46 protein-coding genes, 1 tRNA gene and 2 pseudogenes (2 of these 49 only partly in view) are annotated in these 57,671 nt (G+C 38.8%); 15 read left to right on the top strand and 34 right to left on the bottom strand.

All coding sequences use genetic code 11. The annotated features are described in order from the left end of the window. On the bottom strand, positions 1–406 hold the beginning of the coding sequence (metE, locus tag GWI59_RS09635; RefSeq protein WP_161724551.1) for a 5-methyltetrahydropteroyltriglutamate--homocysteine S-methyltransferase. 1,868 nt of this gene lie to the left of the window's left edge; only the first 406 of its 2,274 coding nucleotides appear in the window; its start codon is at positions 404–406; its stop codon lies off the left edge, out of view. Positions 407–512: 106 nt separating this feature from the next. Between metE and metR the strand changes: the two genes are divergently transcribed. Next, the gene (gene metR, locus GWI59_RS09630; protein ID WP_109847918.1) at positions 513–1,466 is read left to right on the top strand and encodes an HTH-type transcriptional regulator MetR; all 954 of its coding nucleotides are present in this window, start codon (positions 513–515) and stop codon (positions 1,464–1,466) included. On the opposite strand, the gene GWI59_RS09625 is transcribed toward metR, so the two are convergent. The 6 genes from GWI59_RS09625 to GWI59_RS09600 form a co-directional block, all read right to left on the bottom strand. Next, positions 1,381–2,253, bottom strand: a complete 873-nt coding sequence (locus tag GWI59_RS09625; RefSeq protein ID WP_161724549.1) for a carboxylate/amino acid/amine transporter — start codon at positions 2,251–2,253, stop codon at positions 1,381–1,383. The two genes, metR and GWI59_RS09625, sit on opposite strands and share 86 nt — an antisense overlap. Positions 2,254–2,255: 2 nt before the next feature. Continuing rightward, positions 2,256–3,905, bottom strand: coding sequence for a Na+/H+ antiporter (locus tag GWI59_RS09620; RefSeq protein ID WP_072064506.1), 1,650 nt, complete (start codon positions 3,903–3,905; stop codon positions 2,256–2,258). A 398-nt stretch (positions 3,906–4,303) separates the two neighbouring features. Further along, positions 4,304–4,807, bottom strand: coding sequence for a GNAT family N-acetyltransferase (locus GWI59_RS09615; protein WP_006535569.1), 504 nt, complete (start codon positions 4,805–4,807; stop codon positions 4,304–4,306). A gap of 127 nt (positions 4,808–4,934) precedes the next feature. Continuing rightward, positions 4,935–6,281, bottom strand: coding sequence for an NCS2 family permease (locus GWI59_RS09610; protein WP_072064508.1), 1,347 nt, complete (start codon positions 6,279–6,281; stop codon positions 4,935–4,937). 743 nt (positions 6,282–7,024) lie between these two features. Further along, positions 7,025–8,212, bottom strand: coding sequence for an MFS transporter (locus GWI59_RS09605; RefSeq protein WP_109847920.1), 1,188 nt, complete (start codon positions 8,210–8,212; stop codon positions 7,025–7,027). Between the two features lie 202 nt (positions 8,213–8,414). After that, on the bottom strand, positions 8,415–9,161 hold the full coding sequence (locus GWI59_RS09600) for a sulfite exporter TauE/SafE family protein (RefSeq protein WP_109847921.1): 747 nt from the start codon (positions 9,159–9,161) through the stop codon (positions 8,415–8,417). Positions 9,162–9,345: 184 nt separating this feature from the next. Between GWI59_RS09600 and GWI59_RS09595 the strand changes: the two genes are divergently transcribed. Beyond that, positions 9,346–9,924, top strand: a complete 579-nt coding sequence (locus GWI59_RS09595) for a helix-turn-helix domain-containing protein (protein WP_072064510.1) — start codon at positions 9,346–9,348, stop codon at positions 9,922–9,924. Positions 9,925–9,975: 51 nt separating this feature from the next. Here GWI59_RS09595 and ilvN read toward each other — a convergent pair whose 3' ends face one another. Then, on the bottom strand, positions 9,976–10,260 hold the full coding sequence (gene ilvN / locus GWI59_RS09590; RefSeq protein ID WP_006535577.1) for an acetolactate synthase small subunit: 285 nt from the start codon (positions 10,258–10,260) through the stop codon (positions 9,976–9,978). Positions 10,261–10,263: 3 nt separating this feature from the next. After that, positions 10,264–11,961 (bottom strand): acetolactate synthase large subunit, encoded by a 1,698-nt coding sequence (ilvB, locus tag GWI59_RS09585; protein ID WP_072064511.1) that lies wholly within the window; start codon positions 11,959–11,961, stop codon positions 10,264–10,266. Between the two features lie 91 nt (positions 11,962–12,052). Here ilvB and GWI59_RS17700 point away from each other — a divergent pair, with 91 nt between their 5' ends. After that, positions 12,053–12,220 carry a hypothetical protein gene (locus GWI59_RS17700; RefSeq protein WP_420902346.1) on the top strand — a complete coding sequence of 56 codons (168 nt, stop codon included), beginning with the start codon at positions 12,053–12,055 and terminating at the stop codon, positions 12,218–12,220. A 191-nt stretch (positions 12,221–12,411) separates the two neighbouring features. Here GWI59_RS17700 and GWI59_RS09575 read toward each other — a convergent pair whose 3' ends face one another. From GWI59_RS09575 to rbsK, 9 genes are all read right to left on the bottom strand, one after another. Then, positions 12,412–13,923: a YfcC family protein gene (locus tag GWI59_RS09575; protein WP_006535581.1), complete on the bottom strand. Its 1,512-nt coding sequence runs from the start codon at positions 13,921–13,923 to the stop codon at positions 12,412–12,414. A gap of 104 nt (positions 13,924–14,027) precedes the next feature. Next, positions 14,028–14,975: a carbamate kinase gene (gene arcC / locus GWI59_RS09570; RefSeq protein ID WP_006535582.1), complete on the bottom strand. Its 948-nt coding sequence runs from the start codon at positions 14,973–14,975 to the stop codon at positions 14,028–14,030. A gap of 15 nt (positions 14,976–14,990) precedes the next feature. Continuing rightward, on the bottom strand, positions 14,991–15,983 hold the full coding sequence (gene argF, locus GWI59_RS09565; protein ID WP_072064513.1) for an ornithine carbamoyltransferase: 993 nt from the start codon (positions 15,981–15,983) through the stop codon (positions 14,991–14,993). Between the two features lie 135 nt (positions 15,984–16,118). Continuing rightward, positions 16,119–16,220, bottom strand: a complete 102-nt coding sequence (speFL, locus tag GWI59_RS17595; RefSeq protein WP_109372621.1) for a leader peptide SpeFL — start codon at positions 16,218–16,220, stop codon at positions 16,119–16,121. Between the two features lie 306 nt (positions 16,221–16,526). Then, on the bottom strand, positions 16,527–17,315 hold the full coding sequence (locus GWI59_RS09555; RefSeq protein ID WP_072064514.1) for a sulfite exporter TauE/SafE family protein: 789 nt from the start codon (positions 17,313–17,315) through the stop codon (positions 16,527–16,529). Continuing rightward, complete coding sequence (locus tag GWI59_RS09550) at positions 17,315–18,166, bottom strand: MurR/RpiR family transcriptional regulator (protein WP_109399598.1); 852 nt, start codon at positions 18,164–18,166, stop codon at positions 17,315–17,317. The genes GWI59_RS09555 and GWI59_RS09550 overlap by 1 nt, the downstream gene beginning before the upstream one ends. A gap of 24 nt (positions 18,167–18,190) precedes the next feature. Continuing rightward, positions 18,191–19,555 carry a PTS transporter subunit EIIC gene (locus GWI59_RS09545; protein WP_109399599.1) on the bottom strand — a complete coding sequence of 455 codons (1,365 nt, stop codon included), beginning with the start codon at positions 19,553–19,555 and terminating at the stop codon, positions 18,191–18,193. Between the two features lie 42 nt (positions 19,556–19,597). After that, the gene (murQ, locus tag GWI59_RS09540) at positions 19,598–20,509 is read right to left on the bottom strand and encodes an N-acetylmuramic acid 6-phosphate etherase (protein ID WP_072064517.1); all 912 of its coding nucleotides are present in this window, start codon (positions 20,507–20,509) and stop codon (positions 19,598–19,600) included. 234 nt (positions 20,510–20,743) lie between these two features. Beyond that, positions 20,744–21,664, bottom strand: coding sequence for a ribokinase (rbsK, locus tag GWI59_RS09535; RefSeq protein WP_109847927.1), 921 nt, complete (start codon positions 21,662–21,664; stop codon positions 20,744–20,746). Positions 21,665–21,843: 179 nt separating this feature from the next. Between rbsK and deoC the strand changes: the two genes are divergently transcribed. From deoC to GWI59_RS09520, 3 genes and pseudogenes are all read left to right on the top strand, one after another. After that, positions 21,844–22,512: a deoxyribose-phosphate aldolase gene (gene deoC / locus GWI59_RS09530; protein WP_161724546.1), complete on the top strand. Its 669-nt coding sequence runs from the start codon at positions 21,844–21,846 to the stop codon at positions 22,510–22,512. A gap of 55 nt (positions 22,513–22,567) precedes the next feature. Next, complete coding sequence (gene deoR, locus GWI59_RS09525) at positions 22,568–23,344, top strand: DNA-binding transcriptional repressor DeoR (protein ID WP_109399601.1); 777 nt, start codon at positions 22,568–22,570, stop codon at positions 23,342–23,344. Between the two features lie 356 nt (positions 23,345–23,700). Then, positions 23,701–23,880, top strand: a pseudogene (locus tag GWI59_RS09520) (RtcB family protein); the annotation flags it as partial. Positions 23,881–24,101: 221 nt separating this feature from the next. Here the strand turns inward: GWI59_RS09520 and GWI59_RS09515 are convergent. The 4 genes from GWI59_RS09515 to dpaL all read right to left on the bottom strand — a co-directional run bounded on the left by GWI59_RS09515 (position 24,102) and on the right by dpaL (position 29,565). Beyond that, positions 24,102–25,376: an MFS transporter gene (locus GWI59_RS09515; RefSeq protein WP_072064521.1), complete on the bottom strand. Its 1,275-nt coding sequence runs from the start codon at positions 25,374–25,376 to the stop codon at positions 24,102–24,104. A 95-nt stretch (positions 25,377–25,471) separates the two neighbouring features. Further along, positions 25,472–27,058 (bottom strand): N-acyl-D-amino-acid deacylase family protein, encoded by a 1,587-nt coding sequence (locus GWI59_RS09510; RefSeq protein WP_072064522.1) that lies wholly within the window; start codon positions 27,056–27,058, stop codon positions 25,472–25,474. A 73-nt stretch (positions 27,059–27,131) separates the two neighbouring features. Beyond that, positions 27,132–28,316, bottom strand: coding sequence for a YgeY family selenium metabolism-linked hydrolase (locus tag GWI59_RS09505; protein WP_072064523.1), 1,185 nt, complete (start codon positions 28,314–28,316; stop codon positions 27,132–27,134). 31 nt (positions 28,317–28,347) lie between these two features. After that, entirely contained in the window at positions 28,348–29,565 is a 1,218-nt protein-coding gene (dpaL, locus tag GWI59_RS09500; RefSeq protein ID WP_109847930.1) for a diaminopropionate ammonia-lyase, read from the bottom strand. Positions 29,566–29,929: 364 nt separating this feature from the next. Here dpaL and GWI59_RS09495 point away from each other — a divergent pair, with 364 nt between their 5' ends. The 7 genes from GWI59_RS09495 to GWI59_RS09465 all read left to right on the top strand — a co-directional run bounded on the left by GWI59_RS09495 (position 29,930) and on the right by GWI59_RS09465 (position 41,335). Continuing rightward, positions 29,930–31,726 (top strand): sigma-54 interaction domain-containing protein, encoded by a 1,797-nt coding sequence (locus GWI59_RS09495; RefSeq protein WP_115065050.1) that lies wholly within the window; start codon positions 29,930–29,932, stop codon positions 31,724–31,726. A 181-nt stretch (positions 31,727–31,907) separates the two neighbouring features. Then, the gene (locus tag GWI59_RS09490; protein WP_115065049.1) at positions 31,908–32,822 is read left to right on the top strand and encodes a restriction endonuclease; all 915 of its coding nucleotides are present in this window, start codon (positions 31,908–31,910) and stop codon (positions 32,820–32,822) included. A gap of 125 nt (positions 32,823–32,947) precedes the next feature. Beyond that, complete coding sequence (locus GWI59_RS09485; RefSeq protein ID WP_161724544.1) at positions 32,948–35,539, top strand: type I restriction-modification system subunit M; 2,592 nt, start codon at positions 32,948–32,950, stop codon at positions 35,537–35,539. 1 nt (position 35,540) lies between these two features. After that, positions 35,541–36,722 (top strand): restriction endonuclease subunit S, encoded by a 1,182-nt coding sequence (locus GWI59_RS09480; protein WP_161724541.1) that lies wholly within the window; start codon positions 35,541–35,543, stop codon positions 36,720–36,722. Positions 36,723–36,736: 14 nt separating this feature from the next. Further along, a complete protein-coding gene (locus GWI59_RS09475) occupies positions 36,737–39,961 on the top strand; it encodes a type I restriction endonuclease subunit R (RefSeq protein WP_161724537.1) in 3,225 nt (1,074 codons plus the stop codon). Between the two features lie 359 nt (positions 39,962–40,320). Further along, a complete protein-coding gene (locus GWI59_RS09470) occupies positions 40,321–40,578 on the top strand; it encodes a YjhX family toxin (protein ID WP_072064529.1) in 258 nt (85 codons plus the stop codon). Between the two features lie 10 nt (positions 40,579–40,588). Further along, positions 40,589–41,335: an SAM-dependent methyltransferase gene (locus GWI59_RS09465; RefSeq protein WP_006535613.1), complete on the top strand. Its 747-nt coding sequence runs from the start codon at positions 40,589–40,591 to the stop codon at positions 41,333–41,335. A gap of 434 nt (positions 41,336–41,769) precedes the next feature. Here GWI59_RS09465 and GWI59_RS17425 read toward each other — a convergent pair whose 3' ends face one another. From GWI59_RS17425 to GWI59_RS09435, 6 genes and pseudogenes are all read right to left on the bottom strand, one after another. Then, positions 41,770–42,201, bottom strand: coding sequence for a hypothetical protein (locus tag GWI59_RS17425; RefSeq protein ID WP_202608836.1), 432 nt, complete (start codon positions 42,199–42,201; stop codon positions 41,770–41,772). A 49-nt stretch (positions 42,202–42,250) separates the two neighbouring features. Next, positions 42,251–42,634, bottom strand: coding sequence for a hypothetical protein (locus tag GWI59_RS17420; protein WP_202608835.1), 384 nt, complete (start codon positions 42,632–42,634; stop codon positions 42,251–42,253). A 1-nt stretch (position 42,635) separates the two neighbouring features. Continuing rightward, positions 42,636–43,850, bottom strand: coding sequence for a hypothetical protein (locus tag GWI59_RS09450; protein WP_237612104.1), 1,215 nt, complete (start codon positions 43,848–43,850; stop codon positions 42,636–42,638). A 3-nt stretch (positions 43,851–43,853) separates the two neighbouring features. Beyond that, positions 43,854–44,372, bottom strand: coding sequence for a PAAR domain-containing protein (locus GWI59_RS17545; RefSeq protein WP_006535618.1), 519 nt, complete (start codon positions 44,370–44,372; stop codon positions 43,854–43,856). 90 nt (positions 44,373–44,462) lie between these two features. After that, positions 44,463–45,075 (bottom strand): annotated as a pseudogene (locus GWI59_RS09440) (DUF932 domain-containing protein). Between the two features lie 177 nt (positions 45,076–45,252). Further along, on the bottom strand, positions 45,253–46,860 hold the full coding sequence (locus GWI59_RS09435; RefSeq protein WP_161724535.1) for a DNA cytosine methyltransferase: 1,608 nt from the start codon (positions 46,858–46,860) through the stop codon (positions 45,253–45,255). Between the two features lie 275 nt (positions 46,861–47,135). On the opposite strand from GWI59_RS09435, the gene GWI59_RS09430 reads away from it, so the two are divergent. After that, complete coding sequence (locus tag GWI59_RS09430; RefSeq protein ID WP_161724532.1) at positions 47,136–48,608, top strand: MvaI/BcnI family restriction endonuclease; 1,473 nt, start codon at positions 47,136–47,138, stop codon at positions 48,606–48,608. 312 nt (positions 48,609–48,920) lie between these two features. On the opposite strand, the gene GWI59_RS09425 is transcribed toward GWI59_RS09430, so the two are convergent. From GWI59_RS09425 to GWI59_RS09410, 4 genes are all read right to left on the bottom strand, one after another. Further along, positions 48,921–49,667, bottom strand: a complete 747-nt coding sequence (locus tag GWI59_RS09425) for a hypothetical protein (protein WP_161724529.1) — start codon at positions 49,665–49,667, stop codon at positions 48,921–48,923. Positions 49,668–50,006: 339 nt separating this feature from the next. Beyond that, positions 50,007–51,140 carry a hypothetical protein gene (locus GWI59_RS09420; RefSeq protein ID WP_237612103.1) on the bottom strand — a complete coding sequence of 378 codons (1,134 nt, stop codon included), beginning with the start codon at positions 51,138–51,140 and terminating at the stop codon, positions 50,007–50,009. A gap of 564 nt (positions 51,141–51,704) precedes the next feature. Next, positions 51,705–52,952 (bottom strand): tyrosine-type recombinase/integrase, encoded by a 1,248-nt coding sequence (locus GWI59_RS09415; protein WP_161724527.1) that lies wholly within the window; start codon positions 52,950–52,952, stop codon positions 51,705–51,707. A 188-nt stretch (positions 52,953–53,140) separates the two neighbouring features. Next, positions 53,141–53,225, bottom strand: a tRNA-Leu gene (locus GWI59_RS09410). 1,328 nt (positions 53,226–54,553) lie between these two features. On the opposite strand from GWI59_RS09410, the gene ampH reads away from it, so the two are divergent. Then, positions 54,554–55,783 carry a D-alanyl-D-alanine-carboxypeptidase/endopeptidase AmpH gene (gene ampH, locus GWI59_RS09405; RefSeq protein ID WP_161724524.1) on the top strand — a complete coding sequence of 410 codons (1,230 nt, stop codon included), beginning with the start codon at positions 54,554–54,556 and terminating at the stop codon, positions 55,781–55,783. Between the two features lie 75 nt (positions 55,784–55,858). Here the strand turns inward: ampH and lptG are convergent, their stop codons facing one another. Then, positions 55,859–56,938, bottom strand: coding sequence for an LPS export ABC transporter permease LptG (lptG, locus tag GWI59_RS09400; protein WP_072064532.1), 1,080 nt, complete (start codon positions 56,936–56,938; stop codon positions 55,859–55,861). Further along, a protein-coding gene (gene lptF / locus GWI59_RS09395; RefSeq protein ID WP_072064533.1) for an LPS export ABC transporter permease LptF crosses the window boundary here: on the bottom strand, positions 56,938–57,671 show its 3' portion. 364 nt of this gene lie beyond the right edge of the window; 734 of the gene's 1,098 nt are visible here — the last part of the coding sequence; its start codon lies off the right edge, out of view; the stop codon is at positions 56,938–56,940. The genes lptG and lptF overlap by 1 nt, the downstream gene beginning before the upstream one ends.

The following is a 57,671-nucleotide window of genomic DNA, read 5'->3' as shown; positions in this document are numbered from 1 at the left end:
ATGACTGGCCTTGCTGAAATTCAGGCACGATATAGTGATAGTTAGTATTAAACCATTTCGTCATTTCAGATGCCGCAACAGGTTTACCTGTTGGCGCTCTACCACGAGCGACTCTAAATAGGGTATCAAGATCAAGTGAGCCATCTTCATTACGATGACGAGGTGGCACGTTGCCTAACAATAGACTTGTTCCTAATACTTGGTCATACCAAGCAAAATCACCAACAGGTAATAATTCAACACCCGCATCTGCTTGTTGTTGCCAGTGACGAGCACGAAGTTCTTTACCAACAGCGATAAGTTCTTCTTGTGAAATCTTGCCTGCCCAATAATTTTCTTGTGCTTTTTTTAGCTCTCTATCTAAGCCAATACGAGGGAAACCCAGTGTGTGATTGCGAATTGTCATAATTAAAATCCTGTTTTTAGCCGTCTAGATGTTTACACATCCATAATCTACAGGTAGTGTATAAATCACAAGCGCAAATTTTTCATCAACAACTTGAAGGTTTCTCATGATAGAAATAAAACACTTAAAAACGATATTGGCACTAAAGCACACAGGCTCTCTTGCCAATGCAGCAAATCAATTGCATCAAACACAATCTGCCCTTTCGCATCAATTCAGTGAATTAGAGCATCGTCTTGGTTATCGAATTTTTGTGCGTAAAAGCCAACCACTGCGTTTCACACCACAAGGAGATGTGTTGGTTAAATTAGCCGAAGAAGTATTGCCTATCGTTCGTAGAGCACTCGATACATGTAATGAACCTGGGAGTGTGAGTTTGAATATTGCGATTGAATGCCACAGTTGTATTCAATGGTTAACACCCGCATTACAGCAATATCGCCAGACATGGCCTGAAGTCAATGTCGATTTCCATTCGGGGGTTACGTTTGATCCACAACCTGCATTACTACAACGTGAATTAGATGTCGTGCTAACTTCTGATATTTTAGATGATGCACGTTTACACTACACGCCGCTATTTGACTATGAAGTGAAATTAGTTTTATCGCCCGATCACCCTCTTGCTAACCGCTTACATATTCAACCACAAGATTTAATTGCAGAAACCTTATTTATTTATCCTGTGCAAAGAGAACGTTTTGATGTATGGCGCCATTTTTTACAACCTGCGGGGATCACACCACATTTTAAACATGTCGATAATACGCTGTTGTTAATTCAAATGGTTGCAGCCGGTATGGGAATTGCTGCATTACCTCATTGGGCTGTTGAGAATTTTGAAAAACAAGGATTAGTAGTGACAAAAACATTAGGCGAGGGATTATGGAGCCGATTATATGCTGCTAACCGTCTTGGAGAGCAACATCAACCGGCAATTAGAGAGTTTATTCGCTTATCAGGCCAGCATGCCGTTAATAATCTTCCTTTTGTAAAACAGGTCGGCGTATCCAGCGTCGATGGATCCAAAGTGATGCAACAATCAGGCTCGCGCCTATGATGAAACTTGGCCAATTTGGATGTTGCTGCCAAATAGAAAAACTCACTAATAATCCTGCTGGAACCATCATGTTATTCATAATAGCTAAGGTTCCAGCATCAACTTGTGTGGCACCATAGTTCCACATGAAATACCCTATTCCAGAAGCGCCAATTCCTAACCAGAGTAAAACACCCCATTGTAGTGATGTTGTTGGCATTTTCTGCCAATCGGCAAAACACAATGCACCAACCAATGAAACAACAACAGCACCAAGATAAAACCAAGAAAACGCATGATGTTGTGGAATTGGATGTACTTCCATTAATCGTTTATAACCCACTTGACCAATAGCAAAGAAAATATTAGCAAGTTGCACTAATAACAATCCATACCAAAAATCATCACTTAAATGATCATAGCGAATTATTGCCGCACCTAATACTGCTAATAATGAGCTAAATGCATAACCCCAACGTAATTTCTGACGCTCTAATAAATCATAAATTAACGTAACATAAAGCGGTGTTAATACAGTAAACAGTAAAAATTCTGCGACGGTCAAATAGTTATAAGCATGGAAGACAAACAGATACATAATGCCGAGTTGGCAGGCTCCCACACTCATATAAAGCAAAATCACCTTAAAACGAATTCCCTTCCAACGTAAGAAAGGCAAGAAGACCAAAGCAGCCAAAGAAACGCGGATAAGAACAGAGAGCCAACTATCAACCTGACCCGCGAGATACTCGCCGATCAGGCTAAAAGAGGCTGCCCATAACAGTGTTGTAATAATGAGCAACCACATAATTAACTATCTTTCTCTACTAACAACGCTTCCATTAAATCCAACTCATGTAGCAATAATTGGAGTGTTTCATTACTAATTTTTCGCGTTGCTCTTAAATGGTAAAGTTCACCACGCTCCGCACGTAATGCCGTTAAACGAAAACGTCTTTCGAGATCTTCCTCTAACGCGTTATGGAGCATCTCATCTTGATCCGCAGTACGACGTCGTAAATATCCTGTAACACGAGAAGCAACTTCATTGATTTCTTCCGCATCCAACTGCTCTTCAGTACTTGCAGCTAAGCGCTCTTCCATTTTATTCAGACTGACAATTGCCACTTCTGCCATCACTTTCCGTGCATAGCGAACTTCATTTTTATCTGCTTCTTTATCAGTTGTCTTCACGCCTTTTAATAAGAAAGGAAGTGAAATGATACCCACTAAAATCGACAGTAAAATAACACCAGCAGCAATAAAGATAATTTGATAACGTCCCGGGAAAGTGCTGCCATCAGTTAAAAAGAGTGGAATAGAAAGCGCACCTGCAAGCGTAATGGCACCACGAACACCCGCAAATGACGATAACCACAACTCACGCGTTGTATAATTAGCGAAATCAAGCGGATGCTTTTTCATAAAGATCCGGCTAGTTTTCTTCATTAACCATAACCACGTAAATCGCAGGAGCAGCAGTGCAAAGTAGATAACGAAAACTGCCGCAAACAGCATCCAGACTTCAACTTCTGGGTCAAGATCTGCTTGAATAACAGAGCTAGTCCAAATAATAGGAAGCTGTAAGCCCAGCATGATAAAGACAAGGCCGTTAAAGACAAATTCAAGCATTGACCATACGCTATCAGCACGTAAGCGCATCGCAAGAGGCGCATTCCTGATAACGCCAGATTTACTGATAGTCATACCGGCGGCAACAGCCGCTAAAATACCAGAAAAACCAATATGTTCTGCAATAAGGTAAGAGGCAAAAGGTAGCAACAACATAAAAACGATTTGTGTAGCGGGGTCGTCTCCGCTCCAACGGCTCATCAATCGTAAAGATTTACTGTAAATTAAGGTGACACCAATACCTGCTAATAATCCGCCTATGGCGACTTTGAAAAATTCAAGGGTTGCACCACCCACAGTAAATACCATCGTGCCCATTGCCACAGCAACCGCAAATTTCAAGGCGACCAGACCCGAAGCATCATTCATTAGTGCTTCGCCTTCTAATATGCCCATTATTCGCTTAGGTATTCGCCCTTTACCAACGATGGAAGAGAGTGCGACCGCATCCGTTGGCGAAAGTACTGCCGCCAACGCAAATGCCGAAATAAGAGGGATACTTGGCATCATCCAATAAATCAGATAACCGATACCCACAACGGTCACCATAACTAAAACAAGCACTAGAATAAAAATCTCACGCCCATTTTGAATAAACTCTCGTGTCGGTGTTTTCCAACCATCAACAAAAAGTAAAGGTGGGATCAATAGAACGAGGAATAATTCAGGATCAAAAGTGACATGTAAACCAAACTGAGGCCATGCCAATAAAGCCCCTATCACAATCTGTATTAATGGTAACGGAACACGAAAGGGAATTAATTTTGTGATAACTCCCGAAACTGAAACCACCAGTATTAAAATCAAAATAGTAAAGAAAATTTCCATGTTACCCTTACATGCCTATTTTTATCCTGAAACCAGCCATTTCCCCTTATAAAAGGGAAACCTACCGAACGATAAAGAAACATATTATGTAAAATTCGCGCATCGTACTTTTCTTTATCAATGTATCTATGCTTATTTTAAACAGATCCCACATAGACTCTGTGAGAATATTTAAAAATTAAGATTAATCGTAGCTAACACCGCACATTGTACACAATTTATTGTTCTCTATTTATTAACGGCATTAATTCTAGAAAGCATACGTTTTTATTTCTCTTTTTCAGTCTAAGCAATGTAATAGACCGTATAAAAACGTAAAACGTTAAGTTATTAAATAAAAAATCATAGATAAATAACAATTACGATTAAATTTGAGAGCTAACGCGTAATGCTAATGATTATTCAATTGTTCTTAACATCGACATCATGACAACATCACAATATTTACCTTCTTTAAAAGCAGCTTTACGGCGTACACCTTCAACTTCAAAACCTAGTTTCTTATACAGATGCAAACCTCTTTCGTTGTCTGAATACACTTCTAATTCTAATCGTGTGGCTGCTAACCAGTTGAAAGCATAATCAATTGCTGTCTTAATAAGTAATTTACCAACACCTTTTCCTGAGTATTCAGCGCCAACACCGATACCAAAACTGACAATGTGGCGACGACGAGGATGATTATCGATTATCAGTGCTAAATGCCCCGCGACTTGATCATCAATAGTTGCAACAAAATGAGGAATATTTTGTTCTGAAAATTCAAGTAATCTTTTTTTCCACATCGTGACCGAAGGGTAAGGAAATTGGCAAGTACAAATATATAAATCAGGATGAGTATATAACTGTTGAATTGCGGCTGCGTCGTCTGGCTCACCATGGCGTATTTTTATTTCTTGCATATATTCTACCAAAAATTTAACAACTAGACTTTATTTCGACAATAGCGAATAAAAGTAGATAAATAAATAGCAAAAAGGCGGAATAAAAATATATTCCGCCTTTTGTCTTTAAAACCGATTATTTAAATTAAATTGCCCACTCACCCGCATAAAATGCCACTAAAGCAATAGTAATTAATACAGTACCAATATTGAGTTTACGCCATTCACCTGCAAAGACACGACCAATAACCAAACAGCCGAAACCTAACATAATACCGGTGACAATATTACACGTTAAAACAATAAATACAGCGCACACCATGCCTGACATTGCATCAACAAAATCACTAAAATCTAACTTAGTGACGTTACCTAGCATCAATAAACCCACATACATTAATGCTGGTGCCGTTGCATAAGCGGGAACTAAATAAGAGAGAGGCGATAAGAAAAGGATCAATAAAAATAAAATGCCCACCACTGTTGCGGTTAATCCAGTTTTACCACCAGCGGCTGTTCCTGCAGCAGATTCAACATAAACCGCAGCTGGTGCGGCGCCAATAACGCCCGCAAAAATGCTACTAACAGAGTCAGAAGTCAGCGCTTTTCCGCCATTAATAATTTGCCCGCGTTTATCTAATAAGTTTGCTTGACCTGCAACAGCACGAATAGTCCCGGTTGCATCAAAAATAGCGGTCATTACTAATGCTAATACGCTAGGTAAAACTAAAGGTTGTAATGCTCCTTTAATATCCATTGCGAATAATAAAGAAAGCCCATCTTCACCCAATTGAGGCATTTTAAAAACACCTTGGTATTTCACATTAGGATCGAAAATCAGCCCAATAATCGAAATGGCAACAATCACTAATAATACGCCACCTGGAACTTTGCGTTTTTCTAATCCGAAAATAGCGGCTAATCCTGCAAGTGACATCAGAACAGAAAATGAAGTGAATTTACCCATTGCCACAGGCAAACCATCAAAGGGGTTTTTAACGACAAGCCCAACACTATTGGCGGCAATTAAAAGTAAAAATAAACCTATCCCTATTCCTGCGCCATGAGCAATACCTGTCGGAATATTTTTTAAGATCCAAGTACGAATGCCAGTTAATGAGAATACAGTGAATAAACACCCCATTAAGAATACGGCGCCTAATGCAACAGGCACAGAGATGTTTTGTCCCAAAACCAAGCTAAAAGCGGTAAATGCTGTTAATGAAATAGCACAACCAATCGCCATAGGAAGATTTGCCCACAATCCCATGAGAAGAGAGCCCAATCCCGCGACTAAACAGGTTGCAATAAAAACCGCTGTATGTGGAAAACCGGCTTGCCCTAACATACTAGGAACAACAATCACGGAATACACCATAGCCAGAAATGTCGTCAAACCGGCGATCATTTCTTTGCGAACAGTAGTACCACGAGCTGTAAGTTTAAAATAGCTATCCAGTTTACCTGTGCTTGCTGATTGATTAGCAGACATTACATTCCTCTGACATAAAAACGGTTCACTCTCCAAAAAAACGGAAACGATTACGTATCAATTAAAATAACCTCTTACCGATAAAAATCTTAAGAGGGAGTCAAAAAGCAAACGTTTGGTTTTTTGTGTGGACTGAGTGAGAGAATTTGACGCAAACGATTATCTGGTGATATTAGGGTAAGAATCAAGTGAAAAAATACATTTTTAATAAAAATGTCATAAAAAGATAGTTTAAAGTTAGAAAAACAGAAAAAGAGGAAAGCAGCTGCCTACTTTCCTCATTATTCTACTTTTGTACAATTATCCAATGTCATACTTATCTCACAGTGGAAAACATCTTAGTTAATTGTTTTTATTTAATTTATATTATCTATCACAATAATTAGGTATATCTATCTATTATTAGTAACTTTAATAAGTCACTTAGATAAATAATACCTTCCGTTCCCAATGTGTGGCAATTAATGATATGCAGTATTCATTATTTTTATCTGAAGATAAGTTTATCTTCTACTTCTAACGTTAGATGAATAGATGCCGTTTTAGCAAACAGTTTTCTGTTTTGTATAAGCATTTCTAGATTATTCTTAATAAATTTTAAAATAAGTTCAATTACGAAAGATAATTATAACCATTTATAGAAAACAAGAAGATAAGATCTTAATATTTAGAAATCGAGAAAAGAAAGGCTTCCTCTATCGTCATTCTATCGCTAAATAGAATACGATAGAGAAAAAATCATATTAAGATGGGCTATTATTGAGTGTTTTAACACCGAGATTCCAACGTTCCATCGTTGATACTAAGAATAAACCTGTCATAGCAACCAATAAGAATGGTAGTGAAGATGAAGAAATTTCTGACATCGCGCCAGCCAGCAAAGGCCCTGATAAATTACCAATCCCCCATAACATCGCAGCGGATGCATTTGCGACCATCAGATCATTGCCTGAGAAATATTGTCCAATTTGTACCAACGCAATGGTGTATATCGCACCCGCTGTTGCACCCAATACCAGTAATAAAGGCCAAATCAAAAATGTATGAGACATCGTGATAGGTAATAATAAGCTTGCAAGTAAAGTCACGACACCACAAACTCGATATAACCGCGTTCTATTCATATGATCGGCAAGCCAGCCAAATGGCATTTGCATAATTGCATCACCCGCTAAAATCGCGCTTATCATCATTGCCGCAATAGCTTCAGTATGCCCTACACTTAAGCCATAAATAGGAAACATAGAAAGCACTGTGCCATCAAAAAAAGCAAAGAAAACAATGCCACCACAGATTGCTGGTGCAACTTTAACAAAGCGGATAATAGAAAAATTAGGCTCTTGTGTATCTTTTGGTAATTTATCACCTGTTTTTTGATCCATCATTAAAAACAGGACAATAGAGATAATATGAATAAAGACACTAATTAAAATCGGTGTCTTATCTGCAACGCCATAAAGCGCAATAATTGAAGGCCCTAATAACTGGCTAATCGTAAATACCGTGGTATATACCGCTAAAATCCGCCCACGTTTATTATCTGGTGAAAGCTCATTAATCCACGTTTCTCCTAAACAAATCATCACACCACTGGCAATACCCGTGATTAATCGTAAAGGAAATAGCAACTCTAAAGGCAAACTTCCCATTAAGGGTAATAAACTTATTGCAGAAATAATGGTCGCTAATAGCATAGCAAAGCGTTTACCGATCCATTGCACAATACGCCGAGCAAAGGGGGAAATAATTAACATTCCAATAGCGGGTGCTGCGGAAATAAGTCCAATAATAGATTCATTAATACCCACTAAATTAAGGCGCAGTGCCACCATAGGAATAGTTAATCCGATAACTATCCCGATAACGCCAATACTTACCGTGATAGTGGTTATCGCAAAAACTTCAGATTGGCGATAATTTTGATGTGACATGTTATTTTGTTTCTGCGAATAACAGAAACCTCTGTAATAAAAGGAAGGTGATTAAATAAAATATTGTCGTATATTATAGGGGATAAGAAATAGATAAACATGCTTAAAAAGCAACATTAATTAGAGAAAGATCTCTATTTGACTCTCGATGATCTTTACCTTTCACAATATTCTCACTTCATCGTTATTTATCCTACAACGCTTAAAAAAAATAACGATAGATAAGCACAGTACCTGATGCCAATACAATAGTATAAATCACACTCATAAATCGTGCTTTCGACATACGTAATGTTAAATTTCGCCCTAACCAAACACCTGCAAACATGGCTGGTAAGAAAATAACGGCTAATTTAAGAATATCTAATTGCCAATAAATGCCTGCACATAAGAAAATCACCACTCGCGTTAGTGTGCTAAAGCCAATCAATGTGGTTTGTGTAATGCGAAACTTATTTTTGTCTGTAATTCTGCCTGACAAGTAAATCGCATATAAAAATCCCCCACTACCAAACAACGCGCTAAATACACCGCCGATTAATCCAAAAGGATAAACTAAGCGTTGAGAAAATTGGCTTTCTTGTTTTTTCCAAAACAGTGCATAAATTGCATAACAAGTGGCAAAGATACCTAAAAGAAGAGAAAGTAAATCAGGTCGTGTGGTTAATAAAATTGTTGCACCGACAAGGCTACCAATAATAATAAGCGGAATAAGATAGCGTATCTCTTTAAAATCAGCCTGTTTGCCATCTCTGAAAATATTCACTATGGCAGCACTTAAATCGATTAATGCCAATAAAGGCACTATCATTGAAAGAGGCAAATAAAGTGCCAATACAGGGCCCGCAATTAACGCAGAACCAAACCCAGCCATACCAAAAATAACATAAGCAAAAAATAAGGTAAGTAAGCAAATAAAAAGATCAGACCAACTAAGCAAGTCCATCATAATAAACCTTGAATAATTATCATTTACTGAAGGATATTAGCGTAATTATTAAAACTAGAACAGTGATCGTAAGACTATTCACAAAATACAGCAGAAACAGGATCTCATTTTTCCGAATACGGTTAATTAGTGTTATTATCTAATTAGAATAACACTTTTAAACTAACGATATTTTGAATTGGCAATGAACTCACAACCTCCTAAAAAAACGAATGAATACCTTGGTAATAAAGTCAAACAATTAAGACAATCTCGAAATTTATCACTTAATGAGTTATCAAGAAAATCGGGAATATCCAAGGCTGCATTGTCAAAATTAGAATCGGGTGATTCTAATCCTAGAATCGATACCTTAGAGGCTATCGCAATAGCCCTTGGCTTTCCTTTGGGAGATTTATTTAGTTTTACACGTGAAGAATACCCTCGCTTAGAGCGACATAAGCCTATCGTGGGTGATTATGCCCAAGAGTTTAAATTTCGTATTGGCATCGGCAATATTACTGAAATTTGGCATATCGAAATGAAGCATGGCGCGATCATCAATAGCCCTGCTCACGCTGACGGCACCCAAGAGCACATCATGGTCTATTCTGGTAAATTAATGATGCGTTTTGATAACGACGAAACCGTCTTACTAGAAACTGGCGATTTTTATGCTTTCCACGGTAATGTCCCTCACTCGTATATCTGTGTTGAAGGACATTTGCGTGCCTCTGTGATTATGTCTAGCCCAAATCAGCAGCATTATCATCACCGCCCTTAAGCGATATTATTGGCTCTTTCAATTAGTGAGTGAGCCAATAATATAAGGCGATTAATTTAAATAACTTTCCATTTGCTCAAAAACACGTAGATCATCGCTGAATCTCACTTCTTTTACGTCTTCAAGCTTTTCCACCTGACTGACCATTTGCATAAGACGATCATCTTTTTGCACTAATAGCCAGATACGGCTTTTATCGCTGTTTTTCATCGGTAAACACAAAATGCCATCAACGTTAAATGCACGGCGAGCAAATAGCCCACAAATATGGGTCATAACACCGGGATGGTTGCGAACAATCAATTCCAGCGCGATAGGTTGTGATTGGTTTGACATAAATTAAGCTCCTATCATCTCAATATTTGCAGCCCCAGGTGGAACCATTGGAAATACTTTTTCATGGATATCAATCATAACGTGAATTAAACACGGACCGGGTTTTTCAATTGCTGCTTTTAATGCACTCGCAGGATCCGCTTCCTGATTTAAGTCACAGGTATCTAAACCGAAACCTTGTGCAATACGAATAAAATCTGTTTGATAAGGGTAAGCCGCAGCATAAATACGTTCTTCAAAAAACAGCGTTTGTTGTTGGTGAACTAACCCCAATGCCTGATTATTTATCAAAATAATTTTGATATCTAATTGGTGCTCAGCCGCCGTAGCAAATTCTTGAATATTCATCATAATGCTACCATCCCCCGAGAAGCAGAGGATTTTCTTATCTGGTTCGGCTAACGCGGCACCAATCGCAGCCGGTAAACCAAATCCCATCGTACCTAAGCCACCCGATGTTAACCATTGTCGAGGTCGATTTAGCGGATACGCCTGTGCTACCCACATCTGATGTTGTCCAACGTCTGTTGTAATAATGGCATCATCATCAACACAGTTTGCAGCCGCTAAGACAATGCCATAACCACTTAGAATATTCTCAGAGTTTTTCATTTCCAATGGATATTCTTGTTTCAGTGTCGTAACACGCTCGATCCATTCATTACGCTTGTTTGTATTAATCAATGGTAATAACAGTGATAACACTGATTTCGCATCAGCGTGGATCGCAATATCTGGGCGTTTGATTTTGCTAATTTCAGCGCGATCGATATCAACATGAATAATTTTGGCGTTAGGGCAAAACTTCTCTGCTTTACCAATAGCACGATCGTCAAATCGCGCCCCTAATACAATTAGCAGATCCGCTTCTTCTAAAATAAAATTGGTGCTACGCGTCGCATGCATACCTAACATCCCCAAATACAGTGGATGAGAAGGTGGCATTAATCCTAAACCCATTAAGGTCATGGTTGTCGGCAGGTTATTTTTCTCTGCTAATTCAATCGCTTCTTTACATGCTTCAGCGCTAATGATCCCCCCACCTAAATATAAAACAGGATTTTTAGCTTGATTAATCATTTGCGCCGCTTGTATTACTAAATCAGTATTAAATGCGGGAACAGGATCTTTTTGTGGAATAGGTGGTAACGCTTCTAATGTAATTGTGGCTTGCTGAATATCTTTTGGCACGTCAACCCAAACAGGCCCCGGTCTTCCTGACATCGCTAAACGAAACGCATCACAAATAATGTCAGGTAAGTCCGCAATATCGCGTACTAAATAGTTATGTTTCGTGATTGGAATAGACATGCCATAGGTATCAACTTCTTGGAAAGCATCGGTTCCAATCATCGCTGAAGACACCTGACCGGTAATACAAACTAAAGGAATAGAATCCAGTTTAGCATCGGCAATTGCTGTCACTAAATTTGTTGCACCCGGCCCGCTTGATGCAATACAAACAGCAGGTTTACCATTTGCTCGGGCAATACCTTGTGCAATAAAACCAGCACCTTGTTCATGACGAGTTAAGATATGCCGAATAGATTTACTTTGGCTTAAAGCATCATATAACGGAAGTGCTGCACCACCAGGGATCCCTGCAACTGTCGTAATACCTTGCCGTTCCAGTAAATAAACGATTAATTGCGCCCCCGTAAACGTTCTACTTGTTGTGGCGTTTTCTTGTTGATCACCCATTTTTATCTGTCCTTTGTTCTAAGCCGGACTTAATGGGCAGGTAGAAAAGAAAAACCCCGCCCGGTTAGTTCGCCGGCGGGGTTTCGAAACTGTGTTGATTCGGACCCGTTACGGCGCTTTGCCGACGACCACCACCACACGCACGACAACCACAGCCGCGATGTGCGCTGTTAGTCGTAGGCTTTGTAGTAGAGTAGTGATGATCATGGGTTACCTATCAATTAATTTAATGATGTGTTTACGTGTTATCTGTATTTAAAAAAACATAACTTCTACAAATTAACAACCTTTTTTTTCGGTTTATTTTTTATCACCGCTAAAAACGAGAGCTAGATCACTTCTAGTGAAAATCAAAAAATAATCTTGATTGCAGCACAAAAAACCAGATTAATTTCATATTACAGAATAACCAAAAAATTCCTTTCTCAACGTAAACACACCAACTCAATTTTATAAAAACGCAACTTGAACCAAGAGTAATGTTGCCGAAAGGACAAACATAAATATCACCATCGGCATAATAAATTTAAGCCATTTGTTATAGGAGATATCTAACATTTGCAAAGTCGCTAACACCAATCCAGTAGGCGCTAAGAACAACATAATATATTGTCCCCAGTTATATGCTGATACCACCATATAACGAGGAACACCGACTGCATCGGCTAATGGTGCCATAATTGGCATCGCCAAAACCGCAAGGCCTGAAGAGGAAGGAACAATAAAACCTAAACAAATAAAGACAACGAGTTGTGCTAATAAGAATAGGCTCGGTGGCATTCCTGCAACCATATGAGACATAAATTCAAGAATAGTATCAGCAATCTTACCTTGTTCCATCACAAGGTTAACGCCGCGCGCTAAACCAATAATTAATGAAACACCAACTAATTCAGATGCCCCGTGAATAAATCCATCAATGGCTGTTTTTTCTTTTAATCCCGATAGGAAAATTATGATGATTGCGATAGCAAGGAAAAGAGCCGCCATTTGTGGAAACCACCAGCCCATGTCCATAACACCCCAAACCATAATAGGAAAAGCAGCAACAAATAAACAGAGGATCACTTTACGACGCCACGAAAATTCTAATATCTCATTAGGATCGTAATTACTCAAAAAGCGCTGTTTAAAACTTTCGGCATTTTCATAGTTGTAAGAGAAAGTTGGATCTTTTTTGATCTTCTTGCAATACCAATATAAATAAACCAAAACCCCCAACGTACCAATCACCAACCCAATAGTACGAAATCCGATCCCTTCAATAAAACTGATCCCCGAAGCATTTGATGCAATAACAACTGAGAAAGGATTTACCGTCGAGAACCCTGCCCCCATTGAAGAAGCAAGGAAAATAGCCCCAACACACACAATAGCGTCATAACCCAAGATTAAGAATATCGGTACTAATATGGGATAGAAAGCAACCGCTTCTTCTTCAATCCCACAACTTGTCCCGCCTATGGATAATATAATCGTGACCCCAAACACGACTAAAAACTCTTTACCTTTGGTTCGATTCGCGAGTGCTGTTAAGCCCGCATTGAATGCACCGGTTTGATTAACAACCCCGATCAGTCCCCCCAAGACAAGAATGAAAACAATAACATCTGCCCCCTCTATCGTCCCTTTCACCATACTTTCGGTAATATCCATTATTCCTTTAGGTTGCTGTGCTACACGTTCATAGGTTCCAGGTATTGCTATCGGTTTTTTAATTGTCCCATCGGTAAATTTATTAATCTCAATAGAGACATTTAAATCATTCAATGTCGCCTGAGTTGCTGGTAACACTTCATGAGAACCATCTATTTTTGCAACCACTAATGATGGCTCTGCTGAGTTATAACTTAATCGTTGATATTCGCCAGCTGGAATTATCCACGTTAAGCCAACCACAATTACTGTAATGGCAAATAAAATAGTAAATGCGGTCGGAAACGCAAACTTTTTAAGTTTCATAAGCGTCCTCGACTTAAATGAGAGGCTACTCTGCCAATAGAAATAATATCTATTTGGCAGAGTCTATTATTAGAATTAAATTTAAAATAATAATAAGTATGATATTAATCAGAAATAATTGTTGTGCCTGTTTTTCCTTCTAAAGCAGATAATGCATTCTCTAAAGAAGTAATAATCGCTTGTACACCTTTTTCACTTTCTTTTAAAAAATTAAGGCAGGCCTCCACTTTAGGTAACATACTTCCTTTAGCAAATTGTCCTTGAGAAATATATTCCTGAGCTTTAGAAAGTGTTAATTTATCTAAATTTATTTGTTCTGGTTTATTAAAATTAATAGCAACTTTATCAACAGCCGTTAATATTAATAAAATATCCGCTTTTAATTCTACAGCTAATTTTGAGCTAGAGTTATCTTTATCAATAACAGCATCAATACCTTCTAATAAATCCCCTTTTCGAATAACAGGAATACCACCGCCACCAACAGTAATCACGACGATATTATGTTCAACTAACTGTTTAATAATTGGTGATTCTACAATTTCTAACGGCTTGGGTGATGGAATAACACGACGATATCCACGCCCCGCATCTTCCATAAAGTGAAAACCATGTTCTTTTTGAATCGCCTCAGCTTGTTGTTGAGTATAAAACGCCCCTATAGGTTTTGTTGGCGATAAAAAAGCGGGATCGTTTTTATCAACAACCACTTGAGTCACAATAGTGGCACAACCATGATTTTTATTGAGATTTCTCGTACATAATTCGTCATTAATAGCCTGTTGTAGATGATAGCCAATATAGCCTTGACTCATAGCACCACATTCAGCAAATGGCATATACGGTGTGCCAATGTTCTGTTGTGATGCATAATCCATAGCTAAATTGATCATCCCAACTTGTGGGCCATTTCCATGACCAATAATGACTTGATAGCCTTTCTCAACCAAATCCACAATGGGCTTTGCGGTTTTTCGTACTATCTGCTTTTGCTCTAGTGGCGTATTTCCTAATGCATTTCCCCCTAAAGCAATAAATACCTTTTTAGGCATTGTTAACTCCTTGCTTTAGCTCAAAGTAGCGAACATAACGGCTTTAATGGTATGCATACGGTTTTCAGCTTGATCGAAAACTTTTGATTGGCGAGACTCAAAAACATCATCAGCCACTTCCATTTCACTCAAGCCAAATTTTTGATAAATATCTTCGCCAATAATGGTTAAACGATCGTGGAATGAAGGTAAACAGTGTAAGAAAATCGCATGAGGATTAGCCATTTTCATCATAGAGCTATTTACTTGATAAGCTTTCAGTAAGCGAATGCGTTCATCCCAAACACTATCTGGCTCACCCATTGAAACCCAAATATCGGTATAGAGAACATCAGCGTCTTTTGCCCCTTTTTCAATATCTTCGGTTAACGTGATAGAACCTTCATTTTCTGCCGCGATTGCACGACACTCTTTCACAAGTTGCTCTTCTGGCATTAAAGATGCTGGGCCACACGCTGTAAAATGTAAGCCTAATTTCGCACAAACTACCATTAAAGAGTTAGCAACGTTATTGCGAGCATCACCAAAGAAAGTCAACTTAAGCCCTTTTAAATGACCAAAGTTTTCTTCAACGGTCAGCATGTCTGCTAACATCTGAGTTGGATGGAATTTATCGGTAAGACCATTCCATACTGGTACTCCTGATTTCGCCGCCAGCTCTTCAACTAATGACTGATCAAAACCACGATATTCAATACCATCATAGAAACGCCCTAACACACGCGCTGTATCTTCAATAGACTCTTTTTTCCCCATTTGTGATGAGCCAGGATCAAGGTAAGTCACCCCCATTCCTAAATCATAACCCGCTACTTCAAAAGCGCAGCGTGTCCGTGTTGAGGTTTTTTCAAATAATAAAACGATATTTTTACCTTCCAAAGAACGGTGAGGAATACCAGCCATTTTTAATGATTTAAAATGTTTAGAAAGCTTTAATAAATATTGAATTTCAGCAGATGAAAAATCGAGTAATTTTAAAAAACTTCTACCTTTAATATTAATAGACATAATAATCTTATCTCCTAATTATTTTGATAATAATAGAGTTAAAAAATAGTTTGTTATTTAAAAAAATAGAAAACCTATCTCAATAACCTAGGTTATTAAGAAGTATGCTTTATATTTCTAGAAAATAGAGAGGGTTTATCCGTTAAAAACGGAGAAATGGAAGCATTGACGTTGTTTATACATCATAATGTGGGCAATACGTCTAATATGAGGTGTTTTCCTATTATTATTTTCCATAATACTAGTACCTTCACTTATAGGTATTAAATGAGGATTACAGTGAAACATATAGGAATTAACATTAATGTGATTATCATCTCAATTATCTATTTATGACTAAAATCATATCTCATTAAAAATAAATAATAAATCAAACATTCCGTTAACACACATATTTTACAAAGAGAATTAAATTTATATAAGGAGACTATCTCAATTAAATTAGTAAGATAATATAAAATAAACCAAGAAAAACAATTAGACTTTATTTGGTTATTATTTATTATATTTTCTAAATGTTAATATTATTGATTTATTTTAACATTAAAATAATTTAGCCAGCATCATCACAGCACTACAAATAATTAAAATTAAAGTCGCATACTGAAATATCCTGTCAGGCATTCTGATCAACAGCCACTTAGACAGTGGAATAGAGATTAGCGAACCTAAGAATAACAAAAGTGCCAAATGAATATCCGTATGCCCATCTTGCATGTAAGCTAGTGCTGAAGATCCTGATAACAATGTTGTCGTAAAGATAGAAGTACCGATAGCTTGTTTAATAGAAAGGTTCGCATAACGTAGCAATAACGGTAACACAACGACACCACCACCTACCCCCGTTGCCCCTAAAACAACACCTGCGGCAATCGCTGGAAGTAATAGTGCTTTAATATTTAAAGGCGCTAGTTTTGTATTTTCAACCACAACGGGAGGTAATGAGAAAAACATTCTCTGTACAAAAAGAAATAAAGAAAAAATAATCGCAGCCACCACAAGCGCATTAATTCCCCACTCGACTTGTTGCTGATACTGCTCTAATGAACCTAAATAATTAACCAAAACACTAGCCAAAAAAGTACTTGGTAGCATTATTCCTAATACAATCATTGCTCTTTTAAAAGGAATATTGCCAAGGCGAAAATGCATATAAGACGAAGTGACTTTCATCAACATAGACAATAAATTGGCTGTTGCAACTGCCATTAATGCATTCATACCAAAAAAATAGGTCAATACAGGTAAAACAATAACACCGCCACCCACGCCCGTTGTGCTAATAATTAAACCAATAGCTGCACCTACAGCTAATGTGGTGATAAGTAACATTATTGATTTCCTTGTATAACAGCTTCTCGCCCTTTTAATAAGGCTTTTTCTGCCGACTCATTCGCTAATGTCATATATTTAAAAAACAGCACATCAAAAGCCACCATTTGTAAAACTTGTGGTGTGATCACTCCTAATTGAGAGTGTTGTTCGTCATAAAAATAAGGCAATGTATAATCTGATAATCGAGTTGCTTCATCTTGTCCAAAACGCGTTAATGCTACTGTTAAACAACCTTCATTTTTTGCCGATTTCAGCATTCGATTAATATCGGCCGTATTGCCTCGTGCAGTCACAGCAATAGCCAAATCATCAACTGATAAATTGGCGGAATAAGCCAATTGAGCATGAAGATCTGGACTAAATAAGGCGTTTTTATTCACGCGAATAAGCTTATGAAAAATATCACTCGCCACAACGGCAGAGGCGCCAATCCCAAACAGGACAATACGTTTAGCTGAGACCATTTTTTCAGCCAGCAGATCAATACAATTGGGATCTAACAAAGCTAATGAGTCCTGAATAGCGCTAGTAAACAGATGCCCTGTTTTGGAAATAATTAATTCTGTCGAGTCTGTTTTCGCAAGATTGCCATAAAGAATATCGCCACTGCTTTTTTGTTGCTTTTCTTCTGAAAGGTAATCAATTTTAAATTCAGGATAACCACGATATCCCATTTGACGAGAGAAACGGATAACAGAAGCACTACTTACACCGGCTTTAAGTGCCAGTTCAGCTGCATTCATACTGGCAATATTCTCACTATTCTCTAATAGATAATGAGCGATACGCTGTTCTGTGCCTTTGCCCTGAATGAGCAAACTCTCAAGCTTTTTGGTCAGTGTCGACATTCTGTTATCCTTTTTATTTCTGACTTATTTCTCTGGATCTGTAAATCCCATTAGCATACTGGCAATAAAACCGACAATCCATGCGCCTAATACCGCGATCAGGAACTTAATAATTTGCCCATCACCGACTAACGGAATTAATGATAACCCAGCAGTACCAAATGGAATAATGATCCCAACTTGGAAATATGCCATTAATGCACCACCAGCCGCACCACCAATACATCCAGCAATAAATGGTTTTCCAAGTGGAAGCGAAACACCAAACAATAAAGGCTCACCGACACCGAAAATACCCACAGGTAATGCGCCCATTAATGTTTTCTTTAAACGTTGATTTTTAGTGCGTAGATAAACCCAAAAACAAGAGCCTACTTGCCCCATTCCGCCCATAGCCAAAATTGGAAATAGATAATTTAAACCAAAGGTATTTAAGATTTCGGTATGAATAGGAATTAACCCTTGATGTAATCCCGTTAAGAGTAAAAATAAGAAACTTCCTCCTAACGCCGCACCAGTTACCACCGCACCACCACCTTGATTCAATAGTGATAATGATACGCCTTGTGCTAATAACTGATTAAGATAATGGCCGATAGGTTGGAATATCATAATCGCCACAAGAGAAGAGACTAAAATCGTCACAAACGGCGTTAAGATAAGATCAAGACTCTCTTTAACGATGCTACGAAACCATAATTCTAATTTTGAAGAGAATACAACCACCATTAATACCGCAAAGATCCCGCCACTGTTTGGCTGTAATTTCTCACCAAATAAAGTGATATCGGCAAGCCCTGGCATCGCTAATAATCCCGCCATGACCGCACCAATCGATGTTGATGCGCCCAATTCTTTAGCGGTATTTATCCCAATCATGATAGAGAGATACGCAAATACCGTACTACCAATTAATTTGAATAATTTAAATAGTTCAGGGAACTGCTCAACTAAGCCCGGTGCGACTAAACGGATAATATTAATTAACCCCATAATCAAGCCGCAGCCAATTAAAGCAGGAATGGTAGGAACAAAAATAGCCGCTAATGTATTTAGCATACGGCGGATTGAGAAGCCTTTTTTCACTGAGTTTGACGCTGGCTTATCTTCACTACTTGCTGAACTTTTTTGCATACGTTTATTCATGATGGAATAAACCTTTGCCGCAGTCCCCATTCCGACAATCACTTGATGCTGTTCGCCATTAAATACAACGCCTTTAACGCCTTCGACTTGTTTTAAAGCGTCTGCATCAAAAAGTGAACTGTCCTTTAAAATCAGTCGAATGCGAGTCATACAATGTGTTAGGGTTGCCACATTTTGAAACCCACCAGCGTGTTTTTCTATTTCTATTGCTAACGTGTCGAGATGTTCTATTTTATTAGCCATATGCGTGCCTGCTAAAGTTTAGAGTGTTTACTCATATTGTTATTAGTTAAATAGGGCAAGTTGCTGTTGCAGCGAACGATAAGGATATTGCTGTGTGATTTGCTCAACTTTCTCCACACTCAGGTGAAGTTCATACATCAAAATGGCTTTTCTAGGATGATAATTAACCATTTGTAACAAGGCTCTGGCTCTTTCATGTGAAATTCCACACACTTCGCTGACAATACCTTCAGCACGACGTTGCAATTTCTCATTACTCGCAATCACATCCACCATCAGGTTTTTATGCACTTTCCCGAGCTTAGTCATTACACTGGTGCTTAACATCCCTAGGATCATTTTTTGAGCTGTACCACTTTTCATTCTTGTGGAGCCTGTTAACACCTCTGCGCCTACGTCTGGTGCAATAGATAGATCAGCAATCTCACTCATCTTACTTTTGCCACGCGTGGTAATAGATATTGTTAACGCTTTTAGTTTCTTACCATATTGCAAAGCCGCGACAGTGAAGGGAGTGCGGCCACTTGCGGCAATACCAATAACAACATCTTTATCACTAACATGACGACGTTGAAGCTCTTCAATTGCCGCCTCTCGGCTATCTTCAATATTTTCAACCGCTTTTAGCATTGCATCATGACCACCTGCAATAATTGCCTGTACTAATGTAGAAGGTACACCAAAAGTTGGTGGACATTCAGCACTATCTAGTACAGCTAATCGGCCACTGGTTCCCGCGCCAACATAAAAAATACGCCCACCTTTTTGCAAACGTTCAGTTATTTTTTCTACTGCTTTAGCAATAGCAGGTAATTCTTTTTTAACTGCATTTGCAACCGTCATATCTGCACTATTGATAAGCGTAACCAACTCTAAAGCACTTAATTCAGAAAACTGTGTTGTTTCTTGATTGCTTTCGTTTTTAAGACATTCGCTTAATGCATCTTCTTTCATCACCACAACCTTATGAAATCATATTTCAATTAAAATTACATCCAATGAAATTACATTTCAAGTCTATTTGTCATGATGGTGTGAAATGAATCACATTAAGCCCTGTTTTTTGCTTTGTAAGAAATTCAACAGTGGCTATAAAAATAAAGTAATCAATTGATTTTAAATCAATTCCACTTACCATCTAAATAAGATAACAAGTGGAATATAAAGATATGATAGTGCGGAGGTGTACTACTTCGCTTGCGCTAAAAACTGCCCAAACTCTTCAATGCTTGGATAAGAAGATTGTGTGCCTTTTCCGGCAACACTTAAGCCTGAAAACATCACCGCTTTATTTAATGCTTCTTCAATATTATTAGTGTGAACATAATAATGGGAAAAACAACCAATAAAGGCATCGCCGGCTCCACTGGTATCTATTGCATCAACTTTAATAGCAGGAATGTACTTTTCAATTTCGCCATTCATCCATAATGCCCCTTTTTCCCCTAACGTAACGATGACATTCTTAAAGCCTTTTTGTAGTAAAGAACAAGCGGCTTCGCGAATTTCATCCATTGTAGTGATTGGCATACCGGTCAATATTTCAAGTTCAGTTTCATTTGGAACAAAAAAATCACAACGAGCAGCAATATCAAGATCTAATGCTTTTGAAGCGGGAGCTGGGTTAAATAACACTGGAATATGGTGTTTATTGCCGAACTCAATAGCGTGGTAGACCGTTTCAAGCGGGATTTCTAATTGCAGTACAATTATTTTGCATTTTTTCAGGCTATCTGTCGCTCTATCAATATCTTCTGGCGACAAATGTTGATTAGCCCCTTTAACAATTAAAATGCTATTTGATGATTGGGAAGTCACAAAAATAGGTGCAACACCACTTGTTGTACCAGGCACTTTTTCAACATAGCGTGTATTAATGCCATAAGACTCTAAATTCATGATGGTGTTATCCGCGAAAATATCATCGCCGACTTTTGTCAACATCATCACTTTTGAATTTAATTTAGCAGCAGCAACTGCTTGATTAGCGCCTTTACCACCACAACCCATTTTAAATGCCGGCGCCTCAAGGGTTTCACCCTCTTTTGGCATCCTATCTATATAGGTGATCAAATCCACCATATTTGAACCAATCACTGCAATATCCATAGCGCCTCTTACTCTTATGTGAAATTTCTAAATGTGAAAATAGTGACATTTTGATAGATATATAACAGTATAATGTTATTTTTGTATCATCTGTGATTGTTATCTCATTAAAACGGCTCTAATATGTTGCCAAACTAACATGAGTGAAGAATAACAATCTTTTTACTAAGGAATAGACTATGCGTCCATTAGCTAATTATATCGATCATACCCTTCTTGCTGCAGATACAACTGAATCACAAATCAAGAAATTGTGTGCTGAAGCAATTGAACACGGTTTCTTCTCTGTGTGTATTAACACTTCTTACATCCCTTTAGCAAGAACTTGCCTTGAAGGCAGTGATGTAAAAGTATGTTGTGTTATCGACTTCCCATTTGGTGCTGGTTTAACAGCAACAAAAGCATTTGAAGCGGCTGAAGCTATTCGTCAAGGCGCGCAAGAAGTCGATATGGTTATCAATATCGGTATGTTAAAAAGCGGTCGTTTAGACTTCGTAAAACAAGATATTGAAGCAGTAAAAGCAGCTTGTGGTAATACAACTCTGAAAGTGATTTTAGAAACTTGCTTATTAACTGACGACGAAGTACGTTTAGTGTGTGAAATGTGCCGTGAGATCCGTGTTGATTTTGTGAAAACATCGACAGGATACAGTACAATGGGCGCAACAGAACATCATGTTGCTTTGATGCGTAAAACCGTTGGTGATGAAGTTGGCGTGAAAGCATCTGGTGGTGTTCGCGATCGCCAAACAGCATTAAACATGATCAAAGCAGGAGCAACACGTATCGGCGCTAGCGCAAGTGTCGCTATCGCAACAGATTTAGATGCACCTGAATCAAATTACTAATTATTTAGCGTATCTTTTTTTGGAGTACGCTATTCGATAATACAAGGATCCTTCGGTGATAGAGACCAAACAGCACGAACGTTTGCGCCGCCTCAGTGAATGTATAAAACGCTCAGGTCGCATACATCTTAAAGACGCCGCAAGGATCCTTGAAGTTTCTGAAATGACGATTAGACGCGATCTCAGCTCTGATGCTGAAAACCCGTTCCCAATGTCATTATTAGGTGGCTATATTGTTGCATTAGCCCAACCTCATGCAGGCTCACTATCAACATCATCCGATATTATTACGCCAGATCAAACTGAAGAACTTCATATTCCTAATCTTGCCGCCGGTATGGTCTCTGAAGGCGATGTTCTTTTTTTCGATAACGGACAATTTATTCCCACACTGATTGAGCTTATTCCCGATAACCTGCATTTCACTGGGATCTGTTATTCTCATCGAGTCTTTTTGGCCTTAAGCCAGAAAAAAAATGCCACGGTATTACTCTGTGGAGGTGAATACCGCCCTAAAAGTGATTCATTCTTCAATCCAACCCAACCTTCTTATCTTGATAGCATTAATCCTAAAAAAGCCTTTATTTCAGCTGAAGGTGTCCATCTTGATTTTGGCGTTACTTGTTATAACATCGACGATCTTTATATGAAGAAAAAAGCGATGGATAAATCTATTCGTAAGATCTTACTCACCAAATATCACTATTTTGATGAAACAGCGACAGCCAATATGGGTGATTTAGCGCAATTTGATGTTGTTATTACTGATAGAAAATTAACGGATGATTACGAAGATTATTGCCGAAAAAGCTCAGTAAAAGTGATTTATTAATTAAAAGTAGATAACTAACTAAAATAGATAATAAAGAAAAATTAACCTTAAATTAAATAAATTATATTTATTCTCTTTGATAAAAATAAAGAAAAACAACACCAACTTTTAATTGCTAAAGCAAAAAAAAGTGGTTACTATGCCTGCGATTTATTATTTTATCCATTTCACTTAACTGCAAGGAGGTATCCCATGACAACAACAAATATGAATACTCTTTGCGGACAATCTCAGAAGTAATCCTTTTTTCTTTCTTTTTGCTGTCCGCCAACCAATTTATTTTTTAATCCTTTACATTATATGGATTGGTATATGGACAACTGTGTTCATTATTTATCTGATCGCGTTTGCTATAACGAACGGCATTAGGTAGCCGTATTATTTGTGCCAATAAACAACTGATTTATGAAGAAGCACCACAATCTTATAAATCGATTGAGACTGTGATTGAAAGTATGGTGAGCATTGGATTAATTGAGGTTATTGCTCGTTTAAAACCCGTGATCACCTACAAAACAAGTGGGAAGATGGCGTAATGTTATTAATCTAACAAAAACAAAGCCACGATTTTTAATCGTGGCTTTTTTAAGACAACAATACCCTGCAATAAGATTTTTTAAATTAAAAAATCAATAAAGCGTATAGAGCGTTTTAATAAATAAATCTTACTGTTAATACATTTATTTTATTTAATTAATCTTATTTATTTTAATAACATCACATTTATTTAAATATAAACGTTATTGATACTGATTAATTAAACGGGTGCTGGTGTATTGCGCATTTTAACAGTGAACGTCACAACAGCAGAAGCGACTAATGCAATTATCATAAACATAAATGCACTGTCATAACTGCCGCCACTCGCTTTAATTAAGAAGCCCATAACCGGTGCGGAAACAACCCCCGCCATTTGGCCACCGAAGTTAACAATTCCTGAAGCACGACCCATGATTTTATTGGGGATAGTATCCATTAAAATACCCCAGAACATTGCCATGGCAAAGAACATAAACAGTGCTGAAATACACTGATATACAACAGCCATATCCGCACTTTCAACAGTATAAGTCATATATAAGAAGCCCGCGGCAATCACTGCGGTGATCATATATAACCATTTACGCTGTGCTTTGCATTTATCAGAAACATAACCGCCTAATAATGTCCCACCCGCACCAAATAAGAATGGAATAGCCGCCATTACCCCTGTTTTAGCCAAAGAGAATTCACGAACAGTAATTAAATAGCTTGGTAACCACGTTGAAAATCCCCAAAAGGTAATATCAAACAGAAACCAAATCGCCGCCATTTGCCATAACACTGGCATTTTTAACACATCTTTAAAAGGTACGGCTTCAACAGGTTTATCCGTTAATGTGCCATCCGCTGCTAATTCATCGAGATCTTGTTGAGTAATACTTGGGTGATCTTTTGGGTTATCACGAGTAAAGAAATAAATACCCGCTGCAATTAATAAGCCCGGAATACCTAAAACAATAAACACCATATGCCAGCCAAAAGCGCCGATAATACTGGCTGCAACAATGACGGCTAATGCTGGCCCTAACGTATTGACTGTTGATTGAATTGCCGTTGCACGACCACGCTCTTTAGATGGGAAATAAGTCGAGATCATTTTCCAAGAAGCGGATGGAAAACAGCCTTCACCAATACCAAATAAGAATCGCACTGCTAACATTAACGGTAATGTAAACACCATACCCGTTAAACTGGTGAAGACTGACCACCATGCAATGCCAATTGCCATAATTTTACGAGCACCAAAGCGGTCAGCTAAGAAACCACCCGGTATTTGGAATGCCGCATAACCGACAAAGAACGCACTGATGATTAAGCCTTGTTGTGTGGTATCAAGATTAAGATCACGCCCAATAAAAGGTAACGAAACACTCATCACCATTCTATCTAAAAATGAAAGTAACCATGCTAACCAAATTAAGGATAAAACGGTGTAACGAGCTTTCCATGTTTTCTTCGGTTGAAGGTCTGGAATAATATTTGAACTCATTTTCCTGTTCCTCAAGTAAGGGGAAACCATCACGGTTGAAGAACAACCGTGATAAACAGAGATAAGATTTAACGTTTAAGAGCGCTATTGTGTTGTTATGCTCTTAAAACATGACCGCTACAGGCGTAACTTTCGACTCCATTAATTAAAGCGATACGCCCATTGACCATCACCAGATCAATCCCTTCTGGGTATTGGTTTGGTTCAACAAACGTGCCTTTATCAATAATGGTTTCAGGATCAAGCATCACAATGTCTGCCGCATAGCCTTCTTTAATTAAGCCTCTATCGGTTAATCGAAGGACTTCAGCTGGTTTACCTGTCATTTTGCGGATAGCTTGTTCCCAAGTGAGACATTTTTCTTCTCTGACGTATTTCCCTAAAACACGAGGGAATGCACCAAATACGCGAGGATGAGGTTTACCAGCTCCCATTAACCCATCAGTACAGACGTTTTGTTCAGGACGACATAAGAATTTGATAACGTGTTCTTCTGTGCCGTAAAAATCCACCATTCCTACCGCATTTTCTTCTTCGTATAGCAGATCAAAGGTTGCGTTATACGGATCTTTACCTCTCAATTTGCCTAGCTCGACAAGGCTAAGTCCAACGGCATCTTGGTTTTTTTCTGTTTTAGAGCTAGTGACATAAATATTTTCTAAGCCTGCAAAATCAATAAAGTTATCCCAACCCGGAATACCTTTTTCGATATCTTCAATCATCTTTTTACGCAGTTCAGGAGAAGCTAAGCGTTCTAATAATTTCTCTGTACCTCCTGCGTGAACCCAAGGCGGTAAAATCACCCCAAGCATGGTACTGCCTGCCACATACGGATATTGGTCAAAAGAGATACGAATGCCCTCTTCTTGTGCTTGCTCTAACATACCAAGCATTTCGTCGATTAATCCCCAGTTTTTCTTACCGCAAACTTTCATATGGGAAATATGCAACCAAACACCTGATGCTTTGGCGATATCAATAAGCTCTTGAGTTGATTGAATAATATCGTCAGCTTCGCTACGCTGGTGTACAACAAAAATACCATTATGTTTTGCTGTAACCTTACAAAGTTCGATCATTTCAGCGGTATCACCAAAGGCACAAGGCATATAAATCAATCCTGTTGATAAACCAAACGCCCCTGCTTTTAACTCACGCTCTAAGATCTCACACATTTTGGCGACATCTTCACGAGTAGAAGGATTACCTTCTAATCCCATCGCTTCCATTCGGATGTTGCCATGAGGAACAAGGTAAGCAAGATTGGTTGCTGAGCCTCGGGCTTCCAACATTCCTAAGTAACCTTCGGTATTTTTAAAATGCCAATCAATGCTGTCAGAATCTCCATCTAACCCCGCAATATTCTTGCGCCATGCAGAAATATACTGTTCTGGTAAGGGTGCTAACGCGACACCATCTTGCCCTAACAATTCAGTGGTGATCCCTTGGCGGATTTTGGCAGATAAAGCGGGATTAAGCAGAGCAGAAAGATCTGAGTGAGTGTGGGTATCAATAAAGCCGGGGCAGACTATCTTCCCTGTAGCATCAATAATTTGATCATTCGTTTTAGCATCAAACTGACCGATTTTTATTATTTTTCCTTCGTTAACCACAACATCAGCTTGAAATGCACTTGCCCCTGTTCCATCAATAACAGTGGCGTTTTTAAATATTGTTTTCATTCTGTTATTTCTCCAAAGAGCATCTGACTATTTCGCCAGATACTCTTCTAGTAAGGATTTTTTTGAGTAAGAATTAAAGGTGATAAAGGCTGTTCATAATGCTGTAATACCCCTTCGCCGCACCTTTTAACTGTTCAATTTCGATATATTCATCAATGGTGTGTGCTAAGTTTTCGCGAGATGGGCCAAAACCAATGGTTTTAATACCCGCTTCACCCGCATAGTGGCTACCGTTGGTACAGAAAGAGTATTGTGTGACGGTAGGGTTAAAGCCGGACTCATGCAGCCCTTTTAAAACGCTTTGCACGTAAGGATCACTCTCTTCTAATACCCAACCTGGGAAGAAACGTTCACCTTCAATAGTGGCGCCGGTGTAACATTTTTCAGTACCGTAGGCATAAGAGACTTTAGCTTTAAAATCAGCGTCTTGAGAAGTTAGTTCATCAATGGCTTTTTGTAATGGTGCAAGCACTTCCTCTTTAGTTTCACCGACTAATAAACGACGATCGTAAGTGGCACGGCAATATTCAGGTACAACCGAAGCGCCTGGATAAGGTGATGATTTAATATCCGTAAGTTCTAAGATCCCTTTTCCTAAAACAGGATGAACGGGTGGTGTTAGGGTTCTGATCTTCTCGATCAGTTTTGCCATTTTATAAACAGAGTTGATCCCTGCATCTGGATTGGCGGAGTGAGCGGGCTTACCAAAGGTTTCAACAACAATCTCGGCACGACCTCGTTGCCCAATTTTGAGGTTTAATTCTGAGGCTTCACCAATCACCACATAGTCTGGCTTATAGCGCTCAGAAACTAATCTAGCGGCAACACCTTCAAAACACTCTTCATGCACAATACAAGAGACATAAATACGACCGGCAAAATTGCGCTGATTATCTTGGCCATAAAAACCAATCGCTGAAATCATTGCAGCGACGGCACCTTTCATATCACTGGTGCCACGACCATAAATCTTGCCATCTTTGATTTCTGCACCATAAGGCTTTTCTTTCCAATCACGTTCACTTACTGGCACAGTGTCGATATGACCATCAAAAACAAGGGTTTTCCCTGGGTGTTGACCTATAATTCCGCCAATGATATTGCCGTATTTATCAATATGAATATCATCAAAATCATAGCTTTTCATCATCTCTTCTATGACTTTAACAACGTTACCTTCTTCACCTGAATAGCTTTTTTGTTGGATTAATAATTGGCAATTCTTAATAACTTCATCAAATCGGTTTGCTGATAACATACTTTTTCACTCCAAAAGACTTATTTGTTTTTTAAAATTGTTTGAAGCTAGGCAACTCGCCATCCCACACGATATCGCGATAACGCTCAGGATCTGTGTCACCTTCAGTGCTGATCACAAGCACTCTTGCATTTTCATCTAATCCCAGCTCTTCTTTCACGCTTTGATAAACCGGTGATTGCATTAAAATAGAGAGCAACCCTGTTGTCACAGCGCCAGATTCACCAGAAATGATGTGCGGATCACCGGGTAAAGGGTTCCCTAAAATCCGCATTCCCCTAGTCGCGACGGCATCAGGGCAAGAGAAAAATGCCGCTGAATAATCGCGTAATAAATTCCAACCAATACTATTCGCTTCACCACAAGCAAGCCCCGCCATAACGGTTTGTAAATCTCCGCCAACAGGAATGGCATCCGCTTTTCCTGATACGGCAGATCGATATAAACAGTCGGCAATACGTGCTTCTGCCACAATCACTTTTGGCGCTTGTTTACCATAAGCAGCGGTGACCATACCTTGCACCATACCCGCAAAAGAGCCTACGCCGGCTTGCACAAAAATATGCGTCGGAGGTACTTCATGTAATTGCGCGAGAGATTCCAGCATTAAAGTGCCATAGCCTTGCATGATCCAAAGTGGGATCTCTTCATAGCCATCCCATGCAGTGTCTTGAACCACGATCCAGCCATACTTTTCAGCCATTTCCGCCGTCATTCTCACCGCATCGTCATAGTTCATATCAACGATTTCAGCGACGGCACCTTCACGTAAAATGGCATCTAAGCGTTCTTGTGATGATCCTTTTGGCATATAGACCACCGCTTTTTGCTTTAACTGTCTTGCCATCCAAGCAACACCACGTCCATGATTCCCGTCAGTGGTTGTCGCAAAAGTGACGCCATTTAACTTTTTCCTGATCTCATCACTGATCATTACCTCATAAGGTAATTCACTTATGTCCATTTCGAGGAAATCAGCAATATGGCGCGCCATCGCGTAAGCACCACCTAACGCTTTAAACGCCTTCAAACCAAAACGGAAAGACTCATCTTTAAGATATAATTCACCCACCCCTAAAGTTTTAGCTAACTGGGGTAAATGAAATAACGGTGTAGGTGCGTATCCTGGAATAGTTCTATGAAAATCTAACGCTTTAGCTAACTCTTCATAACGAAAAGGGGCTAGCTCAGCGGTTGGTTTTCGCGTAAATGAACTTTGGTTAATCAGGTACTGCAATTGCTCCTGCATGGAATTACCTCTTAATCACACTTTAAAATTCGCGATAACCCAATATCGCGATTAATCGAAATACATAGGGTTATCCCCTATATCGCAATATGTATGCCAACTCACTCAAAAAGCATTTAATAGAGATGCAATATTTTGATTTTAAATAGATTTATTATTTAACTGATTAAAAGATGAAATTAATCATGCAGAAAAGCTGTGATCTAGGCGGTTTTATTTAAGTGATAAATTATCAATAATAAGAAACTGTGTGAGCTTTATACAAAAAATACATAACTATTTAATAAATAACAATTAAATTAACCAATCTAAATAAGTGATGATAATTTATTATCAATATTGATAATTTTAAGGTGAGAATGTGATGCACTCATTGCTAAGTACCCTACAAGATGAAATCAGCAAATATACCGATGCCATTGCAGGGATCACTGGCACTGATGTTGAAATTATTGATAACAATTTAATTCGTATTGCTGGTACAGGACGTTACCGTTATATGCTCAATCAAGATGTCTCCAATAATGGGCATATTTATCGCCATGTGCTGCAAGTACAAAAGACTATTTTGATTGAAGATCCGAAAGAAAATAGCCTCTGCCAACTGTGTCAAAATCGCTTAACATGCACTGAAGAGCTTGATCTAAATGCCCCTATTTTTCTGAATAACCAAGTTATTGGTGTCATTGGCATTATCTGTTCTAACCGAGAACAGAAAATGTTTTTAATGAAGCAAAAACAAGCCTTTATCACCTTTATTGAACAATTTTCAGAGATGATTTCAAGTCGTGTTTTTGAATGCCTTGAAAGGCTTCGTGAACAAGAGCGATTTGGTACTTTTCGCAATTTAATTGATGTGATGGATAGAGGCGTAATTGCTATTGATAGCCAAGGTAAGATTTGGCACGCCAATCTTTCTGCTTTGCGTTTTTTTGATTGTGAGCTTATTGGTCAGTCTCTTGATATCAATATGACAGGCGACATCCTTTATGGTGATGAAGAAGCGTGGCTGATATTAAACCAACAACACTATCATGTTCTGTGTAAAAAAATCACCTTTTCATCGGTTGATAATGACCAACTTACCATGGTTATCTTTCATGATGCTCGTGATTATATGACACAAATAAATACCCTTTCCGTTGATGAAAATCCCCACTCTCCTTTAATTGGTAATTCACAAAATATGCTCCAATTAAAAAGCATGCTAAGTAAAGTTGCCGTAAGTCATGCCAGTGTGCTTATCACCGGAGAAAGCGGTTCAGGTAAAGAAGTGGTGGCTTACACTATTCACCAACAAAGCCTACGCACAAAGCAGCCCTTTATTACTATTAACTGTGCGGCTATTCCTGAACAACTCTTAGAAAGTGAGCTTTTTGGTTATGTGCGGGGCGCTTTTAGTGGTGCTGATCCTAAAGGACGTATTGGTAAATTTGAATTGGCACATGGTGGTAGCCTATTTCTTGATGAAATTGGGGATATGCCTTTGCATTTACAAGCCAAACTTTTACGTGTGCTCCAAGAAAAAAGCATTACCCGTGTTGGCTCTAATAATCTAATTAATATTGATGTGCGTATTATTGCCGCCACAAACAAAGATCTGCGTGAAATGGTAAATAAAGGGCAATTCCGTGAAGATCTGTTTTATCGCCTCAATGTTGTACCGATCCATACGCCTGCATTACGTGATCATCGAGAAGATATTGCAGAACTAGCACAATTTTTTGCCGACGATTTAGCATTAACCTATCAACGGCCTACGACGAAGATCCCAAATTCCATTATTAACTGCTTATATTCCTATGATTGGCCTGGCAATATCAGAGAGTTACGCAATGTCATTGAGTATATGTATGTTATGCAAGGCGATACTGTTGATTTAAACCTTAGTCACCTTCCGCCTTATTTATTAGAAACACCACATTCTGCTCCTTTAGAAAAAGACAAAACCGTAGTATCCATACAGAAAACAGATAATAAAGATAAAACTCAGCCATTAAACACACAAGAGCTTCTCAAAACTCAAAGCCTGACATCAGAATATCAAACCATTATGAGCATATTAGAAAAAACAGGAACAACACTGGAAGGAAAGAAGAAAGCAGCTGAAATCTTAGGGATCAGTATTGCTACCTTATATAGAAAAATAAAAAATCACTAGGGATCAAAACAAAAATGGAAACAGAAGGAAATCTAAAATTATAAGATAAGCATGATTATTTAAATTTAGATACCCCCTAATTATGGGCATTTATAATACACTCAATCTCTAACTTAACATCCATGAAGTTCAGTGCCATAGTATAGAAATTCATGCTAAACATCTCTTATAGAGGATTTCCATGGCAGTCCCAACCTACGATAAATTTATTGAACCTGTCTTACGTTTTTTAAAACATCACCCTGAAGGTATTGCAGCAAAAGATGTCCATGAAAACGTCGCCAACATATTAGAATTAGATGATAATCAGTGTGCAGAACTCCTTTCAAGTGGACAATTAGTCTATAAAAATCGTGCGGGCTGGGCTCATGATAGATTAAAACGGGCTGGACTGTCGCAAAGCTTATCTAGAGGTAAATGGTGCCTAACAGAAGCCGGTTTTGAATGGATCAAAAATAATCCATTTCCTCTCACTAAAGAACAAATCGATCACTTAGCCTTGGATTTTGTTGATGTAAAACTCAACACTAATCCTGATGTCGTATTACTCGATGAAGATACACCGCGCACCCCAGATACCTCCCAACAGATACGAAGCCCAGACGAGCGTCTAAACGATGCATTAAAAGAAATTCGTGAATCTATCGCCATTGATTTACTTGAAAATTTACTTCAAGTATCACCTACTCGCTTTGAATTTATTGTATTAGATATACTGCATAAACTAGGTTATGGCGGCCATCGTGATGATTTAAAACGCGTTGGTGGGGCTGGTGATGGGGGGATTGATGGAATAATTTCCCTAGATAAACTGGGGCTAGAAAAAATTTATGTTCAAGCAAAACGCTGGCAAGGTACTGTCGGACGCCCTAATTTACAAGCGTTTTATGGCGCCCTTATCGGTCAAAAAGCCAAGCGAGGCATTTTTATTACCACATCGGGTTATAGTGCTCAAGCCATTGACTTTGCAAAGTCAGTTGAAGGATTAGTACTTATTGATGGTAATCGTTTAGTTAACTTGATGATGGATAACGAAATTGGTGTAAGTTCACAAATAGTCAAGTTACCTAAGTTGGATATGGATTATTTTGAGTAATGACAATGGGTTGCAGACATTGTTATACCAATAGTGTTTAATACAGACAAATCCAATTTCGGTACTTGCTTTGCCCTCTTTACGCGCATTGCTCAGTCACAAATAAATAATTATTAGAGTAGGATATGAATAAACAACAATTAGCCGCAAAGATTTGGGAATCGGCTAACCAAATGCGTTCTAAAATTGAAGCGAACGAATACAAAGATTACATACTTGGTTTTATCTTTTACAAATACCTAAGCGACCAACTAGTGCAGTTTGTCACCAAAGAAGGGATGACAGCCGAAGATATCAAAAACCTTAATGAAGAAGACACCGATACTGTTCAATATGTGCAAAGTAACTTGGGTTACTTTATTGCTTATGACAATCTTTTTTCTACATGGGTTGATCCAAAATTTGAATTTGATGAATCTAATGTGCGTGATGCGCTTTCTGCCTTCAGCCGTTTAATTTCACCTACCTACAAAAAACTCTTTGAAGGCATTTTTACGACCTTAGAAACAGGTTTAAGCAAGCTGGGCGAAAGTGCAGGTAAACGAACCAAAGCTATCAGTGATTTATTACACTTGATCAAAAGCATTCCAATGAATGCCAATCAAGGATATGACGTATTGGGTTATATTTACGAATACTTGATTGAAAAGTTTGCCGCTAATGCAGGTAAAAAAGCGGGTGAGTTTTATACTCCACATGAAGTCTCTGTACTGATGTCGAATATTGTCGCTCACGCATTAAAAGATAAAGATAATATTGAAATTTACGATCCGACTTCAGGCTCAGGTTCGTTATTGATCAATATTGGTGAAGCGGTTCAGAAATATGCTAAAAATAAAGATAGCGTCACCTATTACGCCCAAGAATTAAAAGCGAATACCTACAACTTAACCCGTATGAACCTAATCATGCGCGGTATTAAAGCCAGCAATATTAAAACCCGTAATGGGGATACACTAGAAGACGATTGGCCGTATTTTGATGAAAATGATCCACAAGGCTCATACGAAACATTATATGTCGATGCCGTAGTCTCCAATCCCCCTTATTCTCAAAATTGGGAACCTACGGATAAAAGTAACGATCCTCGCTATTCACGCTTTGGTCTCGCCCCGAAAACGAAAGCCGATTTTGCATTTTTACTGCATGACCTCTATCACTTAAAGCCTAATGGCATTATGACTATCGTCTTGCCCCATGGTGTGTTATTCCGTGGCGGTGAAGAAGGTGAAATTCGCAAACAACTTATTGAACAAAATCACATTGATACCATTATCGGTTTACCCGCCAATATCTTTTTTGGCACAGGTATTCCTACCGTCATTTTGGTTCTTAAACAAAAACGTGAAAATACTGATGTATTAATTATTGATGCTTCCAAGCATTTTATAAAAGAAGGTAAAAATAATAAGTTACAAGCCAGTGATATCAAACGCATTACTGACGCAGTGATTAATCGCGAAAATATTGATAAATTTTCGCAAGTAGTCAGCAAAAAAACGCTCCAAGATAATGGCTACAACCTGAATATTCCGCGCTATGTCGACTCTTCGGAAACGCCAGAAAGTTGGGATTTACATGCTACGATGCTAGGTGGTATTCCTAACAGTGAAATTGCAGCGCTACATCAGTATTGGCAAGCATTTCCACAATTACACCATGCGTTGTTTACACCAAAATCAGAGGCTTATAGTGAGCTTGCGATTGAAAAATCCGCGGTTAATGCTTTTATTAGCCAGCACGCTGAAGTAGTCGCGTTTATCAAACACTACAATCAAGCTTTTAATGGTTTTGATGATCATCTAAACCACCAGCTAATACAAAACTACAAAAACGTTAATCGTAATCAGCAAGAAGAAGCACTCAGTGTTGAACTGTTTACTCGCTTAGCCCCTATTGCCTTAATCGACAAATACCAAGCTTATCAATTTCTTAATAACCAATGGCAGGTCATTAGCGCCGATTTAGAAATGATACAAACGGAAGACTTTAACGCCACTAAAAAAGTCGATCCCAATATGGTGATAAAGAAAAAAAATGGCAAAGATATCGAAGTGCAAGACGGTTGGAAGGGTCATATACTGCCGTTTGATTTAGTACAACAAACCTATTTAAGCGATGACTTACAAGCTCTGACTGATCAAGAAACACGGTTAGCAGAAATCACCAGCTCCCTAGAAGAGATTTTTGAATCACTGACTGAAGAAGAAAAAGAGCAAGAAACCGTAAAAGAGAGCAAAGATGGTTTTGCGAATACGGAAGTGGGTAAAGCGGCTAAAGTCTTCTTAAAAGAGCAAAAAGACGCAAAAACCAAATTCGCGCCAGAGAGCTATGAAGCAAAAATCATTGAAGCAAGTAAGCTTATCGATAAAGAAAAAGCGCTGAAAAAAGCGGTAAAAGACGCAAGCATCGCGCTTCATTTAAAAACAAAGACGACCCTCGAAGCGTTAAGTGATGAGCAAGTCCATACGCTGCTACACCTTAAATGGATTGCCCCACTGTGCAATGAACTTCTAACCTTGCCAAACACAGTAATTACCCAACTAACCCGTCAAGTACAAGCATTAGCCGATAAATATGCAGTGACTTATTCACAAGTCGCCAATGAAATAAAAACCACTGAAAAAGAATTGGCTGACATGATGGGCGAACTGACGGGTAATAAGTTTGATATGCAGGGTTTAACTGAACTCGCTAGCTTATTAAAGGGTGAATAAGATGAGTGCAGATAAGAAAGTACCTGATATTCGCTTTAAGGGGTTTAGTGAGGAGTGGGTTGAAAATAATCTAGGTAATCTAATCGAAATTAGATCAGCTGCTCGAGTTCATAAAGAACAATGGACAGAAGTAGGTGTGCCATTTTTTAGAACAAGCGATGTTGTCTCTATTTATAAAGGGCAAGAAAATAACAAAGCCTATATATCTCATACTGTTTATCGAGGGCTATCTGAAAAGATAGGAAAGGTAACAAAAGACGATCTACTTATAACAGGTGGAGGATCTATTGGTATACCTTACCTAGTGCCGAACGATGAACCTTTATATTTCAAAGATGCTGATTTACTTTGGCTAAAAAATAATAAAAAATTCAATGGATATTTTCTATATTCCTTTTTCTTTAGCGAACCTTTCAAAAAACACATTAAAAGTATTTCTCATACAGGAACGATAGCGCACTACACTATTGAACAAGCGAAAACCACACCGATAAATACGTGTAGCGACAAAGAACAAACCCAAATCGGCAACTATTTCCAAAAGCTCGATAATTTAATCAACCAGCACCAACAAAAGCATGACAAACTCAGCAATATTAAAAAAACCATGCTGGAAAAAATGTTCCCTAAACAAGGCGAAACCGTGCCAAAAATTCGTTTTAAAGGGTTTAGTGAGGAATGGAGCGAAAAAGGGCTGGGCGAAGTATTTACTTATGAAAGACCTGATAATTACATTGTTAAATCATCTGTATATTCTGATGAGTATCAGACACCAGTGCTAACTGCTAACAAGGGGTTTCTTCTTGGCTATACTCATGAGAAATCGACATATAATGATCCGAGTATTATTTTTGATGATTTTACTCTTGACTGTAAATTTGTTGATTTCCCTTATATGGTAAAATCGTCAGCGATTAAAATTCTTACGATAAAGAACAGTACAAAATATGACCTTATATTCGCATTTTATTTACTGAATACCGCTCAAATTGAGGTAATGGGACATGCCCGACACTATATAAGTATTGTACAAAATACAAAAGTAAGTATACCTAAGAAAAATGAACAAATCGCCATCGGCAATTATTTCCAAAAGCTCGACGAACTAATTAACCAGCACCAACAACAGATCACTAAACTTAACCATATCAAGCAAGCTTGCTTAAGCAAAATGTTTATCTAGCAGGGAGTGCCATTATGACAACGTTTAAAACTGAAGCAGAATTTGAACAGGCTTTTATTAACGTTCTCACCCAAAAAGGATGGGAGCCTGAAATACTGAAAAACAAAACCGAAGCGGATTTACTGCAAAATTGGGCAAATATTTTATTTGAGAATAATCGCCAGCGTGATCGCCTAAACGATGTGCCATTAACCGATGGCGAAATGCAACAGATTATTGAGCAAATCAAAGCGCTAAAAACGCCAATCAAATTAAACGGTTTAATTAATGGCAAAACTATCGCCATTAAGCGCGATAACCCTGACGATACCTTGCATCTTGGTAAAGAAATCAGCTTAAAAATTTACGATCGCCAAGAAATTGCCGCCGGCCAAAGTCGTTACCAAATTGCACAGCAACCCCAATTTGAACGTGGTAGCCCTTTGCGTAACGATAGACGTGGTGATGTATTATTACTTATCAACGGCATGCCTGTGATCCATGTTGAGCTAAAACGCAGTGGTATTCCTGTTAGCCAAGCCGTCAACCAAATCGAAAAATACAGTGCAGAAGGGATATTTAGCGGGCTGTTTTCACTGATCCAAGTATTTGTGGCAATGGAGCCAAACGAAACCAAATACTTTGCTAACCCAGGAATGGACGGTAAATTTAACCCCAACTATCAATTTAACTGGGCCGATTTTAATAACGAGCCGATGAATCATTGGAAAGATATTGCATCAACCTTGCTTTCCATTCCCATGGCACACCAGTTAATTGGCTTTTATACCGTTGCAGATGATACTGACGGCATTCTTAAAGTGATGCGTAGTTATCAATATTACGCAGCCAATGCGATATCGGATAAAGTCGCTAAAACGCATTGGCACCAACTGGGTAGTGCAACAAATAATCCTGACCGCCTTGGCGGATATGTGTGGCATACCACCGGTTCAGGTAAAACCATGACCAGCTTTAAATCAGCACAGTTGATTGCACAATCTAAAGATGCCGATAAAGTTATTTTTTTAATGGACAGAATTGAATTAGGAACTCAGTCGCTTGCCGAATATCGTAATTTTGCAGGAGATGGCGAAGACGTACAAGCCACTGAAAATACCTATGTTCTTATTACTAAATTAAAAAGCAATAATCCAGCCGATACCTTAATTGTGAGTTCCATTCAGAAAATGAGCAATATTTTTGAGGAAGTTGATGATGAAGGAACGGCGACGAACTCTGTGGATATTGAAACAATACGTGCCAAGCGCTTAGTGTTTATTATTGATGAAGCACACCGCTCTACTTTCGGCGATATGCTGGTTATTATTAAACGAACCTTTCCACGCGCCCTCTTTTTTGGCTTTACAGGTACGCCGATCCAAGAAGAAAACGAAAAAAATGGGAATACGACTAGCACCGTTTTTGGCAATGAATTACATCGTTATAGCATTGCTGATGGAATACGCGATGGCAACGTACTGGGTTTTGACCCTTACAAAGTCCCTACATTTAAAGACAGTGACATAAGAAAGGCTGTTGCATTAGAGCAAGCTAAGGCTAACTCCGTGCAAGAGGTCATGGGTGATCCGGCCAAAAAGAAAAAATTTAATTATTTTATGAATGATGTTCCTATGGCTGGCTACAAAGATGCCAAAGGTAAATATCATAAAGGAATTGAAGATTATATTCCTAAAAGCCAATATTTAACGGATGCCCACCAAGAAAAAGTGGTAAGTGACATATTAGATAAGTGGGATGTCCTTAGCCAAGGTAATAAATTTCATGCCATTTTAGCCACTAATAGTATCGCCGAAGCCATTGATTATTACCGTCGTTTAAAAAAAGCCAATCCTGAACTAAAAGTATCCGCCCTATTTGATCCCCATATTGATAATGACGGCAGCGGTAACCGTGGCCCCACTTTTAAAGGTGATGGCTTAGAAGAAATTATGGCTGATTATAATGATCGTTATGGTCAAGATTTTGATTTTGCTCGCCACGCTGCTTTTAAGAAAGATCTAGCTGCTCGTCTTGCTCATAAAAAACCTTATGAGCGCATTCATACAGAGCCAACAAAACAATTAGATTTGCTGATTGTTGTAGATCAAATGCTCACAGGTTTTGATTCTAAATGGCTAAATACGTTATATTTAGATAAAGTCATTAAATATCAAAATATTATTCAAGCATTCTCACGGACTAATCGCTTATTTGGCCCTGATAAACCCCACGGTATTATTCGTTATTACCGCTATCCACATACGATGGAACAGCACATTAACGATGCTGTAAAACTCTATTCGGGTGACAGACCGATTGGCCTATTTGTTGATAGATTAGAAAGCAATCTTGAGGCCATGAATACGTTAATGGTGGATATTTCAGAGTTGTTTGTTAACGCAAGTGTTAATGATTTTGAAAAATTACCTGATGATATCGAAGCTTGTGCCAAATTCGCTAAATTATTCAATACCTTTAACCAACATTTAGAGGCGGCTAAAGTACAAGGTTTACATTGGGATCAATTAGTCTATTCATTTACTGAAAACGATGAAGAACATGAAGTCACACTGTCCATTGATGAACAAACCTATTTAAGCCTCGTCCTTCGTTACAAAGAGTTAGTCAGTAAAGCGGATAGTAGTGGTTCTGATGGTGGGGATGTTCCTTTTGATATCAGCGGTTATTTAACTGAAATAGATACTGGAAAAATTGATGCTGACTACATGAACAGTCGCTTTGATAAATATTTAAAAGAACTTAATAATCCTCAAGACGTTGCAAGTATTGAAACCACATTAAACGAGCTGCATAAGTCATTTGCATCACTGACACAAAGCGAGCAGAAATACGCTAAGCTTTTCTTACATGACTTACAGCGCGGCGATGCGCAATTAATTGAAGGCCATACTTTTAGAGACTATATCAATACCTATAAAGATAACGCCGAGAATGCACAAATAGGTGCCGTTGTTAATGCACTTGGTTTAAATAAAGCATCACTGATGGCGTTAATGGCGGATAGTGTTAATGAGAAAAACCTTAACAATTTTGGTCGCTTCGATGCATTAAAAGCAACTGTAAATAAAGCGAAAGCGAAAGCTTACTTTGAAAAACAAGATGGTGTCACTTTACCTCCATTTAAATTAAATATTCGTATTGATCAGTTTTTAAAGCAGTTTATTTTTGCAAAAACAGATGATCTCTTAAGTGATGTTGTTGACACAACAGACAGCGAATGCGGTTTTCCATCATAATAGACATTTAGATTAAAAAACCTCTGTCCAATAAACTGGGGTCAGTTCAAAACAGTCTGACACCTTCATTTCATGGCGACAATCCTACCGGTAGTTCGACACACTGCCGGCAGGGTTGCCTGTTTGAGATCACACTTTTCACTTCAGCCTTTTCACTTATAATAAACAGGTGTTATCATTCACTCTGTAAATACCTTTTCAACTCAACCCGAGGCTTTGATGCTGGAGAATGTCATCATCTGATAATCAGTTCCTTCGACCTTTACAGGCCGGACTGATTATCAATGCGCCGAAATCGAATGCGGACACCGCTGTGTGTTTGCACATTTTGCACATGATGATTAAACAGGTTTTCCAGTATGAATTTATCCCGTCAGGAACAACGTACCTTACACGTTCTCGCTAAAGGTGGACGTATTGCGTACGTCCGCGATGCATCTGGCCGCGTCACTTCCGTTGAATGCTACAGTCGCGAAGGGCTGTTGCTTACCGATTGCACGCTCGCCGTTTTCAAAAAACTCAAAACCAAAAAGCTGATCAAATCCGTTAACGGTCAGCCTTATCGTATTAACACCACCGGACTGAATAACGTCCGCGCCCAGCCCGATAACCGTTAAGGAGAGGATCATGGATATCCCACGCATTTTTACTATCAGTGAAAGCGAGCACCGCATTCATAACCCTTTTACGCCTGAAAAGTACGCCACACTGGGACGCGTGTTACGCATGAAGCCGGATGCCCGCATCCTTGACCTCGGCAGCGGCTCGGGAGAGATGTTGTGTACTTGGGCACGCGACTACAACATTACCGGTATCGGTATCGACATGAGCCCGCTTTTCACTACTCAGGCAAAGCTACGCGCAGAAGAACTTGGCGTCAGTGAACGCGTCCATTTTATTCATAACGACGCGGCGGGTTTCGTGGCGGATGAAAAATGCGACGTTGCGGCCTGCGTAGGTGCAACATGGATTGCAGGCGGCGTCGCCGGGACGATCGAACTCCTGGCTAAAAGCCTCAAACCGGGTGGGATCATGCTTATTGGAGAACCCTACTGGCGTCAGCTACCAGCAACGGAAGAAATAGCTCAGGCCTGTGGTGTTAGCTCGACGACTGATTTCCTGACATTGCCAAAGCTTGTCAGCGCGTTCGACGACCTCGGCTATGACGTGGTGGAAATGGTACTGGCAGATCAAGAAGGCTGGGATCGGTATGAGGCTGCGAAATGGCTGACGATGCGCCGCTGGCTCGAGGCTAATCCTGATGACGACTTCGCTGAGGAAGTCAGGGCCGAGCTAACACTCTCGCCGAAACGCCACGTAACGTACGCGCGGGAATACTTTGGCTGGGGCGTGTTTGCGCTCATCGCTAGGTAATAACAGGTTCCCGGTGTTTCTGGCTGGAAATATCGGGAGCTTCGCCTTTGCTTTGATCTTATCCATCACCTGTACAAAAATTATCGAAGTGACGTATATACTCAGTTATATACTCACACGGAGGTTGATGTGGGTTGAGTTAGATTGACATGCATTGACTGAAAACGCAGGAAAAGCCTTGTAAAACTGGGATTTCAGATACAAAAAAAGACGTCGATTGACGTCCATTGATGTTCTTATGGTGCGAAGGCCGGACTCGCTTTTATTAGGCAATGCATTGTTTTTATTTGGTATAAATTTATAGAAAAAATTTTGTATACTTAAATGTATACTCAGTAGTTTGGGGGTTGAAAAATGAGTTAACCAATACTTACGCTAGCAATTACTAGCATTAGTGATTTTAACCAAATATTTTACATAGAAACTACTAACTTCTATTTAACGGTTATCTCATAAACCTTACTAAAATCTTTGCCTAGATACATTGTTCCATACGTGAATCCACTGACTTTAATTGTAACCCTACCTTTCTTTAATGGCTTTCCATAAATAGTTATATTATGAAAATCTTCTTTTTTAAAAGTTTCACCATTCCATTCTTGATTCCAAGTTTTTGGCTTCCAGCTTAAGCCTGAATCTGTTGGATTGATTATCACTCCAGTTGTTTTACCACCCAATGCACCTCCTGATATTTGGATAATCTGAGAATACATCTGATTAATCTTTGCATCTGGAAGCTGACTTGGCATTATTTTAGGTGTCGAATTAACACACCCAGCTAATATAAAAAAGAAACAAAAAATTATAAATTTCACCTTAAGCTCTTTTTTCAAACAAACACGAGCAAGACATAAATCAATAAACACTTATTAATCATATCGATAGGTTAATTTGAATTTCAGTAAATTTTATTGTTTAGTCAATTTCTATTTCATAGGTTTTATGAAACTCCTTGCCTGCGTACATAATGCCAGAAGTATATCCATCAATTTTAATCTGAATAACTCCCTTTAATAATGGTATTCCAGTGATACTAATCTCATGGAAGTCCTCATCTTTTTGGGTTTTACCTTGAAATGTTAGATATGAAATCTTCGGACTCCATGTCAATCCAGAGTCTTGAGGTATTATTTTGACAGAAATACCTTTGGGGCTAATATACCCTCCGGATATATTAATTGTCGCATTATACGCAATGCCGGAGGTTCCTACTGGTAACTGATCAGGCGTTACTTTTGGAGTCGGGTTGCCGCACCCCATCAATATTAGTGATGCAAAAAATAAAATTATAATCTTCATTTTACAATATTCGCTTGAAAACAAGTGCACCAAATATATGGTTTAATACATAATTCAGTGATTTTTCTTTCTTAACCCAAGCCTTAACTTCACCCCAAGAAAAACAATTTAAATTCACTACGGTATCTAAATTAGTTTCATTAGTAAGAACCGAATCATCTGCTCCAGCAAGAGTTCCGTTCCAGACGACCCAATGATTTTTACTTGACGTGTCTTGGTTTGGTAAACCAGTTAGCATACCAGCAGATATTAACGAAACGACCAGATATCCTTTTCTCTGATATTCATTTAAATCAAGAATATCTTTAAAATTAGAGGAGGATAAACTTATGTTATCAAAAACTTTTTGGTAACCGACCTTTTCAAACCACTCAGATAACATCCCCCACATTGTGACCCCAGCAGCTTCATCTTCAGCTGAGCTATAACTAAATATGGCATTTTCAGAGTCTCGCAAACTCGCCAAAGTGATCCAATCTAATCCGCTAACTTTTACACTCCCATTGTCATAATAAAATGAGCCAGATGGCCTTTTGCAACTATTACCTGGTGTTATTCTTAGTTTTCCTATTTTTGTTGTTCCGTACTGCCATAATTCTCTAGCTGCCTGTTTGTATATATCAGGCCTATCAATAAGCAAACTATAAAATAATGCTGCTGGCCCACAGAGACTAGTTGAACCTTGGTATGGATAATCAAAATGATCTAATCGTTGTACTAATTCAAACTCAAATAAATCCTTTTTGAAAAGGTCTCTAGGGCTTCCTACAGGATATTCTTTGGCAATAAATTGTCTTTCCGGTACGGAGATACGAAGCTCTATCGTATTATCCCCTTTGCTTTCTAGCTCAGCTTGTCCTGTAGATTCAAAGTAACATGCATTTTCTCTTTTTTTCTCGGAACAAGCTTTTCCTGCGATCAAGTCATCTAAGGTATACATTCTGATGAAAGGTTCTTTTAACGCAGGAGACACATTACCTAAGTGCTTGCGATACAGCATAATCTCAACCATATAAATGGTTGTTGTTAAGTCAGTAGTCTCAGAAGTTTGATGCTTTAATGTTTCATAGTTTGACTGCACTGGTTGCTTAGAAATACCCGACAATATGTAATGTTTTTTCTTACTAGAATCCATCCTATAAATGGTTAAGTCATATAACAAGTTATCGGCAGGAATGTTAGATTCTATTTTTGTAGAAACAGTATATATAGACATGATTTAATCCATTAACAAGTGAATAGTAACTTCATCTTTTCCTTTAGTATCATGCCATTGAGTATAGCCATCACTATCTGTTTTACCCTGAAATATCTGTCCATCAGGTAGATATATTTGATATTCACGTTGTGCAAATGGCTTACCATTGTCATTAAGGCATCGGTAACGAATATGATGCTTTTGAATTGATACGGGTACTTTTTGAATCTCAGTGGATTGAGTATCTTGATAAGAGCGATTACTCTCATTACTATAACAATCTTGAATGGAATTAATGAATCGGGAATGGCAAGGGCATGAACTCAAACTTTCAAGTGTCCCTGCCAATTTTCGCCCTTCATCCCAAACACTATCACAGCCACCTATGATATAAAAGCGACCTGAATGCTTGCCACAACTGACTATATCGCCTTCACGAGCGCCAGCAACACCATACCATTGCATGGTATTGTCTCCCGTTAATATTTGTCCTCCACAAGTGGTTCTATCACCGACCCGCAAAAAATATCCTATTGCCATAATCTACCCTCATCCTTAACTGAGGATAGATTATTTTACACTTAAGCCAAACTTACAATACTAAAATAAAACTCACCCTTATTTATGCGACTAAGTGCACTCTCTTCCAGAAAAATGCTCATACATCTTTTCCGTCATCACCCACAGCGCCTTATTCAATTTAATATCCCCATCGATACCATTGACAGAGCAAGTACGAGCGCGCTTACCTTTCGCATTCCTACCCGATAATCCACCCTTGATTAAATTCTCCTGCAACCGTTGATATACTGTCCAAAGATCATCTTTTTTATCCTCCCAGCGACGCGGTTGTAATACTTGTTCCTCGGTAATCGGTTGATGTTCCTCACCAAAACGATAAGTTCAAGCTGCTTGTGCCATCATGACTATTTAACAAAATAATTTCAGGAACTTGTACGCCTGTAATTTGGTCATGACGTCTAAGACGTAACATATGTTTCGTGTGCATCTTTCGACTACTGTCTCTCACTCTTGTTTGACAAGCAAAGAACGGATACAACCCTTCATTTTGTAAACTATCCAGTAAGGTAATGGTGGGAATATAGGTATAACGGTCACTTCTCGACTCATGTTTTTCTTCAGAGAAAACACTGGGTAATATACAAAATAATTCTTCAATCGTTAATGGGGGGTCACTACGAATACTATTGGCACACCTAAAGCCGGGGGCTAAACAAGCCATAGTTAATTTCCTTTAAAATAAATAAAATGCCTGATAAAAAAGAAACTGAATACAGAAGAATATTATGTGCTTATGACTATAAAAAACCAATAGCCACTAAATAACCGCCAAATGATGGCGGTTATTTAAAAACATTTAATTGGTGGGTTTAGTAAATAATTGATTAAAGTATATGTATTAAGTTTTAGTTAGTTGAATAAGCAACTCAGTCACCACCTTACCAATTGCCACCCCTAGTAATGGTGGTACTGCATTTCCCACCTGAGTATATTGAGGTACTTCAAATTTACGCATTTGCCCACCAGTAGTCACTTTTGAACGAAATACAAAATTGTCAGGAAATGACTGAATTCTTGCCATTTCTCTAACCGTGAGAACCCTCAATTCATTTTTATCATAATGACATGCATCATCAGGTATCGATAATGCAGCAGGAGCAGGTTGATTAGGATCTAACGCTTTTTGTGAATGCTTCTTAGTTGGGTGATTTCGTAAATATTCAATAAAACTGTCTTTTGAATCGAAACGTTCAATTTTGTTGTTATCTTTTAAAAACTCATAGTCTTTTACTTGTTTCCAGACAGCATCTGATAGCGAGCAAGAATCTCCTTTTAATATATCGAATATTTCTTTCCTTACCATTGTACTTTGGCTCTCTTGTACAACTTGGTATAACCGAAATCTACGCTGAACATGATAGCCATTACATCTATAATCATGATTACTTAACTTCTCATGCCTTAACAATACAGTTGAGAATGTTTCATTCAAGCTTTCAACAAATTTCGATGGTTTTGTAGGAGATATTTGCTTTAAATCATCTAAAGCTTCTTTAACTGATACAAGGTCATGACCAACAAGATGGTGTAAAAATGAATCTTCAAACAACGAAATATCCTTCACTGGATCATAACATTTAAGTGTTCCCATGGTCGCTTTATCTGGACTATTTTGAACAAGTTTGTAGAATTTCTCTGATGACGAAAGTAATTGATAATCAACACTCTCACTATCAAATGAGCTTTTGATATCTTCAAATATATCAGAGCGTATTGCTATCATAATAAAACGAGGCCTGTTCTGTGGGATGCCTGCAAATCTAGCGTTCACATGTAAACATAGTGGAATATATTTTTTTTCAGCGAACGCTTTTGCAACCTCAAACCAAGCATAGAAAGGCTTTCCATCGCTATCTTTGAATGCCCTTAAGATCCCTGTTACATTTTCTAAAACAGCAATTTTAGGCTGCACATACTCAACAAACTTAGCAAACTCCCAAGGAAGCATATTTTTGTCGCTATCTTTTTCCCGTAATCCAGCCATACTAAAACCTTGGCATGGAGGACCACCAGAAACAAGATCAACACCACCACCTGAAAAACCTGATATTAACGCTTGGCGTAGTTCTTCCTTGCTTTCTATAAGCTTGTTTAGCTCAATAATATTTCCTATTAATAAATTACCTTTCAGGCTTTTAATATTTTTAGGAATATCAGTAACACTGCTTTTATCTGTACATTCAGGGTATTCAAAAGGATTTTCTCTCAGTCGAGGTAATAACATCTCATGCTTGCTACTGATCCAAAATGAATGTTTAGGCTTTTTATCTTTTTTAGCAAGATCTTGGTAATCTTCATTAAAAAAGTTATATGAAAATGTTTCTGCCGCCATAGGCGATAGCTCATTAGCCATTAATAATTCAAATCCTGCTTTTTCAAGACCTAGAGAAAGCCCCCCACACCCAGAAAAAAGCTCTATATGATTGAATTTATTTTCTTTTTTCATAGCCTATATAAATATACAGTATTGATAATAATTGACAGATTCTAAAGGAATTATTTAGAAATGTCCAGGCCTAAATTTCAATTTCATTGACATAGTTTCTCTGAAATTATAGAGTCCATTTACGGCTTAGAGAGAAGCCTTCAGCCCAAGCAAGCAAAGACTTTCGAGTCCTCTCTGTAATTTTTAAGTTTCAATATCTATGCATCACTTATTTATGGGCAGTAAGAAATGGTGCATGTATTTTTTTCTGAAACTAAATTACAGAGAGGCTATACATGTCACAACCCCCACGTATTACTGCGTCACAATTCGAAAAGCTTAAAAAACAAGCAAAAGAAATCAAAAAAGAAAAAAATATATCCCATGCTAAAGCGCTTGAGATTGTTGCTAAAAGTAATTACTTTGGTAATTGGAAAGCTGTAGTTAAAGCCCGTGATAATGATGCTAGCATCAAAACACCTACACCTAATGTATCTCAAACTTTTGTTGATGACTCCGATGTCGTTTTAGATGATAGTGACCAACAATTACTTCTGCAGGAACGAACTGAAGATATTGACGAAGCAACAAAATTGCGAGTCAACAATAATAAAAAAATTCTTGCACAATTAGCTATCGAGTTCTCTATTTTTGAACCAACTAAAACAGGGTTAAAAAAAGGGATATTAGATGCAACCCAAGTCGTAAGAACTCACTTTGAAATAACAAATTTTCATCACTATGAGCAACAAAGCCAAGGGGCGAAAGAATATGGTATAAATAAAACAGCCTTTTTACTCACATCTGAAAATCAGATACCAACCACTGTTAGTTTATATCGCCCTAAAACGAAAAAAGGTGATCCAAGGATGTGGTTCCCCGGCCTCCAACATTTCACATTCGCCGGAGCACAAATTGCTATTGTTATTCATAATGACGGTGCCTATCTAATAGATCTAAGTTCAGTAAATCTGACCTTAGAACTGGAATCTACAGCAAGTCAGCTAAGAAAGTTCGTTGATAATTACTTAAACGAAAATAATGCTATTGCTAATGAATTACTCAACAAGCTAAAAGAATTAGCAAAAACGCCAATAAAAGCGACACATGTTGGTGATACCGCAGTAGGTATGTCTATTGAAGATGCATTAGGTATTCAAGCAAACTCAAGTAAGTTACCAGATTATAAAGGCATTGAACTAAAGTCTGGACGTAATGCAGAAAAAAATAGAACAACAATTTTCGCTCAAGTTGCTGAATGGGAAATAAGCCCCTATAAGAAAAGTGCTGAGATTTTGGATAGATTTGGTTACTTCAGAGAGGATGATTTTAAGCTCTATTGTACTATTAGTACGCGAAAACCTAACAGCCAAGGATTAATATTTAAGGTTGAAGAGGATGTTTTACAGGAGTGGTGTGCTGAACATGAAGATGATAGGAATATATTTAAAGAGCACGTAGCAAGTTGGAGTGGGAAACTTCTTCGCAAGAGATTGAAAGAAAAGCATTCTGAAACATTTTGGATTGAAGCTAAAAGTCAATTTATTGATGGTATTGAATACTTTCAGCTAATATCTGTTACTCATACAAAAGCTCCTCTCTTGAATCAATTAATGCCTTTGCTTGAAAATGGAACCATAACGATGGATCATTTAATTAAACGATCAGCAAAAAATGGTAGAGTATCAGAAAAAGGGCCATTGTTTAAAATCAACTCAAGAGATCTGGGCTTGATATTTCCTGAGCCAGTTAAATATAGTTTGCTATAAATATATAATAAATAAAAATATTGTGTCATGTGTTCAACATGTAGATCACCATGTTTAGCTGTATTAGCTCAGGTTTGATCTGACAGGCGGCTCTATGCCAGAAGCGGAAGTATCTAACAACAGTCTGTGTGGATCAACGAGGATCAAATCAAGGTCTGTATCGTCAAGTAAGGGCGAAAGCATTAAAAAAGCCCCATCAGAGAATTGATGAGGCTGACTATTGTCGTCTACCCACCTGATCGTTCAACCGGTCATTTTGCTTAACCGATCAGTGTTACTTGAGTAGGGGCACTTTTCTTTAACGAAAGCTCGTTAGGGTCTATTCAAATTTTCTAACATGCCAGCGTAGGCATTACGCATCATCACAAAGGCATTTTGTAAGCAGATAGTTGACCAGCCCAATGCCCATAGAGTCTTGTCTGTAATTTCTGTATTGTACGTTCTTTCGGTTAAACGAGACATCAGTCGTCTTTCAGAACCATCAGGATATTTTTGCTGAACATGTGACCAAAATGTCGTATTGCCAATGAAGCTTGGATGAACGATGTCACACAGGAATTCATAATTAGGTAGGACTTCTTCCGCTCCAGCATTTTTAGCTATCTTTTGAATAGATGTCATGATATTAGTCTGCTTCAATAAGTCACTTTCTGGCTGGTATCTTGTACCCCAGATCATTTTAGCCACTAAATTATCTAATTCTTCAGAAGTAATAACCGTGTTAGGTGGGAAAGTTAATTTTTTGAAAACTTGATCTAAAGAATTTGCGTTCAATAAGAACACTGATGACAGCTCAAGTAGTGAACGTGCAGCTATAGCAGGTACAATCACTTCTCGCGCATTCAGGCTGTTTAGACAAGACCTTACTAACTCATTGCCTCGCCACCATGTCATCACAGCATAGGCTTCAATATTGCGTGCCAGATCTGTCCAGTAAACCTTATTTAATTCTTGGACTGTTTTGGCTACCAAAGCTTGTTTAGACAGTGACTCAACATCAGAGAACCGCCAACCATATTCACTCGGTAGTAGCTCATCAGATTCGAGGAATTGCTTCACTATTTCTTCGGAATCTCTTGCGAACACGTTGGTACATTTGCTGCAGTATTCTTTCAACCATTCATTGTAACTAAACTCAGTCATAAAAATCCTTGTCGATTACTTTTGCTATGTGAAATGACCAAAATAGTCAGATCACTAAACTGATGGGGTCTCAAAAAGTATGCCATATTAAGTGTAAGTATCCCTAAAATCTGCACTATTTTCTTTTTAGAAATCCTCTGACATGTGAATTAGATTACCCTAAAGTGAACTTCCGCTCCTTGCTCAGAGCAGACCTGTCAGGTTTGGTTGTGTGCTGTCAGTGAAAACTGTCAGCTCAAGTCTGTGCTAATACATTTATTTTAGATTGAGAAGAATTCCGTACATTTGCTTCTCCAGCGTTCGATCTGTCTCCTCGGGCCACCTTACTGGGTCAGTCTGTAACTGTCCGAGTATCTTCATGCCTCTGTGCTGACGTGACTTCCGTTCGATGTAGTCCTCGTCTTGATAGCCCATTGTTTCAATCACAAACGTCTTTTTTTCACCAGTAGCCATCATGGCGTCGACCAGAAAATCAGGCAGCACCCAGCCCTCTTCGCCGTCCACGGTGACGTCATAATCAAACAGCGGTTTTTTTAGGGACAGGCAGCGAACCGGCACATCCTCCTTCTTCGACAGCCAAGCCGCGCATGTGGCCAGCGACTCCAGTGTCTGCCGTTCCAGCCCGCTGTCGACCGGTACCGGGCAGCTCCGGGTGTGAAGCGCATGGGCATAGCCATCGCAGCAGACGACATTGCCGTCTGCTGACCGTCTGAATTCCAGTATTACCCAGTATGGCGGCCGCAGTCCGTCCTGACCCTCCCCATTGATCCGCAGTCCCTTCTCCGGTGTGAAAATAGCTTCTTCACTTAGGAACCTGAATATGGCCCGTTCCCGGGATACATCATCAGACATGAAAATCTGGTAAAAATGACGGGCACGACCGGCTGGCCAAGGTAAAGCAGGGTTTTCCAGCTGCCCCATTAGTCTCTGCTGTTTATCCTGTGTTATCAGCGGCCAGAAACGAACGATGTCTGAGAGCGGGCGGCCCCGTATGAATTCATTGTTCCGGGTGACGTCGGCAAGCCTGCCGATAGCTTCCCGCGCAGGAGCAGAGGGAAAGGGAGCCAGAGTATCAATGATGTTGAGTCCTGCATCTTCGATAAGAGTTAGCAGTAACCGAGAGAGGCGTGGGCGGCGTTTTCTTCGCAGGCGGTCATCACAGTTATCTGGGTGGCCGAGTCCAGCCTGCAGGCGTGCACCTTGCTCTTCACTGGGCAGAAAATTCTGGTAATTGACAGGCTGACTGCCTGCCGTTTTACGGGTTCCTGAACGCGTGGTATCGTCATCCTCCTCCTGCTCTCTGAACATCGGACAGGTCACGTCGTGAGGGGTGCTGAACGTCCGCAGATAAATCGAGCCGGTATCCTTTCGAAGGTTCGCGCTGTTCATCGGGGGCATATCCCCCGCCACACAGCTGCAGGCCAGCCATGTGTCCGTCTGGCGCATCTCCGTCAGCACGTGAAGTACCAGAGCTTCTTCTGCCTAACTCCCGATTTCTCTGCGACCGTAAATTTTTTGTACCGCTGATTCTTCCGCCTCACTCAGTTGTCGGCTGAGGCGCCCCCGGGGTGCTCGTTTCTTTACCAGTCGCATGGCCATGCTTTATCTCCTTCCATATTCTAAGGCATCTTCAATCTGACCAGAGTCTGAACTACCCTGAATTATAACGGATGCCGATTGCTGAGGACTACCATTCACTTACAGAGTCTTAGCTCTCGCAGCAGGCGAGCTACTGTTCTGACATAAAATGCATGTTCACTTAACTATAATCGACTCAGTATTATCAAAAAATTAGTTATAAAATAAGTACACCATGTAAAAATACAAGTAAAAATTTTAAATATGACTTAATGCGATTAAACTGTTCACAATTAACATACAAACAGTTTAATTCCTATTAATTCAATGTATTAAAGCTTAAATTACCTACTGATTAAGTGGATATTACATTCCTTACTTCCCAAACCCAAACGCCCTCACATGCCCTTCCCTATTCGCCTCCAGATAATCAGCCCACCATTGCACCATTAATCGCCGTTCCTCAATATGCTCCGCCTTATGGATATAAGCCGCACGCACTGAGTTACGTTCTTGATGACTCATTTGCCTTTCTACTGCATCCTTCGACCATAGCCCTGACTCAATCAACGAACTACATGCCATCGTTCTAAACCCATGACCACAGACTTCCGTCTTTGTATCATAACCCATCACTCGTAATGCGTTGTTAACCGTGTTCTCACTCATTGGTTTTCTAGGATTATGATCGCCGATAAAGATCAGCTCGTGGTTACCGCTGAATTGATAAATCTGTTTTAAGATCTCAATCGCTTGTCGGCTTAAAGGCACTAAGTGAGTAGTACGCATTTTTGATCCGCGATGAGAGTGCTTAACCCCTTCTATCGCTTCGCGTTCAGCAGGGATCGTCCACATGGCATTTTCAAAATCAATTTCATCCCAACGGGCGAAGCGTAGTTCACTGGAACGAATGAAGACTAACAAGGTGAGTTTGACTGCAAGTTTAGTTAAAGGCCTTCCCTTATAATCACCGATGCGTTGTAAGAACTCAGGTAGACGTTTAAGCTCTAAGGCTGCTCTATGGACTCGTTTACCAGTAGCAACTGCGCCAGCCATATCTTGGGCTGGGTTATAGTCGATTAAACCACTTTGTACTGCATAGCGCATGATGGCTGTTACACGCTGTTGTAAACGTGCTGCCACCTCAAGACGTCCAGACATCTCTACCGCTTTAATAGGTTCGAGTAGATCACGAGTTTTTAGTTCGGTAATATTGCGTTTACCAATAGCCGCAAAGATATTGTCCTCAAGGCTTTTGAGGACTCTATGGCTATGCCCTTCCGACCATTTCTTATTGGTTGCATGCCAATCACGTGCAACCTTCTCGAATGTATTAAATTCTTTTTGCTGCTCTTCTTTCACTTCTTTGCGTTTTTCACTTGGATCAAAACCATTAGCAATTAACTTTCTGGCGGCATCTCTTTTCTCTCTGGCTTCTGCGAGTGAAATATCAGGGTAAACACCCAGAGCTAACATTTTTTGCTTACCGCCAAAACGATACTGTAAACGCCAATATTTTGAGCCGTTGGTATGTACCATCAAGTGCATACCATCACCATCGGTCAATTTATACGATTTATCCAAAGGTTTAGCAGCCCTGACTTTAGCATCAGTAAGAGCCATAATTTATCTCCTTGCGTTGGTACAAACTATTATCGAATCGAGAGATACCAACACATATACCAACAGCAGGTACTTGATGTGGGTTGACCTTAGTATACTTGGGAAGACTGAAAAGTGGGAAAAAGCCTTGTAAAACTGGGAGTTCAGATACAAAAAAAGACGTCTGTTGACGTCCATTGATGTTCTTATGGTGCCGAAGGCCGGACTCGAACCGGCACACCCGAAGGCGGTTGATTTTGAATCAACTGCGTCTACCAATTTCGCCACTCCGGCACTGAAGTGTGTCTGGAAAACCCGCCCATTATACTTGCGTGAAGAACACTCGCAACAATTATTGTTTGTTTTCAGTTTGATTGGCGAAAAAAAGTGCATTTAAGGTTTGTTGCTATCATAAAACACAACTTATAGTTTACATCAGAGTATCTATCGTTAATGCTTTAATCATATTGTATTGATAGATCACTTGTTTTGTGTCTGAATTTATTCGTTATCTTATTTTTACTTTTTTCTTATCTTTTTTTCTTATCTTTTTTCTTTTAAAGATTACATCATCATAATATAAATTTATTAAAACTAACTTACCTCAATCTATATATTTTAAAATATATAGCGATAAATAAAAAAAGGATCAAAACTTGGGTTAGTGTTTTGATCCGACAGTACTGCTAATAGAGGGCTTAGTTTTATTTTAATGACTATAAGTTATTTTTATAGCGTCACTGCCCTTTTCTTCCCTGGTGTGAGGAAGAAAGTAGTTATGTTTTATTAATATAATGCACTTATTTACTGCTATAACGAAGGTACTATTCTTTAATATAATGGTGTTGAAAGATTACTATTAATATATAACTTACTTATTATTGAAGAGGCTCATTTTATATATGCCTTCTTATTGCTTCACTCTATTATCGCTGTGTTATCTTTGCTCTGTAACGCTTATATTCTCAGTCTCTCAACTTGATGAAGCTATAATAAGTTTAATTGTACAATCCCACAATCAGTAAATTATTACAAAATATGACACACTCTTATATTACTTTTATAAACACCCAAAAAACAAATCAAACCAAGATATAATAAAGAATAATAAACTATAAAATATCGACAACTAAGATTATAATACCATTCATTAACATTTTCTTGATATACACTTCCTAACTTAATAATAAAGGAAAGCTAATGAGATGATTAAAAACAAGGGTAAATTGAGGAAAAATGTAACTTAACGGTAATACTTACCTCATTTTTAGAGGATAAATATAAGGAAAATGTCTTTTTATGATGCAATTTTTCTTCACTATCTTTTTCTTAGAGACAATTTGACACATTTAATGCCAACTTTTTGATAACTGGCTCTTGCACTGATAGACATTCTTATTTCTGATAATATAATCAAAATTTGGTTTAAATCTGATTAGAAGGCGGTGTTATGGGCATTGTTGGCTGGATTATTACAGGCATATTTGTTGGTATTATCTTAGGTGCCGTATTAAAAATGATAAAGAAAAAATAGCGCGATAAGAAAGGCACCAATTTAAAACATAAATCATTTTATGTTTATCGCATTCCTTTCACTTCACTGACTTCTGTTGAAAGTAAAAATGAAAAAACATTTTCTAAAATATCTTATGATCCCCGTCGCTTTACTGACATTGAATGCGTGTAGCCAACGTTCGTCATTACCACCAGCGACACAACCTTCTATGTTAAATCAACAGAACAGTGTGCCTGAATTAACACAATGGCCTACGGCATTAAGCCCTAATGTAAGCAATACAAGAACACTGTTTGATAAATATGCCTCACAAATTTATCAAAAAAGTCATCCTCAAGGCATGGTTATTGTCATGATCAATAACTCTCAAACCTTGAATCGTTCTTTTGGGACAACAACACCTGAAAGCCGTAATGCGCCATCCATGAACTCACTGATCCGCATCGCGTCTATCACAAAACTGATGACGAGTGAAGTGATGTTAAAGTTACAAGATGATGGAAAATTATTAGTCACCGATCCACTGCAAAAATATAGCTACTATGGTGTAGACATCCCATTAGTTAGCGCTCAATCCCCTATCCGTCTTTATCATTTAGCAAGCCATACCAGTGGTTTTCCACGAGAACAACCTGGCGGAAAATGGGGAAGACCTGTTTTTATTTGGCCAACTCATGGCGACCGTTGGAACTGGTTAAAAAAAGCAACATTAACATCGCCTGCGGGTAATCAAGCTGCATATTCAAATTTAGCGTATGACTTATTAGCAGATGCCTTAGTGAAAGCATCAGGTAAAAGTTATCCTCAACTTTTACAACAATATGTCACTCAGCCTGCCGGTATGACTAACACAACATTGACGCCAACCCCTGCACAGTGCCAAAGATTATTAATAGGATATAAACCAAGTCCATGTTCTGACACTATTGCTGCAGCCGGAAGTGGTGGTGTGTACTCGACGCCTGCCGACATGCAACGTTGGATGCAAGGCTTTTTGACTTCTCATAATGCCATGCGAAAAGCAACGGCAAGCAAAGAGCAATCTGTCTATTTCCCTCGTAATCGACTCTCTTCAATAGAAGGAATGGATGTTGCGGGTCGTGCTGATGGTGTAGGTTTAGGTTGGGTTTATATGGCTCCCGCCAATGGAATTCCGGCGATTTACCAAAAAACCGGCGGCGGTGGCGGGTTTAATACTTATATGGCAACCATTCCTGAATTAAATATCGGTGTATTTGTGGTGATCACCCGTAAACCTAATGGCACTAAATTTAGTGAAGTGACTCAGGGGACTAATGCGCTTGTTCGAGCACTAGCAAAAGATTTTTATCAGTGATCGCAAACACGATAGCGATAAAAAAAGCGCCTTACCTAAGGCGCTTTTTGTTTTTCTGGCTGAAGTGGATATTACCTAGCGATTACGCCTCATCAATAACCATAGACTCAATGTTAGGAATAATATTGCTGGTACTAATGCTGCAATCACGGCAGGTATACCATAAACCAAACTTAATCGTCCTGAAACTTCATTGACGATATAAAACAAGAAGCCAAAAGAGATACCCGTTAGAACTCTTAATCCCATTGGTACAGTGCGTAATGGGCCAAAGATAAATGACAATGCCATCAGCATCATTACCGCAACAGAAACTGGCGCAAAGATTTTTTTCCAGAAATTCAGCTCATAGTTTGCTGATTCTTGCCCACTCTGTTTTAGATATTTAACATATTGATAGAGTCCACTAATCGATAATGCATCTGGATCTAAGGCCACAACGCTCAGTTTTTCTGGCGTTAATCGGGTTGGCCATTCAAGTGATACCTGTTTTTTACCGGTGATTTTTTGTGGATTGGTTAAGTCTGATTGTTCGACTTGTTTTAGCATCCACGTTTTTTTATCGACATCATAGGTTGCACTTGATGCATAACGCACCGTTTCTAGTTTTCTATCATTATTAAAATCATAGAGCGTGATGCCTTGCATCTCATTTTGGCTCTTTATTCGGTTGATATGAATAAATTGGTTGCCATCTTTAGCCCACATACCACGGTTAGTAGAAACTAAAGAGTTACCCATGATTTTTTCAGCACGATAGTTACGTGCATATTGTTCACCTTGTGGTGCTCCCCATTCGCCAATCAGGACTGTCAACAGTACTAATGGAATAGCGGTTTTCATCACAGAACCTGCGATTTGCAAACGTGTAAAACCAGATGCCTGCATCACCACCAGCTCACTACGTGTTGCCAATGCGCCTAACCCTAATAATGCACCGAGTAACGCAGCCATGGGGAAGAAGATTTGCACATCTTTAAGGATATTTAAGATCGCATAAATACCCGCATCAAGTGTGGTGAAATCCCCTTGCCCTACTTTACGGAGTTGATCGACAAATTTGATAATGCCAGATAGAGAAACCAGCAAAAATAGTGTCATCAAAATCGACTGTAAAATAGTACGCCCGATATATCTATCTAATACACCAAACATCAGGCAACTCCTTTCTTAAAGCGAGCTCGGAATTTACGCATAGGCAAGGTATCCCAAACATTCAATAAGATTGCCAAGGCAAGATAAACGCCATTAACACTCCACATCGCAATGAGAGGGTCAACTTTTCCTTTTTCGCCATTAGAATGTAGCGAACTTTGTAATAAGAAAAAGACCAGATAAAGCAACATTGCGGGTAACATACTTAATACGCGACCTTGGCGTGGGTTAACTTCACTTAAAGGCACGACCATCACCGCCATAATGACAACAGAGAAAATCAAAGTTAAGCGCCAATGGAATTCAGCAATAGATTCTGTTTCATTAGAATGCCAAAGCTCAGACATTGTCTTTTGTTCTACGCGATTGCGATTAATCGTAGATTCTCGATGGCCAATTACCGCTTGGTAGTCATTAAAATCGGTAATACGAAAATCACGTAGTACTGCCGTACCTTCATAGCGAGTCCCCTCACTCAATACGACTATCTGATTCCCGTTAGGTAATTCTTTGGTATAGCCTTTATCTGCCACTACAACAGAAGGACGCTGATCTTGCGTTGGACGCAATTGTGCAAGGAACACATCTTGGAATTGGTTTCCTTTTACACTACCAAGATAGAGTACCATATTGCGGTCACTGGACATTTTAAATTGCCCTTCCATCAACGCGGCTAAACTTGGGTTTGCTTTAGCATCCTCAAGGACTTGCTCTTGATGCACCGAAGACCAAG

The organism is Proteus sp. G2673 (assembly GCF_009915125.1).
Classification (GTDB): domain Bacteria; phylum Pseudomonadota; class Gammaproteobacteria; order Enterobacterales; family Enterobacteriaceae; genus Proteus; species Proteus penneri.
The sequence above is the reverse complement of the archived record's forward strand: the minus strand, read 5'-3'. Positions and strand labels throughout refer to the sequence as shown.

What these genes read in the sequence shown, in the direction of transcription:
- metR (WP_109847918.1), top strand. Translation starts at nt 513, where the DNA reads ATGATAGAAATAAAACACTTAAAAACGATATTGGCACTAAAGCACACA.
- GWI59_RS09625 (WP_161724549.1), bottom strand. Translation starts at nt 2,253, where the DNA reads ATGTGGTTGCTCATTATTACAACACTGTTATGGGCAGCCTCTTTTAGC.
- GWI59_RS09620 (WP_072064506.1), bottom strand. Translation starts at nt 3,905, where the DNA reads ATGGAAATTTTCTTTACTATTTTGATTTTAATACTGGTGGTTTCAGTT.
- GWI59_RS09615 (WP_006535569.1), bottom strand. Translation starts at nt 4,807, where the DNA reads ATGCAAGAAATAAAAATACGCCATGGTGAGCCAGACGACGCAGCCGCA.
- GWI59_RS09610 (WP_072064508.1), bottom strand. Translation starts at nt 6,281, where the DNA reads ATGTCTGCTAATCAATCAGCAAGCACAGGTAAACTGGATAGCTATTTT.
- GWI59_RS09605 (WP_109847920.1), bottom strand. Translation starts at nt 8,212, where the DNA reads ATGTCACATCAAAATTATCGCCAATCTGAAGTTTTTGCGATAACCACT.
- GWI59_RS09600 (WP_109847921.1), bottom strand. Translation starts at nt 9,161, where the DNA reads ATGATGGACTTGCTTAGTTGGTCTGATCTTTTTATTTGCTTACTTACC.
- GWI59_RS09595 (WP_072064510.1), top strand. Translation starts at nt 9,346, where the DNA reads ATGAACTCACAACCTCCTAAAAAAACGAATGAATACCTTGGTAATAAA.
- ilvN (WP_006535577.1), bottom strand. Translation starts at nt 10,260, where the DNA reads ATGTCAAACCAATCACAACCTATCGCGCTGGAATTGATTGTTCGCAAC.
- ilvB (WP_072064511.1), bottom strand. Translation starts at nt 11,961, where the DNA reads ATGGGTGATCAACAAGAAAACGCCACAACAAGTAGAACGTTTACGGGG.
- GWI59_RS09575 (WP_006535581.1), bottom strand. Translation starts at nt 13,923, where the DNA reads ATGAAACTTAAAAAGTTTGCGTTTCCGACCGCATTTACTATTTTATTT.
- arcC (WP_006535582.1), bottom strand. Translation starts at nt 14,975, where the DNA reads ATGCCTAAAAAGGTATTTATTGCTTTAGGGGGAAATGCATTAGGAAAT.
- argF (WP_072064513.1), bottom strand. Translation starts at nt 15,983, where the DNA reads ATGTCTATTAATATTAAAGGTAGAAGTTTTTTAAAATTACTCGATTTT.
- speFL (WP_109372621.1), bottom strand. Translation starts at nt 16,220, where the DNA reads ATGGAAAATAATAATAGGAAAACACCTCATATTAGACGTATTGCCCAC.
- GWI59_RS09555 (WP_072064514.1), bottom strand. Translation starts at nt 17,315, where the DNA reads ATGTTACTTATCACCACATTAGCTGTAGGTGCAGCTATTGGTTTAATT.
- GWI59_RS09550 (WP_109399598.1), bottom strand. Translation starts at nt 18,166, where the DNA reads ATGTCGACACTGACCAAAAAGCTTGAGAGTTTGCTCATTCAGGGCAAA.
- GWI59_RS09545 (WP_109399599.1), bottom strand. Translation starts at nt 19,555, where the DNA reads ATGGCTAATAAAATAGAACATCTCGACACGTTAGCAATAGAAATAGAA.
- murQ (WP_072064517.1), bottom strand. Translation starts at nt 20,509, where the DNA reads ATGAAAGAAGATGCATTAAGCGAATGTCTTAAAAACGAAAGCAATCAA.
- rbsK (WP_109847927.1), bottom strand. Translation starts at nt 21,664, where the DNA reads ATGGATATTGCAGTGATTGGTTCAAATATGGTGGATTTGATCACCTAT.
- deoC (WP_161724546.1), top strand. Translation starts at nt 21,844, where the DNA reads ATGCGTCCATTAGCTAATTATATCGATCATACCCTTCTTGCTGCAGAT.
- GWI59_RS09515 (WP_072064521.1), bottom strand. Translation starts at nt 25,376, where the DNA reads ATGAGTTCAAATATTATTCCAGACCTTCAACCGAAGAAAACATGGAAA.
- GWI59_RS09510 (WP_072064522.1), bottom strand. Translation starts at nt 27,058, where the DNA reads ATGAAAACAATATTTAAAAACGCCACTGTTATTGATGGAACAGGGGCA.
- GWI59_RS09505 (WP_072064523.1), bottom strand. Translation starts at nt 28,316, where the DNA reads ATGTTATCAGCAAACCGATTTGATGAAGTTATTAAGAATTGCCAATTA.
- dpaL (WP_109847930.1), bottom strand. Translation starts at nt 29,565, where the DNA reads ATGCAGGAGCAATTGCAGTACCTGATTAACCAAAGTTCATTTACGCGA.
- GWI59_RS09495 (WP_115065050.1), top strand. Translation starts at nt 29,930, where the DNA reads ATGCACTCATTGCTAAGTACCCTACAAGATGAAATCAGCAAATATACC.
- GWI59_RS09490 (WP_115065049.1), top strand. Translation starts at nt 31,908, where the DNA reads ATGGCAGTCCCAACCTACGATAAATTTATTGAACCTGTCTTACGTTTT.
- GWI59_RS09485 (WP_161724544.1), top strand. Translation starts at nt 32,948, where the DNA reads ATGAATAAACAACAATTAGCCGCAAAGATTTGGGAATCGGCTAACCAA.
- GWI59_RS09480 (WP_161724541.1), top strand. Translation starts at nt 35,541, where the DNA reads ATGAGTGCAGATAAGAAAGTACCTGATATTCGCTTTAAGGGGTTTAGT.
- GWI59_RS09475 (WP_161724537.1), top strand. Translation starts at nt 36,737, where the DNA reads ATGACAACGTTTAAAACTGAAGCAGAATTTGAACAGGCTTTTATTAAC.
- GWI59_RS09470 (WP_072064529.1), top strand. Translation starts at nt 40,321, where the DNA reads ATGAATTTATCCCGTCAGGAACAACGTACCTTACACGTTCTCGCTAAA.
- GWI59_RS09465 (WP_006535613.1), top strand. Translation starts at nt 40,589, where the DNA reads ATGGATATCCCACGCATTTTTACTATCAGTGAAAGCGAGCACCGCATT.
- GWI59_RS17420 (WP_202608835.1), bottom strand. Translation starts at nt 42,634, where the DNA reads ATGAAGATTATAATTTTATTTTTTGCATCACTAATATTGATGGGGTGC.
- GWI59_RS09450 (WP_237612104.1), bottom strand. Translation starts at nt 43,850, where the DNA reads ATGTCTATATATACTGTTTCTACAAAAATAGAATCTAACATTCCTGCC.
- GWI59_RS17545 (WP_006535618.1), bottom strand. Translation starts at nt 44,372, where the DNA reads ATGGCAATAGGATATTTTTTGCGGGTCGGTGATAGAACCACTTGTGGA.
- GWI59_RS09435 (WP_161724535.1), bottom strand. Translation starts at nt 46,860, where the DNA reads ATGAAAAAAGAAAATAAATTCAATCATATAGAGCTTTTTTCTGGGTGT.
- GWI59_RS09430 (WP_161724532.1), top strand. Translation starts at nt 47,136, where the DNA reads ATGTCACAACCCCCACGTATTACTGCGTCACAATTCGAAAAGCTTAAA.
- GWI59_RS09420 (WP_237612103.1), bottom strand. Translation starts at nt 51,140, where the DNA reads ATGAACAGCGCGAACCTTCGAAAGGATACCGGCTCGATTTATCTGCGG.
- GWI59_RS09415 (WP_161724527.1), bottom strand. Translation starts at nt 52,952, where the DNA reads ATGGCTCTTACTGATGCTAAAGTCAGGGCTGCTAAACCTTTGGATAAA.
- ampH (WP_161724524.1), top strand. Translation starts at nt 54,554, where the DNA reads ATGAAAAAACATTTTCTAAAATATCTTATGATCCCCGTCGCTTTACTG.
- lptG (WP_072064532.1), bottom strand. Translation starts at nt 56,938, where the DNA reads ATGTTTGGTGTATTAGATAGATATATCGGGCGTACTATTTTACAGTCG.